This window comes from Bacteroidota bacterium, from assembly GCA_018698135.1.
Lineage (GTDB): Bacteria > Bacteroidota > Bacteroidia > CAILMK01 > JAAYUY01 > JABINZ01.
In genome coordinates this window covers 1-40,449 of the sequence record JABINZ010000121.1, presented here as the reverse complement: position 1 = coordinate 40,449, position 40,449 = coordinate 1, and the positions used below count along the sequence as shown (strand labels likewise).

34 protein-coding genes are annotated in these 40,449 nt (G+C 35.6%); 16 read left to right on the top strand and 18 right to left on the bottom strand.

Going from position 1 to position 40,449, the window contains the following annotated elements:
• The 3 genes from HOG71_07970 to HOG71_07960 form a co-directional block, all read right to left on the bottom strand.
• The coding region (locus HOG71_07970; protein ID MBT5990777.1) for a PKD domain-containing protein at positions 1-1,621 on the bottom strand (1,621 nt) is incomplete at its 3' end.
• 220 nt (positions 1,622-1,841) lie between these two features.
• On the bottom strand, positions 1,842-2,789 hold the full coding sequence (locus tag HOG71_07965; GenBank protein MBT5990776.1) for a TIGR01212 family radical SAM protein: 948 nt from the start codon (positions 2,787-2,789) through the stop codon (positions 1,842-1,844).
• Between the two features lie 18 nt (positions 2,790-2,807).
• On the bottom strand, positions 2,808-3,716 hold the full coding sequence (locus HOG71_07960; GenBank protein MBT5990775.1) for an AEC family transporter: 909 nt from the start codon (positions 3,714-3,716) through the stop codon (positions 2,808-2,810).
• A gap of 69 nt (positions 3,717-3,785) precedes the next feature.
• Between HOG71_07960 and HOG71_07955 the strand changes: the two genes are divergently transcribed.
• Both HOG71_07955 and lgt read left to right on the top strand, forming a co-directional pair.
• Complete coding sequence (locus tag HOG71_07955; protein MBT5990774.1) at positions 3,786-4,763, top strand: diacylglycerol kinase family lipid kinase; 978 nt, start codon at positions 3,786-3,788, stop codon at positions 4,761-4,763.
• Positions 4,744-5,589 (top strand): prolipoprotein diacylglyceryl transferase, encoded by an 846-nt coding sequence (gene lgt, locus HOG71_07950; protein ID MBT5990773.1) that lies wholly within the window; start codon positions 4,744-4,746, stop codon positions 5,587-5,589. Before HOG71_07955 ends, lgt begins: the two co-directional genes overlap by 20 nt.
• Positions 5,590-5,705: 116 nt before the next feature.
• Here the strand turns inward: lgt and HOG71_07945 are convergent, their stop codons facing one another.
• From HOG71_07945 to HOG71_07905, 9 genes are all read right to left on the bottom strand, one after another.
• A complete protein-coding gene (locus HOG71_07945; protein ID MBT5990772.1) occupies positions 5,706-6,317 on the bottom strand; it encodes a hypothetical protein in 612 nt (203 codons plus the stop codon).
• Positions 6,318-6,372: 55 nt separating this feature from the next.
• Positions 6,373-7,047 carry a hypothetical protein gene (locus HOG71_07940; GenBank protein MBT5990771.1) on the bottom strand — a complete coding sequence of 225 codons (675 nt, stop codon included), beginning with the start codon at positions 7,045-7,047 and terminating at the stop codon, positions 6,373-6,375.
• Between the two features lie 11 nt (positions 7,048-7,058).
• Positions 7,059-7,604, bottom strand: coding sequence for a hypothetical protein (locus HOG71_07935; GenBank protein MBT5990770.1), 546 nt, complete (start codon positions 7,602-7,604; stop codon positions 7,059-7,061).
• A 42-nt stretch (positions 7,605-7,646) separates the two neighbouring features.
• Positions 7,647-8,150 carry a cytidine deaminase gene (locus HOG71_07930; protein MBT5990769.1) on the bottom strand — a complete coding sequence of 168 codons (504 nt, stop codon included), beginning with the start codon at positions 8,148-8,150 and terminating at the stop codon, positions 7,647-7,649.
• A 28-nt stretch (positions 8,151-8,178) separates the two neighbouring features.
• Positions 8,179-8,607, bottom strand: coding sequence for a VanZ family protein (gene vanZ, locus HOG71_07925; GenBank protein ID MBT5990768.1), 429 nt, complete (start codon positions 8,605-8,607; stop codon positions 8,179-8,181).
• Positions 8,597-10,690, bottom strand: coding sequence for a S9 family peptidase (locus tag HOG71_07920; protein ID MBT5990767.1), 2,094 nt, complete (start codon positions 10,688-10,690; stop codon positions 8,597-8,599). Before HOG71_07920 ends, vanZ begins: the two co-directional genes overlap by 11 nt.
• A 181-nt stretch (positions 10,691-10,871) precedes the next feature.
• Positions 10,872-11,456, bottom strand: coding sequence for a hypothetical protein (locus HOG71_07915; protein MBT5990766.1), 585 nt, complete (start codon positions 11,454-11,456; stop codon positions 10,872-10,874).
• A 41-nt stretch (positions 11,457-11,497) separates the two neighbouring features.
• Positions 11,498-12,016 (bottom strand): 6,7-dimethyl-8-ribityllumazine synthase, encoded by a 519-nt coding sequence (locus HOG71_07910; GenBank protein MBT5990765.1) that lies wholly within the window; start codon positions 12,014-12,016, stop codon positions 11,498-11,500.
• Positions 12,017-12,023: 7 nt separating this feature from the next.
• A complete protein-coding gene (locus HOG71_07905) occupies positions 12,024-12,728 on the bottom strand; it encodes a tetratricopeptide repeat protein (GenBank protein MBT5990764.1) in 705 nt (234 codons plus the stop codon).
• Positions 12,729-13,653: 925 nt separating this feature from the next.
• On the opposite strand from HOG71_07905, the gene HOG71_07900 reads away from it, so the two are divergent.
• The 6 genes from HOG71_07900 to HOG71_07875 all read left to right on the top strand — a co-directional run bounded on the left by HOG71_07900 (position 13,654) and on the right by HOG71_07875 (position 19,739).
• The gene (locus tag HOG71_07900; protein MBT5990763.1) at positions 13,654-14,289 is read left to right on the top strand and encodes a hypothetical protein; all 636 of its coding nucleotides are present in this window, start codon (positions 13,654-13,656) and stop codon (positions 14,287-14,289) included.
• Between the two features lie 6 nt (positions 14,290-14,295).
• On the top strand, positions 14,296-14,598 hold the full coding sequence (locus tag HOG71_07895; GenBank protein ID MBT5990762.1) for a transcriptional regulator: 303 nt from the start codon (positions 14,296-14,298) through the stop codon (positions 14,596-14,598).
• A gap of 51 nt (positions 14,599-14,649) precedes the next feature.
• Entirely contained in the window at positions 14,650-17,154 is a 2,505-nt protein-coding gene (locus HOG71_07890) for an XrtN system VIT domain-containing protein (protein MBT5990761.1), read from the top strand.
• On the top strand, positions 17,133-18,569 hold the full coding sequence (gene xrtN / locus HOG71_07885; protein MBT5990760.1) for an exosortase N: 1,437 nt from the start codon (positions 17,133-17,135) through the stop codon (positions 18,567-18,569). The genes HOG71_07890 and xrtN overlap by 22 nt, the downstream gene beginning before the upstream one ends.
• A 121-nt stretch (positions 18,570-18,690) precedes the next feature.
• Positions 18,691-19,068 carry a diacylglycerol kinase family protein gene (locus HOG71_07880; GenBank protein ID MBT5990759.1) on the top strand — a complete coding sequence of 126 codons (378 nt, stop codon included), beginning with the start codon at positions 18,691-18,693 and terminating at the stop codon, positions 19,066-19,068.
• Complete coding sequence (locus HOG71_07875) at positions 19,062-19,739, top strand: DUF1361 domain-containing protein (protein ID MBT5990758.1); 678 nt, start codon at positions 19,062-19,064, stop codon at positions 19,737-19,739. The genes HOG71_07880 and HOG71_07875 overlap by 7 nt, the downstream gene beginning before the upstream one ends.
• Before the next feature lie 54 nt (positions 19,740-19,793).
• Here the strand turns inward: HOG71_07875 and gatD are convergent, their stop codons facing one another.
• Together gatD and gatE are read right to left on the bottom strand one after the other, a co-directional pair.
• The gene (gatD, locus tag HOG71_07870; protein MBT5990757.1) at positions 19,794-21,179 is read right to left on the bottom strand and encodes a Glu-tRNA(Gln) amidotransferase subunit GatD; all 1,386 of its coding nucleotides are present in this window, start codon (positions 21,177-21,179) and stop codon (positions 19,794-19,796) included.
• 13 nt (positions 21,180-21,192) lie between these two features.
• Positions 21,193-23,163, bottom strand: a complete 1,971-nt coding sequence (gene gatE, locus HOG71_07865) for a Glu-tRNA(Gln) amidotransferase subunit GatE (GenBank protein ID MBT5990756.1) — start codon at positions 23,161-23,163, stop codon at positions 21,193-21,195.
• A 219-nt stretch (positions 23,164-23,382) separates the two neighbouring features.
• Here gatE and HOG71_07860 point away from each other — a divergent pair, with 219 nt between their 5' ends.
• Together HOG71_07860 and HOG71_07855 are read left to right on the top strand one after the other, a co-directional pair.
• On the top strand, positions 23,383-24,279 hold the full coding sequence (locus HOG71_07860) for a 7-carboxy-7-deazaguanine synthase QueE (protein ID MBT5990755.1): 897 nt from the start codon (positions 23,383-23,385) through the stop codon (positions 24,277-24,279).
• A gap of 231 nt (positions 24,280-24,510) precedes the next feature.
• On the top strand, positions 24,511-26,160 hold the full coding sequence (locus HOG71_07855; GenBank protein MBT5990754.1) for an AMP-binding protein: 1,650 nt from the start codon (positions 24,511-24,513) through the stop codon (positions 26,158-26,160).
• 71 nt (positions 26,161-26,231) lie between these two features.
• On the opposite strand, the gene folE is transcribed toward HOG71_07855, so the two are convergent.
• The 4 genes from folE to HOG71_07835 form a co-directional block, all read right to left on the bottom strand.
• Complete coding sequence (gene folE / locus HOG71_07850) at positions 26,232-26,873, bottom strand: GTP cyclohydrolase I FolE (GenBank protein ID MBT5990753.1); 642 nt, start codon at positions 26,871-26,873, stop codon at positions 26,232-26,234.
• 141 nt (positions 26,874-27,014) lie between these two features.
• Positions 27,015-28,022, bottom strand: a complete 1,008-nt coding sequence (locus tag HOG71_07845) for an SUMF1/EgtB/PvdO family nonheme iron enzyme (GenBank protein ID MBT5990752.1) — start codon at positions 28,020-28,022, stop codon at positions 27,015-27,017.
• Complete coding sequence (locus tag HOG71_07840) at positions 27,985-28,332, bottom strand: hypothetical protein (protein ID MBT5990751.1); 348 nt, start codon at positions 28,330-28,332, stop codon at positions 27,985-27,987. The genes HOG71_07845 and HOG71_07840 overlap by 38 nt, the downstream gene beginning before the upstream one ends.
• Positions 28,333-28,418: 86 nt before the next feature.
• Positions 28,419-29,618 carry a T9SS type A sorting domain-containing protein gene (locus HOG71_07835; GenBank protein MBT5990750.1) on the bottom strand — a complete coding sequence of 400 codons (1,200 nt, stop codon included), beginning with the start codon at positions 29,616-29,618 and terminating at the stop codon, positions 28,419-28,421.
• Positions 29,619-29,821: 203 nt separating this feature from the next.
• Here HOG71_07835 and rpsO point away from each other — a divergent pair, with 203 nt between their 5' ends.
• From rpsO to HOG71_07805, 6 genes are all read left to right on the top strand, one after another.
• On the top strand, positions 29,822-30,091 hold the full coding sequence (gene rpsO, locus HOG71_07830) for a 30S ribosomal protein S15 (GenBank protein MBT5990749.1): 270 nt from the start codon (positions 29,822-29,824) through the stop codon (positions 30,089-30,091).
• An 80-nt stretch (positions 30,092-30,171) separates the two neighbouring features.
• Positions 30,172-32,322 (top strand): polyribonucleotide nucleotidyltransferase, encoded by a 2,151-nt coding sequence (gene pnp, locus HOG71_07825; GenBank protein MBT5990748.1) that lies wholly within the window; start codon positions 30,172-30,174, stop codon positions 32,320-32,322.
• 5 nt (positions 32,323-32,327) lie between these two features.
• Entirely contained in the window at positions 32,328-32,978 is a 651-nt protein-coding gene (locus HOG71_07820; protein MBT5990747.1) for a ribulose-phosphate 3-epimerase, read from the top strand.
• Between the two features lie 22 nt (positions 32,979-33,000).
• Positions 33,001-34,131 (top strand): glycosyltransferase family 4 protein, encoded by a 1,131-nt coding sequence (locus HOG71_07815; protein MBT5990746.1) that lies wholly within the window; start codon positions 33,001-33,003, stop codon positions 34,129-34,131.
• A 106-nt stretch (positions 34,132-34,237) separates the two neighbouring features.
• On the top strand, positions 34,238-36,517 hold the full coding sequence (gene pckA, locus HOG71_07810; GenBank protein MBT5990745.1) for a phosphoenolpyruvate carboxykinase (ATP): 2,280 nt from the start codon (positions 34,238-34,240) through the stop codon (positions 36,515-36,517).
• 180 nt (positions 36,518-36,697) lie between these two features.
• Entirely contained in the window at positions 36,698-39,415 is a 2,718-nt protein-coding gene (locus tag HOG71_07805) for a pyruvate, phosphate dikinase (GenBank protein MBT5990744.1), read from the top strand.
• Positions 39,416-40,449 lie beyond the last annotated feature (1,034 nt).

The following is a 40,449-nucleotide window of genomic DNA, read 5'->3' as shown; positions in this document are numbered from 1 at the left end:
TAGTTAAAGTATCCAGACAACCATAGTCTGAAAGTGCATATAGCACCACATTGAAACTATCTTCCCTGCTGTAGTGATGAGTAGCATTTGTATCATAACTTTTTAATGAATCTCCAAATTGCCACTCATAAGAACATGAGCCAGCTGAGATGCTGCTTGAATTAGTAAACTTGAAATAATTGTTATGATAGCACTGCTCAATATCATTTATGGAAAAATTTGCAGAAGGATAAGGAGTAATACGAATTTCACGAGATGATGTATCAGCAATCGAATCATGGTAAACTATCATTTGTATATTATATAGCCCAGTATCTGAATAATAATGTTTAGGAGCCCACGAACTAGAATAATTATTTGTTCCACTAATGCTGTCATCAAATATCCAATACAATGAATCCACTTGGGATGAATCAGAAACATAAAATTGGGTAGTATCTCCCTCACAAGTTCCAATGGCTTCAAAATCGGGTTTGAAGAAATAGGACTGGATGAAAATAGGCAATCCCCTGATACTTTGTTTTCCTCCTAAATAAAAACCACTATCAACAAAACTGCAATTAATACCAGCCAGATTGGGATAGTTAATAACTCCAAGATAATCTGAGGATTGATTTGAAGTATATATTTTACCATTTTTTGCAACCTGAAGTGCATAGACTAAACCTATTGAAGTACCAATAACCTTTTGCGAGTTAATTATTGCATTATTAGATTTTAATGATAAGTCAATCTGGTTAATTTTAGAGTTTTCGCTGGTATAATAGAGCTTAGAACCATCAGGTGAGAACTCAACTCCTGCTGGGCCAATTATATTTAAATTCATTGGATTGGAAAGGATTCCGCTACTTTGGTCAAAATCAAATATTTCTAATGAAGGTTGCAACAAAGGTTGACCATAATTAAACTTTACAGTTACTACCTTATCACTTCTTGGTGATATACGTAAATAGCCAACTTTTAGACTTTTATTTAGTCCTCCAACATATTCTCCTATACTAGAAATAACAGTCTTTTTGATTCCTGATTTAGTGATTAAAAAAGAATAGAATAAAGAAGAGTTCCATTTATGCGAAATCAACCAAACCGATTCTTTATCTGAATGCTGAACTGCCGTTAATTTACAGCATACATCACTTAACAGTACATTTCTTTTTGAGATTACTTTGCCTAATCCATTATTGTAAGATAAATCTACAATAGAATAATATAAACTGGTTGTTCCATAATAATGATCGTCAGTTGTAAAAATATAATAACGTAATTTATTTGCTGGATCAGGGACAATCAAAGACACCCATGAATATCTGTTGGGATTGGATAAATAATTGACATTTGAAATAGTATCTCCATTTTCCATAAGCTGGTGATTTTTATTCCAGACTTTATCACCATTTGTATAAAACAGAAGCTTGCCTTTTTTATCACTAATTGACGCACAAGAAATAAAGGAAGCCATTGCAGAATGAGTGTCTGCTACTGCCTGTCCATTTTGAAAATGGATCCCAGCATGATTTCCGAAATACCACCAATCTGATTCACCTTGGGCAAAAGAACTCAATGAAATAAACATCCCTAAAAGTAAGATGATTAAACTACGATATGAAGTTTTAATGGTCATATAGAGTAGAGACTAATTTGAGTTATTCAAATATACGGAAAATATATTACCTTATTTTTGTCAAACAGCCATTCAATTGCTTGTGCTTAAGCTTTTGGTAGTCTGGTGTTTGCTTAAGCAATACGAATACAGTAAAGATGAGCCATTAGTACATAGTTAAGTATGTATTTGAAATAGTGTGAGGTCTAGTTTTTTGTAATTAATCAGGGCTGGCACCAAATCAGAAATGCTTCCCTTGCCAGCTGTCTCTTTCTTCTAAAAGCTTTTCTAGTTTGCCAACAATTTGCTCATAACGAACCTTGCCCCAAGAGGTTTTGAGCAGGAATTCAACTGGAATTTCAGAGGCAATTCGCTCCACAACAATGTCCGGATTAAAAATTTCCAGAAAGCGAATTAAAAAGTCGAGGTATTCATCCAAGGTGAATTGTAAAAAATCCGCTGGTTGCTTAATGAATTGGCTTTCAATGGGCGTTCCTTTTAAAATTTGGAGCTGATGGAACTTGATGGAATCGAGAGGAAGGCTGGAAAGAACCTCTGCTTCATAAAGCATCATTTTTTCGGTTTCGCCTGGCAAACCAAATATAACATGACCACCAGTATGCAAACCTCTGGCAGCTGTTTTATTAAGCATGTTTACAGTTTGCTCGAAGCCATGTCCACGATTAACCCTCTCCAAGCTATCGTCATAAATCGATTCTATGCCAAATTCAACCGATACATAGTAATCTTTTGCAATGTTTTCCAATAAGTCCAGCACATCATCGTCCATACAATCGGGTCGGGTTCCTATGCAAAGGGCTGTCACTTCAGGAAATGATAATGCTTCCTGATAGCGCTTCTCCAAAACATCAATCGATGCATAAGTATTCGTATATGCCTGAAAATAGGCCATGAATTGCTGGGGCGTTTTATATCTTTTTTTGTAATGATTAATCCCTACAGTAAGTTGCTGCGTGATGGAGTTTTCGGTATTGCAAAATTTAGGTCTGAAGGCGTCATTTGAGCAAAAACTGCATCCTCCAAAGCCAATTTTCCCATCACGGTTGGGGCAGCTAAAGCCTGCATCTACTGCTACTTTTTGTACCCTGCTACCAAACTTCTTTTGAAGAAAATTTGAATATGCATTGAAGCGTCTTGGGTGTCCCCATTTGAAGTTATTGTCGGCCATTATTTGTTCTAATTTTTGTCAGCTTATATTGAATAAATAAATTAGCAGCGGTGTATATAAAATCCCAATAAGAATGGACGCTGATACTAAACTGGCAGCAAACTCTTTGTCTAAATCTTCAAGAGAAGCAAAGGTTAAAGTGTTAAAACCTATTGGAGCAGCTGAGCCTATAATAACTATTATTCTGTTCAAACCATCAAGATTAAAAAGGTAACTAAGTAAAATCCCTAAACCCAAACCTATTCCCATACGGATGAATATGCCTACAGCAACTAGCTTGGCTTTATGTAGTTTTGGATTAAAAAAGATGCCTAAACTCAGCATCATTAAAGGAATTGTCATATCTCCCGAAATTTTCAGAAAGCTTTTGATAGGAATTGGAAAGCTAGTATGACTGAGGTTCAAAAGCATGGCAATTAGTAAAGCCCAAAGGGGTGCCGAGCGCAAGAATTTTTTTGTCAGCGTTTTATGTTCTCCATTTGTTCCTCCATATTTTACTGCTTGGTAGTATATAAAAGTAAAAACAAGAATGCCATTTGTAAAATCAAAAAGGAGTAATCGGGCTAAACCATCCTCTCCAAAAGCCGACATGATAAATGGAATTAAAAATCCACTATTCAGTATCATCGCACCAATGATAAAGGTTCCCAGCGTGGTTTTTTTTAGCTTCAAAGCTTTGCCACTTAACAGACTAATAAAATAAGCGATAATGATAACAATAAGGGAACAAAGAGGTAAGTACATTAATTCCAAGGTCAGCGCAAGCGAAGAAATGGAGTGTAATATTAAAGCTGGAAGTGAAAAATTAAAAATCACTTTAATCAGCATATCTCCCTCTTTAAGAGATAATACCTTCAGGATTTTAAGAACATAGCCTAATAGAAAAATAAGAATAACGGGAAGTATTTTGATTAGAATTACATCCATAATACAAAGGTAGTTCTGAATTATTAAGTGAATTGAATTATTTTTACTGCTGGAAAAAATAGAAATCGAATGGAAAATACATGGATGATCATCGTTAATCCAAATGCTGGTGAAGGAAAGGGCTTGAAGGATTGGCCCTATATTCAGGAATGCTTGCAGAACAATCAAATCCAATTCGATTCTTTTTTTACCGAGTTCCCCGGACACGCCATTCAGAAAACAAGTGAATTTGTAGAAAAAGGATACCGAAAATTTGCTGTTGTTGGAGGAGATGGTAGTATGAATGAGGTTATTAATGGTGTATTCATGCAGAAAACAATTGCTACAAATGAAATTCTCATAGCAAACATTCCAGTAGGTAACGGAAACGATTGGGGCAAGACCTACAATAACCCTGTTAAAATTGCTGAATCAGTAAAACTATTAAGGGAAGGCAATCGATTTAAACAAGATATTGGTAAGCTATCCTATTTTTCGGAGGGAGTTAAAAAAGTCAGGTATTTTGCAAATATTGCCGGTTTTGGTTTTGATGCCTTGGTGGTTAGGGATGTGCAGAAAGCAAAAGATAAAGGGAAATCAGGAGCCTTGATCTACTTTTCAACCTTGCTAATGGATTTATTTAAATCTAAATATATAAGTGGAGAAGTGAAAATTGATGATACCGTTTATCGTCATAAATTTTTAAGCATTGCAGCTGGCGTTTGTAAGTACAATGGTGGAGGCATGATGATATTGCCATTTTCTGAACCCAATAATGCAAAACTGGATGTGACCATGATCCTTAACCTGAGCAAATTGGGAGTTATCAGAAATGTGCTTCGGTTATTTAGTGGAAGTTTTGTGAAGGTGAAAAAGGTTCGATTAGGCAAAGGCACAACTTTTTCATTCTCTTCGGATATTCCATTGAAAGTGGAGACCGATGGTGAGTTTTTGGGTGATACACCATCCGAAATTGAAATTCTACCGACTAGCCTGAATGTGGTTGTAAATTCCATTAACTTTGATGTAAATCCAAAACTCAAGAAATATGCACCCTCAACTATTTAGAATTCCTTGGCCAGATTTTTTGCCCGGACCTGATTATCTAACTGTTCATTCTTATGGGTTTATGATAGCATTGGGAATTATTGCTGCATATGCATATACTGCCTGGAGAGCGAATCGTGAACTGAATATAGGGCAGGACACAATTACCTCTTTGCTTATTTATCTTGTGATTGCTTCAGTGGTTGGGGGCAAAGTTTTTACCTGGTTTGAAGATCCTAAATACTATTTTTCAGATCCAGCTAATTTGTTGAAGAATTTCTCCAGTGGCTTTGTCTTTTATGGCTCCTTACTATTTGCCATACCAACCATGCTTTATTTCTTTAAGAAAAACAAAATTCCTATTCTTCAGATGCTTGACATAATAGCCATAACGGCTCCTATTGTCCATGCTTTTGGTCGTTTAGGTTGTTTTATGGCAGGTTGTTGCCATGGCGTACCTACAAATAGTTTTCTGGGAATTACTTTTTCAGATCCGATGTGTGCAGCCCATCCCCATGATGTACCCCTGCATCCTACACAATTATATAGTGTTTTCATGCTGGCTATCATTATCATCGTATTAAGCGTGATCAAATCCAGAAAGCAGTTTCACGGACAATTGTTTTTGATCTATTTAACCTTGTATGCAATTGGCAGGAGTATTATTGAAATATTCAGAGGAGATGAAGCCAGAGGTTATATTATTGATAATGTAATTTCTCATTCGCAATTCATTTCCATTTTTGTAATCGCAGGTGTTATATACTTCTATTTTCGCTTGTTGAAAAAGCAAAATATCAAAGTGCTGACCAAGGAGCGAATTCAAGAGTCCAAAAACAGTGATTAGGTAGCTTATTTATTAATAATAAACTAATTATAATTTGTTTTAATTATTTAAAAGACAATCCCTTAAGCCTTATTACTTGACTTGATTGAATATGCAATTGTGTATAAAAAGTTGATTTACTTACAATCCTGTTCTAAATGTTTGAAATAGGTAATGATGATTTCTTCTGCCTCTGGAAGCATTCTTTCATATAGTTCAGCATTATTAATTACTACCTCTACTAATTTCCATGCTTTGCATTTATCAATCTTAAATAAAGATTGAGCTATGGTAACAGCCTGTAGCATATTAATCGAATAATTATTGGGATCCTTGATTTGTGCTTTGTTGAAATAGGGTAAAGCAATTTCAGGCTGAAAATAGTCGTCCATAGCATATAAATAACCCAAGCAGAACAATTCATGTGCTGATAATCTATCCTGGTATTCGACAAAATCTTCCGAATGATATTTTATGTTCAAAAAACGAATGAATCTTTCAGCATTGTCAGTTCCAAGTATTTCAAATGACAAAGCGTTTATAATGGCTGCTTTCAGGTCTAATGATATCTTTGGAGAGAGCAGATAGTCTGCAATTTCCTGATCGAGATAACCTTTCAACTCCGCTTTCTCTACCATTTTGAAATCGAGATAAGCTTTATAAAAAGGGGTGTTTGTAATCGGTGAATCGCACAGCAAAGAAAGCGGTAGAGAACAAATTAGGAAAATCGTAATAATTCGTTTGGTCATTAGTTGATTTTGTGCAAAAATAGAATCAATTTGAAAAGTAGCGTAAAGAAATAAATTATTCTGTAAAAATTCCGTTTTTAAAATAGTACAACTGTTTTCTAACACGGTAAAAATGATCTTTATCGCAATCGCATTTTCGGTCTTTTGTGTATTTACGGATGGTTTTTAGCTTCACATCCAACTGATTGTCCTTGTTGTAATCCTTAATTTTATAAAAGAATGTTTTGGCAATTAAATCTATATTTTCGGGTGGTGCAGATTTGAAGCTAAAGCCTGTTGTATGAAATAACGTATCAACAGAGGTGTTGGTTAATGCAAGTATAAACATGTTTCGGTATAAACATCCCCCAAAATCCATTGTTGTTTCTATAACAATCTCATCCTGTTGATCTTGGTTAAAATCAAGGAATTCAAAATGGTCGACATGAGCAAAAGAGGAGGACCAAATGGTTTCAAAAGAGTCTGGCCCGGGCAATAGTATACAAATCTGGTTGGTGAAAGGAGAGATGCTTTGATAGACTTTGAGCTGGGTATGTGCTTGGGTTGAAATATGTTTTAAGTAAACATTACCAAATAATAAAGTATCATTACCAGAATCAATTGTAGATTCGATTTGAAATAAATAACTAGAATAAAATGAATTATATGATTTATTGTTAGGGAAAGAATGATTGCTTAGGCTGGTGAATGCAAGGAATATTATGGCAATCAGCTGTTTTTTAGTTGGCACAATGAGCAAGCTTAGTTTTTGAAACTTTTATGTTCATCGATTAAACTGATATTGTCTTCCCCTGGCTCATCGATTGAGGTAGTCAGTTTCAGTTCTTTCAAGCCCTTCTCCCAAAAAACCACGGGCATGGCTTCATCACCATAGCTGCCATTGGAGCTAACATAATTTTCACTAAAATCGCATAAACTAAGCATATATGGACCTTTGCCCTGATGTTGGTAAATGTTTACATCTTCTAATTTCTTGAAATATATGGTCACTTTACCGTTTAACAGACCATCTTTTTCAAATAGCTTATACTTTTTTATTTTGCAATTTGGGAAATCTTCCTGAAGTTTATTTCCTTCAATATAGTCACTTGTGAGTTCAGTATAATCCTTTTGTGTCATATCAACTTTATCTTCCATGCTCGACATGATATTGAAATAAGTAATTGTCAACTTACCACTTCCATCAGATTTCAGCTCAAAAAGGTATTCTTTTTTCTCGCAGGTTAAACAGCCTGATAAGAGAAAGAGCGTAAAGATACTTACGATTGCCGTACTAATATATTTCATCGCTTGTGTATTAATAAAGTTTAATCCATTGTTTTAAGAAGGTTACGCATTCTTAATTCTATTGAGCAAAACATCAATTTCTTGATCCAATTTTAAATCTTTCGGCCCAAAAGGATAAGGTAGTAAGTCGGATATTTTGGCAACCAGAATGCTTGATAAATCAGCATTTGCACAAATCACTTCAATATCAGTATTTGCTATCTGAGCTGATTCGTAAATCAATTGTCTGCATCTTCCGCATGGTGTTGTAATCAAACCACCTGAATCTGGTTTATATCCTCCGCAAATAGCTATGGCAGTTATTTCTGGATCAGCTGCTGAAAGAGCTTGTTGTATTGCCCCTACTTCAGCGCATACAGAAAGCCCATAAGAAGAGTTCTCCATGTTGGCTGAGGAAAAGGTGTTGCCGCTCTTGGTTAACACGCTAGCGCCTACATAAAACGATGAATAGAGGTTGTATGCTCTTGCCATGACCTTTTGCGCAGCACTTACTAATGTTTTTTGGTCTTTCGACAGATCATTAAATGTGGTGTGAATAATTCCCATTTGCAATGATTATATTCCAAAAATAGCTCTAATTATCTGTGGAGGTCGAAATATTTATTAACATCAGATTGGTTAGGATAAGGCCAGATAGTATTCCAATCGAATTGAAAACGAGATCGATTGGATTGAATGTGCGTTCTGGTATCCACAACTGATGAACTTCGTCTAATGAAGCAATAGCAGATCCGATTAGCCAAATAATACCCAAGGATACGGGCTTATAGGTGGTTGTTTTTTTCCACAGCACAAAAAGTAAAGCCAGCACAAAATATTCAAAGAAATGAATGAAATAATCACTTTGCAAAGGCCCAATAATTTTCTTATCAGGAACCGGAATATTGGGTATGGATGAAGCAATCAACAATAATATGAGCCAGCACCAAAAAAGGTACTTAAACAGCTTTTGCCTGCTGTTTATAAATTGATTTAGTGAATTGCTCTTCAATTTATTCGACAATTTTTAAATCTTTGTCCAGCCATTCAAAAAACTCACGTTGCCAAAGTACAGCACTTTGAGGTGCCAATACAAAATGAGTTTCCTCAGGGAAAAACAATAACTTGCTTTCAACACCTCTTAATTGAGCTGCATTAAATGCCTCTAAACTTTGTGTATAAGGTATACGATAATCATGCTCTCCAGTAACAATAAGAATTGGTGTATCCCATTTGTCGATAGCTAAATGTGGTGAGAATTCATAGCTCTTAGGCTTAGGATCTTCCCAATATGCTCCTTCGTAATCTTTGTTCACAAAGAAATATTCTTCAGTCGATCCATACATGCTCTCAAAATTATAGATACCACAGTGTGAGATAAATGACTTAAATCGCCCCTCATGATGACCTGCTAACCAAAATACCGAATAACCTCCGTAACTAGCGCCAAGTGCACCTAGTCTTTGGTCATCGATATATGATTCTTTTTTCAATGCATCGATAGCACTGAAATAATCCAGCATGTTTTGTCCACCATAATCCCCACTAATCTGATCATTCCATTCTTGTCCAAAAGTGGGTAAACCTCTGCGGTTTGGAGCTACAATAATATAATCGTGTGAAGCCATAATTTGGAAATTCCAGCGGTAGCTGAAAAACTGACTAACAGCACTTTGTGGTCCTCCCTGACAATAGAGCAGCGCAGGGTATTGTTTAGTTGAATCAAATCCGGGAGGGTAGATAACCCACGTAAGCATTTGTTTGCCATCGGAGGTTTCTATCCATCTTTCTTCCACTTTGCCCATTTCAATCTCATCCAGTATCCAATCGTTCACATGACTAAGCTGAGTTTCTAGTCCTTTTTGGTCAATCGCAAATATTTCTGTGGGCATCGACATGCTCATTTTTGTGCCAATAATCTGATCTCCTGCCAGTGCAAAGGATTGATAATTATGCCATCCAGTTGTAATTTGCTTGATTTCTCTCGTTGCAATCTGCATGGAATAAACCTGATAAGTGGCATTTACTCCGCTGATAAAATAGATATATTCATCGTTTTCGGAAAATACGAATTGCGATGAATTCTGGTCAAATCCTTCAGATAAATCAATGGTTTCAGTTGTCTCAAAATCATGCAATATGATTCTTTCTTTATCCGCTTCAAATCCATCTTCTTCCATGCTTTTCCAGGCAATCATGTTACCGCTATGTGAAAAAACAGGATCATGATCGTAGCCATCAAACCCTTCTTTTGTCAGGCAAGTGGTTTCATTCGATTCAATCGTATAAATATATATTTCTGAATTGGTTCGAGTTGCATATTCTTTTCCAGTCATTTTTTTACAGGCATAGGCAATTTTTTTGGAATCCGGACTCCAACTTATTTGCTCTAAACCACCCCAGGGTTTCATCGGGCAATCGTGACGTTCGCCCTCCATAAGGTCTTTTGTTGATTCGTCTCCCAGTATTCCATCGTCCATATTCGCAATAAAAATATGTGAGTATTTATAGTCGTGCCATTCGCTCCAATGCCGGTACATTAATTCATCAATAATTCGAGCTTTTGCTTCAGGTAAGTCCTCATGCTTTTCTGTGGCTGTATTATCAAGTTTGACATCTTTTGTAAACATTAAAGAATTGCCATCTGGTGAGTATTTAAAGCCTGTGATACCTCCTTCGATATTACTTCTTCTTTTTGCATCACTTCCATCGGGATTGGCTTCCCATAATTGTGCTCCATTTTCATCAGCATAAATGTACCCAATAATATTTTTTGTCGGATGCCATAAGCCATTCCAAACGCTTCCATCTGTATGCGTAATTTGTATCTCAGAACTACCATCAATTGACATCGTATAAAGACTATTTTTGCCTTTATTGGCTTTTAGGTTGTATTTCTTAACACCATATAAAATGCTCTTTTGATCAGGAGAAATTTGCATATCGCTTAAGCGACCAAAACTCCACATCATTTCTGGTGTCATTCTTCCTTGTGCATTTTCAAAAATGCTAGGATCGTTTTCATATGATATTTCATCTGCAGCTTGATTGCAACTTGATAATACCAAGGCAACAGCTAAAAATAATAAAGAATAATACTTTTTCATGTGCTTATAATTTGTCTTTTTACGGATACATTGAACGGCCATATAATCATTTCGGTTGGTATGAATATATTTCTCATGAACATTTCATATAAGCTAAATTAAGAAATGGATTATAAGGCTATGCGAAAATAGTGATTATGATCTGAAATATGTATTTGAAATTTTTGCTATTGATGTATCATTAGTTTTGATAGGCATAATCATATAAAATGCTTGAGAAACTATCATTTGATAAATGAACAAAAGCATATTTTTGAATTCCTTCGGCATAAAACATAAAAGCAAAATATTCTTGGTGAAAAATGTAACCCAAAAAGGAAGTTTTTAACTGTTGAAGTGAGTCTTTTTCGATTTGATAGGTTGAAACTCTTATTTTGGAAGCAACAGGATTCCAGTTGTATCGATCGTTAAGAATGGCGCCTTTTTTCAACGGAAAAATCTGATCGACACAGCCATCTAAAACATACACATCTCCGGATGGAACTATATACAAGCTTTTACGAATGATGGAGCTGTCTGTGCTGATTTCTGTTCTGCGTTCAAAGGTTAGTTTAACATCCTTGAACTCTATGCTTAGTGTATCGGACCTGGAGCTTAAGTCAGCATATAGTTCATGTCCGTTTGGAAAAAAATTAAAAGCAGAGTATTTATCAGCTTTGCCAACTTCCATGTCTCTTTCTTTGTTTTTGTGGGGAATGCTTTCGCAAGCATGTAGGAATATACAAAGCAATAGAATGAAAGAATATTTCATCTGTAACTTAATCATTTACTTGTTTTCCGAAAGATAACTGAATCAGATAGGCTATTTTACTTGAAACCTAATGGCGATTTTGGTTCAGCAAATTCTGACTTTACTTTCAACATTTTAAGCAATGCGATAGCTGCTTCTTCTCCTTTATTGCCAACTTTCCCCCCAGCACGATCGAGTGCTTGCTGGTCGGTGTTGGCTGTAATCACACCAAATGCTACCGGTCTGTTGTATTTTATAGCAAGTTGTCCGATAGTTAAAGCCACACTTTCAGAGATAAACTGAAAATGAGGCGTTTCACCTTGAATGATGCAACCCAGACAGGCGACAGCATCAACATGTCTATATTCAAACATCCATTGAGCCCCTAAAGGAAGTTCAAAAGATCCAGGTATCCATTTCAGTTCAATATTTTCTTTGGAAATATGGTGTTTTTCCAGTGTTTCAATACACTTTTTAAGCAGGGCTGATGTTATTTTAATATTCCATTCCGAAACGAGCAATCCGACTTTGATGTTTGCTGCTTGTTCTTTTGGCAGAAACTCAAAATCAGGAGATGGTTCACTTTTTATTTGCATGAAATACTTATAATGCTGCTTTTGCACTTGCTCTGCCAATATACTTATCAGCATTGCTTGCTTCTTTGGAATCTTTGAATTCCTTTTTAATCCGTTCGTATACCTTAATTGATTTTTCGTACTCTTCCAAATGCTCCAAAACACCACCAGCTTTCATTAAATAAATTGGAGTGGTAAATTCGTTTGCGGTAGCATCTGCTGCTTTATAATAGTATTTCAAAGCTTTGGTATACTCTTCAAGATCGGAGTAACAGTCTCCAATGGTTCCCAGTGCAATAGGTTTCAACAGCAAGCTATTGGTCTTGAATTTTTTTAAATGGACAAGGGCTTCTTCATAATCGCCTAATTTATAATAGCAAATACCAGTATAATAGCGAGCAAGGTTGCCTGATTCTGTCATTTTAAATTCATCCAGGATATCCAAAAAGCCATAAAAACTTTCAGCTGATCCATTTAGTGCTAATTCAAATGAGTCTTTACCAAATAAGTCTTCAGCCATAAACATCAAGTCCTGAGCTTGTAATTGTTGAGGCTTAATAACAAAATTTTTGTAGGCAAATGTTAATAGAATAATGACAAGAATACCTCCTAAAACGTAGGTTAGTTGCTTTTTATACTTCTCAAAAAAGTCTTCCAGTTTGGTTTTGTTTTCCAGTGTAAAAATCGGAATCTTAAAAGCCGCTGCTGTTTTTTCTGTATCTTTCTTTACCATTGGGTTATTTTATTAAAGCGCAAATTTATCGCATTTTAATCAATGAGACATTAATTATTGCTAAAAATTGATTTTGAGTAAGAATGAATGTGTTTGAATGTCAATATAATTAGCTTTTATTTCCCCAAATTACATTAGTTAATTCACCTATTTTTCGCTTGATCATAGACTTTACTGCTGTTTGATTTTTCATAAATCAATTATTGTCCTATCCTATATCCTTTTTTATACCACAGACATATTTATTGCAATTGCCATATATATTTTGCCACAGATTAACATAAATCTCACTACCTGCCTAAAAACAAATCTGTGGCAACTATTGCATATAGGTACAAGCGCAAGTTCAATTTTAGTTCCATCAGTGTCTCTCAACGAGGACAGTGATGATTGTTGCACATAATTTATACACAGTGTCCCTTGCAGGAGACACTTTGTGGACATAAAGAGATTACGAATTGCTTCTTTCTTACTCAAAACCTGTATGGATAGACGGAAAATGATTAAGAAATGTTTCTTAGAGTACAATGTTGTCCCGAGTAGGAAGTGTCCGAAAACCAAAAATAGTTATTCCTGAATCTTCAAATGCCTCTCAGATGGTAAGATGACTTACTGGTTTAGCATAACAAGACACCTCAGCAGTGCAGACTGTAAACTTATTCTAGGACAAAACAACTCACCTTGCTTTCGCTGAAGCTTCAGCAGAAGCAAAGCCCCAGCCCCTCTCTACCTTGTAAAGAGGGGAGTAGATTGTACAATGAACGAATTTTGTTTTCATATTTTTTGAAGTAGAATCTATTCCCCCTCTCTGATTTTTTTAGAGAGGGGGCTAGGGGGTGAGTTAAATTAATTCGTAAGAATATTTAAAAATTAATTTGCTCAGTCTAGAATAATTACTAGCTTTGCAATTCAAAGTGCTTTAGATATGCAGGAAAATAGCAAGTCATTCGAAGAATTAGCGGAGATAAAATCATTGATGATGAAGTCTACTCGCTTTTTATCATTAAGTGGGTTATCAGGTGTTGCAGCTGGTATTGTTGCGCTAATATGCACATACATTGCCCTCCTTATATTCAAAAATGAGAATGGTGGGACATTGTTTCAATCTTTCAGTTGTGAAGGCAGATATTTCAGTAACGATGGTTTGAAACTAATGATCGTAAATGGTTTAAGCGCATTGGCATTGGCCATTTTGTTTGGATTTTATTTTACCTGGAGGAAAGCAAGAAAAAATAGTCAGAAAGTATTTACACCTGTGGCCATAAAAATGTTCATTCATTTAGGAATACCTCTTTTTGTGGGAGGCATTTTTGTTTTTGCGTCAATTCTATACAGTGATTATTATTTAATTGCTCCTTTAACGCTTATTTTTTATGGAATGGCTTTATTAAATGGCAGCAGACATACCATTGCTGATGTACGTTATCTGGGTTTATCAGAAATACTAATCGGATTAATAGCCTTATTTTTACCGGGCTATGGCTTATTGTTTTGGGTCATAGGATTTGGCTTATTGCATATTATTTATGGAACAGCCATGCATTTCAAGTACGATAGATAGTGAAGCATGAAAAATATCATTGCAGGACTAAATAAAATGTTTAACAATCGATTACGGATTGGTATTATGGCCATATTGGTTGTGAACGACTGGGTGGAATTCAATAACCTGAAAGAACTGCTTGAAGCCACCGATGGAAATCTGGCATCTCACATTAAAGCCTTAGAACTCGAAGATTATATTGAAGTTAAGAAGCAGTTCGTGGGCAGAAAACCCAAAACTAGTTATAGAGCAACTATCATTGGTCGAACAGCCTTTGAAGATCATATTAATGGCCTGAGCTCCATCATGGAGAATGTAAAGAAGTAAATTTTTTTGAATCCAAACTTTGAAAAACAAAGTGCTTTAAAAACAGAAATTATGAAAGCAAAATTAAAACTTAGCCCAATTTTTATTGTGGGATTTTTCCTGGTTCTAATCTCTTTTAGTTTATTTATGATATTTCGACAAATGGATACCAACGATATTGAGGGATACTCTTTTATTTGCTTTATTATAGCAGCTGCTTATGGTGGCTATAGTATTGCCAACTATTTCGCCTACAAGAAGAAAGAGGGCTACAATGGAAATCATTTTGTATGGGTACTCTCTCTCTTTTCAATTTCCTGTTTTTGTCTCAATCTCGATTTTCAGATTTTTTCTGAATTGGTATTGGGTGTGTCCATTATTTTGATTCTTTTCCATCTCGCTTTGGTTGTTCATGTTTTTCGCCATAATGTTCCAAAATATCTTGTGACTTTCAATTATCTGATAGTAGGTGTTGGTGCTACCATTGTTTTATTTTATTCCTTGTTTATGGTTCCATTATGGGGAATTGGTTTTATTGGTATGATACTTTTCGGACTAACTATTCATGTTTATATTCCGTTTGTTCTGTTTCTGGTTGCATTAATCCTTTTCTTCAAAGCCAAAAGGACTTATTATGATAATATTTCTTTTAGCATTGGCGCTTCACTACCATTAATTGCTGTAGTTATTCTGATCTATTGGAATGCTCAAATAGCAGATAGCATGCATAGAAAGTCGGCAGAAATATTAACTGGTCAAACATCCAGCCTGCCTGATTGGGTAGAACTAAGCCAACGAATGCCCAATAACTATTTTACCGAACGAATTCTGAAATCAGGATTATTGTATGAAGATGAATTATTATCAAATTGGGGATGGAATTCGATAGGATCATTTGATGAAATGAAGAAAAACGATCCTGTATTAGCTGTTGCAATGCTTTTGAGACCAGATCTCAACCTGAGCGATAAAGCAAGAATTAATATTCTGAATACATCCTTCAACACAAGGCATTTATCGAGAAGAAAACTGTGGCGTGGCGATAATTTGAGTACGTCCGAAGTGTTAACCAATATCAGGCTGTACCCCGACTATCGAATTGCGTATACGGAAAAAATTATCAGTATTAAGAATAGCTCAAGTTGGCAAAGAAATCAACAAGAAGCTTTATATAGTTTTAAACTACCCGAAGGGTCAACAGCAACCTCCTTGTCGCTTTGGATCAATGGCGTAGAAGAAAAGTCGAGATTATCAACAAGAAAAAAAGCCGATAGCGCCTATACAACTATTGTAGGTGTTGAAAGACGAGATCCATCCATTTTGCATTGGCAGGAAGGAAACATTGTGACCATTGCTGTTTTTCCTTGTACGCCTGCGGAAAATAGACGATTTAAGCTTGGCTATACATCACCTATGAAATTTGAAAATGGAAAACTCTATTATGAGGCTGAGCATATTACAGGACCTCCAATTAAGGCATGTCGGGAATCGGTTCTGTTGAGAATTAAAGATGATAAGGCATTTCATCCTATTGGATTAAAGAATTTCGACTCGAAGTCAATAAATGAATACATTTATACTGGTCGTGGATGCAAACAAATAGCATTCAGCATAAAATCACCACCTTTAAGTGAGGAAAGCTTTTTATTTGACGGAGAGGCTTATAAAGTCTCACCTATTGCATATGAACTTCAAGACATAAATATACAAACAGTTTATATGGATGTTAATTCCCATTGGACAAAAAGAGAGTATGATAACATATTGAAAATGTGTGCTGATAAAAAGGTATTTATCTATGATGATAAGCTTATCACGATTGAATCCCAAGCTTCATCAGCATTATTCAGGTCAGTAGTCGAAAAGAACTATTCCTTATTTCCTTTTCATTTTATTCCTGATGCAGAATCCTCTATTGTTATCACAAAAAGTAATTATATATCTCCCAATATCGATGAATTAAAAGAATCTGAATTTGGAAAAAACTTAATAGTGTATTTGCTCAACATGACAGAGTCAATTAATGTAATAAACTTAGGCGGAGAATTGTCTCCCTACTTAGAGACTTTAAAGCAATTTGATTGTTTTAATTATATGGAAGGAAATATTGGAGACCTTAAAGAAATCATAGAGAATAATCAAATTAAAAGGATTGTAAAAACCTCAAATACAGTTTATATCCCTAAAGCAGAAATGCAGATTAGTATGGATTCCAACTTACAGCATGGCGGACAAGGTAATGAACATTTAATGAGACTGTATGCCTATAATTCAATAATTCAAAAAGCAGGTGCAGCTTATTTTGGTGATAAGGATGCGAGGATTGAGGAGTTAGTTCCAATAGCTGAAAAAGCATTTATTACCAGTCCGGTTTCCAGCTTAATAGTTTTGGAAACTGTAGCCGATTACGAAAGGTTTGGAATTGAGGAGAACAAAAACAGTTTGGGAAATGCCAGTGCTAATTCTTCAGGTGCTGTTCCTGAACCCCACGAATGGGTTTTAATTATTCTTGCACTTAGCATAGTATTATACTTTTCATACCGCAAAAAAATCCAATGGATTTTATTAAGAAAATAGTTTCAACTATCAACTATAGTCAACTTGTACCCGCACACATCTTAATTGCTTTAGTGATTTTGATGGGAGGGGCCAATGTGCTCGAGTATATGCATTTCTCTTTCGAGCTAAAGTTGGTTTTACTGTTGGCACCTTTTACCCTTTTCTTTCAAAAAAAAGGAGTAAACAGCATGCGCTTTGCTTTTTTTGCTTTTGTTTTTCTCCTTTTGTATATTATACTTAAAATACAATGCTGTTACTTTTTTGCTTTTGTATTTTTAATTCTATTCACCATCGAATCTCATTTTGGACGGCTGAACGATACAGTTTTATTCCTTGTTGTATTGCTTTCGCCACTTTCAATTTACCTATTCAAAGTATTTGGATTCCCAATCAGACTTGAACTTACCCGATTTGCAGCTTCAACACTGAGTTTGTTTTTCAATGATGTGAAATCGTTTGGCAATTTAATCATCATGGGAGAGCAGAGTTTTTCGGTCGATCCGGCTTGTATGGGTTTGAAAATGATGAATTTAGGCTTAGTTATTCAACTTTTTTATATAGCCTATTTTTCAAAACTCTTTAAAGTCCAAATCAATTTTCTATGGATAAGCCTGATCATGTGTATTGCTTTCATTGTTCTCCTTTTCTCAAATTTTTTGCGAATAGTGTTGCTTGTGATATTAGCATTTCCACCAGAAACATTTGGACATGAGCTTGTTGGCGTTATTTGCTTATTGATTTACTTTATGCTGCCCATGTTTTTTGTGAGTAAAGCAATTATGAAAAATCGAAAAGCAAAACCTGAAGAGAGCTTCCCCAAAAAAGTAAATAGTATTATTAAATATGCCGTATCCGGCATTTTGATTCTGATTTTGACATTTCTAAATATAAAACGTGATGAATTTAAAAATACTGGAACAGACCGGCCATTGGAGTATTTATCTGTGGAGGGTTATACTAAAACTTGCTATAAAACTGACATTTACAAATTCCAGAGCGAGAAAGCATTGGTATATGTTAAAGCTAGCTGTCAGTTTTATGGTGCCGACCATAATCCTTTAATCTGTTGGGAAGGTAGCGGGTATGAATTCAACAATGTAAATGTATTGAAAATAGATGATGAGGAAATCTATTATACCAAACTCACATCTCCTGAAAAGGAAGTTCTGTATACAGCTTGGTGGTTTGATAATGGATTGGACAAAAGCATTTCACAAATCGAATGGCGATTAAATATGATAAAAGGAGCAGAAGCCTATCGTTTGATTAATGTTACTACGGAAAGTTTGAAGGAATTGAAAATAGAATGCGATAGACTTTTACAAATGAACTTATTTATTGCTTGTGAAAAGAATAGAGGCTGTCTCAAAAGTCCTTCTGACTGTCATTCTCGCGCCATGCCTGACGGCAGGCAGGAATGCGGGAATCTCTAAGTTGTTGATTATGAGATTCCCATTTTCATGGGAATGACGCCACATGATAGAATTTATGACTTTTGAGACAACCTCTTTTCAGAAATAGTGGATGCAAAAATCAAAACTTAATATTATCGAAATGACAAACAAAAGATTCTCAATAAAAGATAGAATAAGAAGCTTCAAACCAGCATTTAATGGTTTGAAAATACTCATACAGGAAGAACACAATTCACGGATTCATGTGTTTGCCGCTGTATGTGTAATAATAGCAGGTTTTGTACTAAATATAACTGCTTTCGAATGGCTGGCTGTTGGTTTTGCAGTTGGGCTGGTTATTATCATCGAGATTATTAATTCAGCTTTTGAGAATATTGCTGATTTCATTTCGCCAGAAGATAATGAGGTTATCAAAAAGATTAAGGATTTGTCAGCAGCCGGAGTTTTACTATCAGCATTAATAGCAACTGGCACAGGACTCATTGTGTTTATTCCTAAAATAATTGAGTTATGTTAAAGTTTTTTGAAAGACAAAAGATGTTCAAAGAATCCCTTTTTTTAGGAGGTCTTTCAGCTATATGCCTGAGCTTATCAATTTTTAGATTTCTTTACACAGACTCAACAATGTATCTATTCTTGATATGGAACTTGTTTCTGGCATGTATTTCTTGGTTTTTAACAAGATTATTGATGGCAAAACCAAAATTGCAAAAGAGAAAACTGATCATCATTTCAGTTATAGGTGTTTGGATATTATTCTTTCCAAATGCACCCTACATCCTGACAGATTTATTTCATTTGCGGTTAAGATCTTCAATGCCAATTTGGTTCGATTTAGTTTTGGTATTATCATATGCATGGACGGGCTTGCTTTTTGGTTTTTTAAGCCTCTGGGATATTGAAAAAATAATTGGAAATGCGTTTAACAATTCAGTAAAAACATTTCTTTCAATTTGTATGCTGTTTTTAGGCAGTTTCGGTATTTATGTTGGGCGGTATCTGAGATGGAATAGCTGGGATTTATTAACTGATCCTTTTCGAATCATATATGACATTGGACATCGAGTAATTTTTCCATTTCAGCATCCTACCACTTGGGGGATGACTATGGCATTGGGTCTGTTTTTAACAATCCTTTATTTGTCGTTTAAGTATATACAGGAAAGAGATGTGAAAAGTGTTATATAAAAAAAATAGCCGAAGGTTTAAACCCTCGGCTATTCTGTCAATTTGAAAATTTCTCTACTTATGCACCTTTCTAATAAAGTCTTCCACTTCAGGAACACCACCCTGATAGACTAAATAACCATTATACGGCTCTCTTTCTGTCATATCAGAACACATAGGGGTAAGCATTATTTCTTTTACTTTTTCATAATCATCAGTTTGGCCTAATGCCCAACCCAATTTAATGTAGGCTGTTTCAGGAAGCATATTCGCTAAAGGAACAACACCTTTTGCCATCATATCTCGACCAGTATCATATACAAACATGTGAACATAACCCCAAATAGTTTGTAAGGTCATAAATACATTTACGCCCTCTTTTTGTGCTCTTTCAATAGCAGGATATAACTCTTTGTTCACGTGACCTAAACCTGTACCAACAATTACAATTCCTTTATAACCCATATCAATCATGGAATGCATGATGTCGGGCTTCATACCTGTATAGTAGTAAAGCATGGTAGCTTTATCCTCGAAGTAAGGAGCGATTTCTACACTCTTATCCTTACGCCTGTGGTTGTATATTTTTTTCAAAGGAGTAATGCTGTCACGGGTAACCATGGCAACTGGTGTGTCACCAATAGTCCTGAATGTTGAACGGTAACTGGAGTGCATTTTACGAACACGAGTACCTCTGTGTAATAATCCATATTCATCAGAGGTTGGACCAAACATGCAAACCATTACTTCAGCAATATCTGAATTTCCAGCTGTGTTCATTGCATGCATAAGATTTAATGCAGCATCAGAACTCGGACGGTCAGAAGAGCGCTGAGAACCAACTAAAATAATAGGAACAGGAGGGTTTTTAACCATAAATGATAAAGCTGCAGCCGTATGCTGCAATGTATCCGTTCCATGACCAATGACAATACCATCAATTCCATTCTCAATTTCTTTCTTGATAGCATGTGCTAAAGAAATATATTGTTGAGGTCCCATGTTTTCACTAAATACAGCAAAAACCTTTTCAGTATCTAAATTACAAATATCTGCTAATTCAGGAACGGCTCCATAAAGCTCTCCTGGTGAAAAAGCAGGAATAACTGCTCCAGTTCTATAATCTAAACGAGAAGCAATTGTACCACCTGTTCCAAATAGCTTTACATTGGGTAAACCTTCTGTAAATGGAAATTCTTTCTCTGGAATGGCGTAATTGGCTTTTTTATATCCTGTTTCAATAATACTGGTGATTGTGTGAATGTCTAATCCTACATTATATCCAGTAATAATTTTAAGCACAATATGCTCGTCATCTGTATTTTCTGCTCTGGGAAGAATGGTGCCTTCAAATTTGCCACGTGTAGTTTCAGCGGCCACCTGCGCCCAAACACGTGCTTTGAATTTCTTTAAAACTTCTAAAGCTTGTCCTTTGTATCCTTGAAATATATCTTCGCTCATTATATTCAATCATTTATTGAGAATCAACCAATTCTTTGAGTTCAGAAAAACGAATGTTTCCTCTCGCCATTTTTGCAACTTGCCCCATTATCCAATGTGCATCAACATCTTCTTTCTCAGAGTATTTGATTTCCTTGAATTTTTCTTTCAGGAATGGAATCTTTTCAATTATCTCCTCCTTTGTAACAGGCTTGAAATTGATATAGGTTAAAACAGAATCAAAATCCAATTTTGGATGCTGATAATATTCGATTAACATATTTTTAGCAATGGAAAGATCAAGATTATTGTCTTTCATGTATTTAAACAAATCGTAAAGTTTCTCGTAATTAAACTCCTGAGGACATTCAAAATTATTTTCTACGAACTTCAACTTGTGTCCAATGAAAGTGCCAATAAATGGATAGCTAATTCCTAATTCCTTATTAATTTTTTCCATTAAAGGAACTAAATTTCTTTTCAGAATAAAAGTATAGGTGTCGTATGGAACACTCCATGATTGTAATTGAGCAATACGCTCATGAATATCCATGGGTAAGTTCTTTCTAATGTTCTCAATAAACTCATCTTTTAAAGGAATAGGTGCAGTATCGGTATCAGGATACATGCGGTCAGCACCAGGGAGAACGCGTTCGAAAATTGTGCTGCCATCTATAAATGATTTCCGGGTTTCGTTTGGAACTCCTTCAAATGCCATACGACATCTTTCTTCAACTGTTTCAAGAGCTGTTGGAATGTCTTCTTCAGGTCCCCAAAACACAATCCATGCATCATCTTCCTTCACATCAAGAATGTTGTTGACCTTTTCGAAATTAGATTCCGTAATCACTTTTTCCAGCTTTTCAGAATGCAACATGTTTGGTTTTTCGATACAAGCAATAACCTTTAATCGGTCAGAAATCTCGTCAGCAAAAATCTTTGTAGGTTGTGTAAAGTGAGATAAAATACCTTTGAATTGAGGTAGTTTAATGGCAATTATTTTATTGTTATTTTTATTTGCTTGAATGAGTGGCTCGTAGCTGTATTTGAAGTCTTCAGCTGTTAATTCAATATGAGATAAATTCCACTTTGCCGTATCTTTTACCTTATTATTTAGTAGTGTCCTGATATTTAACAATGCAAATTGGCGGAAAGCTTCAATATGTGTGAGTTCGGGCATCCAATTGGTATGGGCAACCCCTTTTATCTCTACACGTGTTCCACCTTTACAGCTTACATTAACATCTGCCCGAGTTGAGCCAACGCCAGTTCTAACCTTTCCAGTGCTTCGGTTTAAAAAACGAATGTAATCGGCACCTTCTTTTACTTCATCAGGATTCATGAATTCAGGATAAGTAACTGTTTCAATCAGAGGCATGCCTAATCGATCTGTTTTGTAAATTCGCCAATGACCAATATCTGAAACTTCACGACAGGAGTCTTCCTCAATACTCAACTGAATGAGCCTGATTTTTTTATGTTTCAATTGAATTTCACCCTCTACACCTAAAATTGCAGTTCTTTGGAAACCTGTTGGGATACTTCCATCTAAATACTGTTTACGGGTAATGTGCACCTCGCCAACAATATTCAAATTGCTTAAAATGGAAATTTCGAGTGCTTTTTCCAAAGCCTCAGGGTCAATAGGAAAAGGAGGAGTGTCATCTACTTCATACGTACAGGCTGTCTCATTCTTTATCCGATAAACAATGTTTTTTCGCGTTTTGAATTCCATCAATGCAGTGCCATCGTATTCGCCCAATTCGCTTAATGTTGGACGCATATGGCGAATGACTTCTGCATCATAATCTTCACTCTGATTGTAAATTCCTGCCGGACATCGGCAGAATAGCTTTCGCTTGGTTAATAATTGCTGGTGAACTTCTAAGCCCGACATGAATCCAATTCTGTCGTAATCAGCTTGTGTAGCCTCCTTTCGGTTCACATATCCAATTGCTTTCTTGCTATCTTCATAATTCTGAACCGGATCAAAAGTTTGAGTCATTACCTTTTGTATTTGTATTGTAAATAAGCCAATTTTAAAAAAGCTCAAACCTACATGAATTTTAGTAAAGGAAATATATTAATGGGGAAAAGTATTTGCCTCAGAAAGTGCCTAAAGTTAGAAGGGCCTAGTGTATTTAATTTAAGGTTTGTCTGCTAATTTGGATTTGATCTAATTAACTACCTTTGCGGGCAATAATAATGTGTTATTTGATCAAATATGAAGATTAGGTTAGTAAAAGAGGGTGTTTTTCCCATAAAGGAGAATATAGCAGGAGAAGAGCAATTACCACAAACTGGCTACTCAGTATCTGGTACTATTCAGGGTGAAGGTAAATTGGCTGGTACGCCCAGTTTGTTTATTCGTTTAGCAGGCTGCAATTTAAGATGTAGTTGGAAAGCTTTTGATGGAAGTATCGATTTTTGTGATACACCTTATTCTTCTCATAATCTTGAAGAGTTTGAAGAGCTGGAAGTTGACGAAATCATACAGATTGTAAAGCAAAACCTACACGGAATAAAACATGTTATTATTTCAGGAGGGGAACCAACTTTGCAAAACCTGGCAGTGGTTGAGCTGGCAAAAGAACTCAAGAAGCTTTATTTACACATTACAATGGAAACAAATGGGATTTTGTTTTTCCCTTATTTAGCTCGATATATCGATTTGTTTTCAATTTCTCCAAAACTAAAATCTTCCGAACCAGACAAAGAAAAAATAGCAAAAATGTCTGTCCCAATTGAAGAAGTATTGGTTGATCATCACAGGGAAATCAGGAAAAATATTGAAAGCATTCAAAAGTATATCAACTATTGTTACACCAAAGATGATTACTACGGAGATTTTCCCAATGCCGATTTAACCAGAAGAGCGGATAAGGATTTCCAGTTGAAATTTGTCATCAGTAATCCCGAAGAGGAAGATGAAATAAGAGATGAATACTTAGCCCTTCTGAATAATTGGGAAAACAAGGATATTTTGCTCATGCCTCTAGGATCTACCCAGGATTTTTTAAAAATCACGGCAAAAATGACAGCTGAAATGGCTGTGCGAAATCGATGGCAATATTGCCCTCGAGTTCATATCGACCTTTTTGATAATAAACAATATGTGTAGTTTATCTTTTCATCTACATAATAGAATAAGTCATTTTAAAGATTCAATCATCTAAATATCAGAATAATATCTAACTTTGCGCCCTAATTTTAAGGCAATAATAAAGATATGAAACAAGCATGAGTAAAATTTTCTCACACACCTGTGTGCCGAAACACTTCGGTATGCAGGCACAAGGGAATGAATACAATGCGAGTTCCATCTGACCACTAAAAATCAAATTATAAACAGATGAAATACACACTTCCTGCCCTTTTAGACAATTCTTTTGCAAATTATTCGCAAAATATATCCCTTGGCTTTGTTGGTGAAGAATCTTTTACCTATTCAGAATTGAAAAAAGAGATTGATTCATTAATCGTAATCCTCGAAAAATTTGGAATTGAAAAGGGCAATAAAGTGGCCATTCTTAGTACAAATATGCCCAATTGGGGAATTAGCTTTTTTGCTTTGAATTATATGGGTGTAATTGCTGTGCCGATATTACCAGATTTTCACACAAAAGAAATTGAAAATATTATTATTCATGCAGAATGCAAAGCATTATTCGTGTCATCTAATTTGATTCACAAGCTGAAGGATATTAAGGCTGATAAGCTTAAAACAAGAATATTAATAGATAATTTCAATGAAATAGAAATTGGTGAAGATGTGAATGAAGTAGCCATTCGTTTCAAAAATGCAGATTATAATTCCAGTCCTAAGATGGACCATACCGTAGAAGAAAGTGATCTGGCATCTATCATCTATACAAGTGGAACAACCGGTTCGTCAAAAGGGGTTATGTTAACTCACAAGAACATTGCGTATGATGCTTATCATTGTGAGTCTGTTTATAAAGTTGAGCCTACCGATGTCATGTTATCCATTTTACCATTATCTCATTCCTATGAAAACACAATTGGATTGGTACTCCCAATTATTTGTGGAGCATCTGTAAAATATAACAAGAATCCTCCGACACCAACTGTTTTGATGGCTGCTTTAAAAGAGGTTCGTCCAACAGTTATGCTGACTGTTCCATTGATCATTGAGAAAATATACAAAGGCAAGGTTTTGCCAAATATTAATTCAAAGGCGATAACACGAACGCTCTATAAATTTGCACCTACCCGAAAACTTTTGAATAGAGTTGCAGGTAAAAAATTGTATGAAACCTTTGGCGGAAGACTTTTGTTTTTTGGTTTAGGTGGAGCAAAAGTATCTGCTCAGGTTGAGCAGTTTTTGATGGAAGCAAAATTTCCTTATGCCATTGGCTATGGATTAACAGAAACAGCTCCTATGCTTTGTGGAACTTCTCCTTTCAAGGGTGAGTTTCAGTCTACTGGTATTCCAATGACCGGAATAGAAATTAAAATCAATGATCCTGATCCTGAAACTGGTGAAGGTGAGGTTTGGGCTAAAGGACCAAATGTAATGCTTGGTTATTATAAAGAGCCGGAACTAACAAAAAAAGTTATTACTGAAGATGGTTGGTTTAAAACTGGAGACTTGGGAATTGTTTCAAAGGCGGGAGACCTTCATATTAGGGGTCGAATTAAAAATATGATTGTTGGCTCCAGTGGTGAAAATATTTATCCTGAAGAAATTGAAAGTGTAATCAATACCTATCCTTACGTATTAGAATCACTAGTTTTAGAACGTAAAGGGAAGTTGGTTGCTATGGTACATTTAAATATGGAAGAATTGGAGAAGAAATTCCATGAACTTAAAATGAAGCAGCATGAGATTGAAGCCAGGCTGGATGAAATACTAAAGGAAATTCAACTCCAGGTAAACGGAACTGTAAACAAATTTTCACAACTTCAAATTGTATTGCACCAATCATCACCATTTGAGCGTACACCTACTCAAAAAGTAAAGAGGTTTTTGTATAGCTAGATTTTGCATTTAAGTAAGGGCTTCTTTATTGACCGAATGCAATTCGGTCCTACAATATTGGTGGGTGATTTTTATTCATACCCTATAATCCTCAAAAATTCTGCTTTCACGCTTGGCTCATTGAATTTGCCATAATACTCCGCAGTAATCGTACTTGTATTTACATCCTGAATGCCTCGGCTGGCTACACACATATGCTTGGCATTAATTAATACCGCTACATCATCGGTGTCGGTAACTGATTTAATTTCACGTGCAATTTGAAGTGTTAGTCGCTCTTGTAATTGCGGTCTCTTACTAAAATAATGAACCAGTCTGTTTATTTTTGACAAGCCAATTACTTTTCCTTTTGAAAAATAAGCCACATGAGCTTTGCCCATAAAAGGAACAAAATGATGCTCACAATTGGAATGCACGGTGATATCCTTTTCAATGATCATTTTGTCGTAGGCGAATTTATTCTCAAACAAAGATATCTTTGGTTTATTATCAGGATTCAGTCCACTGAATATTTCATTAATATACATTTTGGCAACTCTCTTTGGTGTTCCCTTTAAGCTATCATCTTCCAGATCAAGACCCATAATGTCCATAATCTTGCCGAAATGATGAGAAATCAGTTGAATCTTTTCTTTATCAGAGATTTCGAATGCATCTTTTCGCAAGGGTGTTTCGCAACATTCTCTGTCATTATTCTGTGAATCTGAACACATAAGTTTGGCTTTACTATTCGTTTGCAAAGCTATTAAAATCGATTATATTTCGTGTGGGTTGCAATTATTTATCAAAAATTGAATTACAAGAACAATTGTATTATTGATATGCAAAACAAATGGTCGCTTTGATTTTGATTATTATTCAATAACAGTCATCGCAATGCGAAAGCCATTTTTCCCACTTTGAATTGAATGATGCATCCAAACTTTTGAAGATGTATGCTGATAAATAATATTATCTGCCCATGATCCTCCTTTCGTAAGTCGGTTACAATCCCAATTATCAATATAATCAAATCGAATTGCTTGATTCAATTCATGTTCGGCATTGTAGTCAAAACTAGTATCATCCCAAACCCATTCGGCAACATTGCCACTCATGTCATAAAGTCCATACTGATTTGGAGCATATGAGGCAATTCTACAAGTATATTCACATCCATCATCATCCAGATATTTTGCTGTAAAATTGTTAGGATCAATGATAAATCCAAAATTGAAACGATAGACATTTTTCTTATCCTTGTTGTCATTTTGCTGCCATTCGAAATACTTATAAAAACCTGTATTTTTATACCTGAGCTCGAACGCGGCAAATTCCCATTCGGCTTCTAATGGTAAATGGAATTTTCCTAAAACGTGTTTAAGATCAGGATGATTTTTGATTTCTTTGTCGAGCAAACTGTTTTTCCATTGACAAAAGGCAAATGCCTGATCCCAATTTACTCCTATTACTGGATACTCTCTATAGCCGGGATGATAGAAATAGAAAGTCATCATAGGAGCACAAAATCTATAGTACAATTTGTCAAAGGCTGCTGTATCAGGATAAATCAATGTGGTTTTATGGACAATACCCTTTGAAGTGTTGATTGGATAAGTGAAGCTTATATTTTCATTCAGAAAATCTAACTCATCAGGGTAATAGCTATTCCTGTAAATCAGTTTTCCAACCAAAGAGTCATGATGCCAATCAATGACCTTATCATAATTCAGCCAACCTTCTTTACTATTCAAATAATATGTAGAATCAACTCCGGATAGAATTCTTCTGGCCATTGAGTCTTTCACATAGTTAACAAACTCTGTGTATTCTTGATTAGTTACCTCATGACTGCATAAGCAGGAAAGGAGAAACGGTAACATTTCGAGGATTTTGTGGAATAATAAGATTACTGTCATTTTCATCCGTGCATATACCTTTTAAGCTACGTCCCATCTCAAAAGTACCACCCGGAATCAATATCATGTCTTTTAGCAGAGGCTGTATTTGCTTCTGGAGCTTTTTGGGGAAAGTTTTGTAGTATTCAGTTTCTTTTGCAACTTTATTCTTTGAAATATTTTGTGCAAAACTGTCAAAGACAATGAACTGTATTAGAATAAGCAATATGCAAAGAAATCTGATGATGGAGAGATTTGTATTTAGCTCTAAACCAGATATTAGCTTAATATTCATCTGTTTTCAAATACTTATTTTGTATGTATAGTGTCTCTTTTCAAAGACATAATGATGATATTTTTAGCGCATCCTAAAAGGAATATCTATTTAATAAGTACTTTTCCCCAACTACTCGATTCATCAGAAAGCAATTTAATCAAATACAATCCTTGGGTTAACCCTGAAATATCAAGCTGATGGTTATTCCCTTTTGTTAATGTTGAATGCAATACTTCTTTTCCATTAAGATTGTAAATGGAAATTTGAGCTTGCTCATGAGTAACTGTATGGACAATATGCAAAACAGAGGTTGCCGGATTGGGGTATATATTAATGGTGTTAAAGTCGTTTTCATGTATGCTGCTTGCATCTCTTCTTTTCAAAATGATTCCATTTTCACCAACCGCAAAAGCACTTGTAATACTGGGTGCATCAATTTTGTATATTTTATCAGTTATATTGGTGATTTCCTGAATCCAATTACTTCCACCGTCAGCAGTCCTTAAAATTGTTCCATTATTTCCGCCAATAAAACCAAAATTCTGTAATGGAAAACTTACAGCTCTGAAATCAATATTTTTGTAATCCTCGGGATAAATGAGTGTGTCACTCCAATTAATTCCTCCATTAATAGTACGCTTAACCATGCCTTTTCCTCCGACAACGTAGCCAACATTATAGGTGATGAAATGACTGCCTAAAATACTTTCCTGGTCAGTTTTAACCGTATCCCAAGTGTCTCCACCATCACTGGTACGCCAAACTCTTCCGTTTGTTGCAGTCAGAAATCCTTCGTTTTTAGTTGGAAAACCCACTGCTACAAAATCATCTGCAGAATAAACAGTTTTTGTTGCCCAACCAACACCATCATAATTAATGTAGCGTCCACCAGCTGTACAAATATATATGGCTTTCGCATCAGGTGATGAAATATCAATTAGGTCGACATTGGTTCCAAGATTGAGTTTAGACCAGCTTTGTCCTCCATCAATAGATTTGTATAAACCACCTTTACGTCCAACAATAAATACATTGTTTACATCAACAAAATCGCAAGCTCTTACCAATTGATCAATACTGGCTGTTGCCACATTGTTCCAATTTAGTCCTCCATCAGTTGTTTTGAGGACAAAATTGATGCTTCCATCGTTGCCAATAGCCATTCCAACGCTATCATTAACAAATTTTATATCATACAAGTTTCCACTACTAATACCAGAATTCAGTTTATCCCACACAAACTTTTGAGCATTTACTGAATAAATAAAGGATAAAGAGACCAGAAGTAATAGAACTTTTTTCATGTTTTTATGTTTTTGAATTTGAGTCGAATTTAAGAAATAAATATATATATAAGCTATTTCTCAACTTTATTCTAAGACATTTGCGACCTAAAAAATGAACAATAAAAGTGTTGACACAAGCCTAAATAATTAATAGTGAGGAAATTGCTTTTTGAAATAAAGAATTGTTATATCTTTGCATCTCGTAAAAAAATGAATTATTTATGTATTTAACAAAAGAAGCTAAGCAGGATTTATTTACCCAATATGGTAAAAATGCTGAAGATTCAGGTTCAGCTGAGAGCCAAATTGCATTGTTGACAAAGAGAATCAGTCATTTAACTGAACATTTGAAAGTGCATAGGAAAGATTTTTCAACCCAAAGAGGTTTATATGGTTTAGTTGGAAAACGGAGAAGATTACTTGATTATCTAATCGATCGGGATATTGAGAGGTATCGTAAGATAATTAAAGAATTAGGAATCAGAAAATAGATGAGGGGGGCGGTTGACAAATCGCCTTTTTTTTTATACGCCCAGTAAGAACTGGAACACGAACGACAAATAAAAAAGAAATGTTATACAAAAACGTACAGAAAATTACCATTCCATCGGGGAGTGGAGCCGAAATTACAATCGAAACAGGAAAATTAGCCAAACAAGCTGATGGAGCTGTTGTTTTAAGACAAGGAAACACCATGTTGCTAGCAACTGTGGTATCCAATAAAGAATTCAGAGAAGGAGCTGACTTCCTGCCTTTATCAGTTGATTATCAGGAAAAATATGCTGCTGCTGGTAGATTCCCGGGTGGATTCTTGAAAAGAGAAGCAAGAATTTCAAATTATGAAATATTAATATCAAGGATAGTTGATCGCGCTATGCGCCCGCTATTCCCTTCTGATTATTATGCCGAAATTCAATTATTAGTTTCATTGATTTCAGCAGATGATGATATCATGCCTGACAGTTTAGTTGGATTGGCAGCTTCAGCTGCAGTATGTATATCCGATATTCCTTTTGCAGGACCTATTTCTGAAGTCAGGGTAGCTAAAATTGATGGCAAATATGTTGTCAACCCAGGCATCAAACAAATTAAGGAAGCCACTTTAAACATCATTGTAGCTGGATCAGCTAAAGATGTAAACATGGTGGAAGGGGAAATGAAAGAAGTGAGTGAAGAGGAGTTGGCAGAAGCAATCAAAGTAGCTCATGAAGTAATCAAACAACAATGTGCAGGACAAGTAGAACTGGTTAAGTTAGCTGGAAGAGAAAAAAGAGTGTACCCTGAGCAAGAGCAAGACGAAGAACTTAAGTTGGCAGTTGAAAAGCATTTTGCCAGCAAAATTCTGGAAGTAGCACGTTCATTCAGTCCAAAAAATGAACGTAGTGATGCATTGAAAAAAATGCTAACCGAATTTATTGAAACGCTGACCGAAGAGGAACTTGAAAAAGAACATTTGGTAAAAAGATATTTTGGCGAATTAAAGAAAGAAGTCATCAGGAACTTTGTATTAGAAGACAAAGTGCGATTGGATAATCGTAAATATGATGAAATAAGAGAGATCGAATGTGAAGTTGACTATTTGCCAGCAGCACATGGATCAGCAGTATTTACACGTGGTGAAACACAATCATTAACATCTATTACATTGGGTAATAAAATGGCTGAGCAAATGGTTGATGGTGCATTATTTCAGCGTTTTGATCGCTTCATGTTACATTATAATTTCCTTCCTTTTTCAACTGGTGAAGTAAAACCACAAAGAGGTCCTGCCAGAAGAGAAATTGGTCATGGAAACCTTGCACAACGTGCATTGGAAGGTATTATTCCTGATACCATGGTAAATCCATACACCATTCGTGTAGTATCTGATATATTGGAGTCAAATGGTTCGTCTTCTATGGCAACAGTTTGTGCCGGATCTTTAGCATTAATGGATGCAGGTATAAAAATAAAGAAACCAGTTTCAGGAATAGCTATGGGTTTAATCATTGATGATAAAGGTCGTTATGCTATTTTATCAGATATTTTGGGAGATGAAGATCATTTAGGTGATATGGATTTCAAAGTAACTGGAACAGAAGATGGAATTACTGCTTGTCAAATGGATATTAAAGTGGATGGTTTATCCTATGAAATATTAGCAGAAGCTTTGGCCCAGGCAAAAGCTGGTCGTTTACATATTCTAGAGGAAATGAAAAAAGCGATCACAGAGCCCCGTGCTGATTATAAACCACATGTCCCTAGAATCGAAAAACTGATTGTAGATAATGAGTTTATTGGAGCTATTATTGGCCCAGGTGGTAAAGTTATTCAGAAAATTCAGAAAGAAACTGGAGCTATCTTATCCATAGAAGAAGATGAGACAGGAAGAGGTATTGTTGAAATTACTTCAACTGATAAAGAAAGCATGGAGAAAGCAGTGGCCTGGATTAAGAATATTGCAACCAAGCCTGAAGTTGGTACTATTTATAATGCCAAGGTAAAATCAATTGTTGATTTTGGTGCTTTCTTAGAATACATCCACGGTAAAGAAGGATTGCTACATATTTCTGAATACTCATGGGAAAGACAAAATACGTTGGCCGATGTGCTGAAAGTTGGAGATATGCTTGACGTTAAACTGGTCGATTTTGACAAGCGTTCTGGTAAGTCAAGACTTTCTCGCAAAGTATTACTCCCAAAGCCTGAGTTTAAAAAACCAGAATCAGACAAAAAAGAGTAGTTCTTATGGAATTCAAACTAGCTCCATCTATATTATCCGCGGACTTTGGTAATCTTGAAAGAGACATTACCATGTTAAACAATAGTGAAGCCGATTGGATTCATGTGGATGTTATGGATGGCGTTTTTGTTCCCAATATATCCTTTGGTTTTCCGGTGATGAAAATGCTGGAAAAGACTGCAAGGAAAGAATTGGATGTGCATGTTATGATAACAAATCCGGATCAATATATTGAAGAATTTGCTGCACATGCAACATCAACTTTAACGATTCATTACGAAGCCTGCACACATTTGCACAGGACTTTAAGTGAAATTAAGAAAAATGGAATGAAGGCTGGAGTAGCGTTAAACCCGCATACTCCAGTTTCTGTTCTTGAAGATAGTTTGTATTTGGCTGATATGGTTTTGATTATGTCGGTAAATCCTGGTTTTGGTGGACAAAAATTTATTGAAAATACCTATTCGAAAATCGAACGACTAAAAAACCTGATTATTCAAAAGAATGCAAACACTTTAATTGAAGTGGATGGTGGGGTTAATTTGGATAATGCACGAAAGTTAATTGACAGTGGGGCAGATGCTTTAGTTGCAGGAAATGCAGTTTTCGCGACAACCAACCCTACTGATACAATACATAAATTCAAATCTATTTAGGAATCAAATTTGTTTGCGCAAAATGAGCATAGATTCAAGCAAACATTCTGAACTCAAAATCCTTCATTTGTCCTCTCAAATGACATGGAGGGGTGGTGAGCAACAAATTGCTTATCTGATTTCCGAATTAGTCAAAAAAAAATGCCAGCAATGGGTGTTGTGTGCCAAAGGCAATGCAATGTCGGATTATTGTAAAAAAAATCAGATCCCTTCTTTTGTATATCAAAAAGGCATTAAAAACTTCTTTAGAAATCAAAAAATAATCAGGCAAATTTGTGATGAACAAGAAATAGATGTGGTTCATGCACACGATTCCAAATCACATACGCTTGCATTCATCAATACTTTATTTGGAAAACTGAGAAGTGCCATTGTGGTTAGCCGCAGGGTCGATTTCGCCATCCATTCTTCTATCTTGTCAAAATGGAAGTATAACAATAAGTTTATCAAAAAATACATTTGTGTTTCAAATGCTATTAAAGAAATATTAGCAGAAGGAGTGAAGGACAAATCAAAGCTTGCAGTTGTTCATTCCGGAATTGATTTAGATCGTTTTTCGACTGAATACACAAAAGGTTTATTGAGAAAGGAATTGCAGATTTCTTCGGATGAATTAATAATTGGTAATGTAGCAGCCTTGGCTGATCATAAAGATTATTATACTTTTATCGATACAGTAAAATTGCTTAAAGCAAAAGGTTTAAAAGCAAAGTACTTGGTAGTTGGCGATGGTCCATTAAAAAACGATATTCAGAAATATGCTGTTTTGAAATCTTTGCAAGAAGATATTATTTTCACTGGCTTTCGAGCTGACATTCCCATTGTTCTTGCTGATTTTGATATTTTTCTCTTTACTTCTAAAACAGAAGGACTGGGCACCAGTGTTTTAGATGCCATGGCCAGTGCTGTGCCTATTGTTAGTACCAATGCTGGTGGTATTCCTGAAATAATTCAGCACGAAATAAATGGTTTGTTGTGTAATGTGGGCGATTCTGAATGTTTAGCCGAATCAGTCTTACGACTTGTAAATGACATTATTTTAAGAGATACGCTTGTACAAAATGCTAGAGAAAGAGTAAAGGCCTTTTCAACTTTCAGCACTGCTCTACAAACATGGAATATCTATTGTGACTTTTCTTCTCCACAGTCTTAATGTTTTTTAACAGAATATATAAATATATACATTTCAATAAGTGTGAAATTTGATATATATTTTTACCTTCGTAAACTAGTTTTTTTCTTAATTAAATAAACATATCATGAATTCAGCCGCGGCAAAAAAAGTTCTTGAAGAATTAAAGAATTACGGTCTTAAAGGCATTAGCGAGATATATTATAACCTCTCGTATGATGAATTATTTGCGCATGAAACTAATCCTGAGTTGGAAGGATTTGAAAAAGGATTTGTAACCGCCTCTGGAGCCGTTTCGGTTGATACAGGTATTTTTACTGGAAGATCACCAAAAGACAAATACATTGTAGTTGATGACGATACCAAGGAAAATGTGTGGTGGGCCGATCCGAAAAGAAAAGGATCCGATAATAAACCCATAAATAAAAAAGTATGGAATGAACTATTGGAAACAAGTATCGACCAGCTCAATGAGAAAAAAGTTTATGTAACGGATGCTTATTGTGGTGCAAATGAGAATACACGCATAAAAATTCGTGTAATTACTGAGGTGGCATGGATGTCTCATTTTGTAAAGAATATGTTTATTCGTCCTACAGATGAAGAGTTGAAAGATTTTGAGCCTGACTTTGTTATGCTTAATGCCTGTAAAACGGTAAATCCTAAATGGGAGAGTCATAATTTGAATTCTGATGTATATGTTGCCTTCAATATTTCAGAAAAAATGGCTGTTGTGGGTGGAACATGGTATGGTGGAGAAATCAAAAAGGGATTTTTCTCTATCATGAATTACTTCCTTCCATTAAGAGGAATGGCAGCCATGCATTGCTCTGCCAATATGGGAAAAAATGGCGATACAGCTATTTTCTTTGGATTATCAGGAACTGGGAAAACAACACTTTCTGCAGATCCAGATCGCTTTTTAATTGGCGATGATGAGCATGGTTGGGACGATGAAGGGATTTTTAATTTCGAGGGAGGTTGTTATGCAAAATGTATCAATTTGAGCTCCGAGAAAGAACCCGATATTTACAACGCTATTCGCAAAGATGCCTTACTTGAAAATGTAAGTTACAATGAGAAAAGTGGTGAAATATTCTTTGATGATTCATCTAAAACAGAAAATACAAGAGTCTCCTATCCACTCTATCATATTGATAATATTGTTAAGCCTGTTTCAAAAGGAACACATCCGAAAAAGATTATTTTCCTGACAGCAGATGCATTTGGCGTATTTCCTCCAGTAGCAAAACTTACTAACGATCAGGCAATGTATTACTTCCTGTCGGGATATACTGCCAAATTAGCCGGAACAGAAAGAGGTGTAAAAGAACCGATGCCAACTTTTTCATCAGCCTTTGGTGCAGCATTTCTACTGCTTCACCCAACTGTTTACGCCCGTGAATTGGCCAAGAAAATGCAAGAGCATGGCGCAACAGCTTATATGGTAAATACGGGATGGATTGGTGGTGCTTATGGCACTGGAAAAAGAATCGATTTGCCGAGCACAAGGAATATTATCAAAGCTATTTTAGATGGCACCTTAGATGATGCTGAATATTATGAGCTTCCTACTTTCGGACTTCAAATCCCTCGCGAAGTGCCAGGAGTTGATTCCAATATTCTAAACCCAAGAAAAGCATGGAAATATGAATCAGCCTATGCAAAGCAAGCTCAATTATTAGCTGAGAAATTCATTGATAATTTCCAAAACTTTACCGATACTGAAGAAGGAAAAAGATTGATTGCTGCTGGTCCGAAAGATCAGTACATGAAGCAGTATTATGAGTATTATGAGAGTAAAATTAAAACGCTTGAGTCTGATCATAAAGCTGAAATGGGTCGTTTACGTGATCAGATTTATATTCTGCAGGAGTCTTATCATGATTATATTTCTTTCAACTCAATTAACTCTGAATACAAAACACGTCCATTAAATCGCTATTTGCCAGTTGTGAATTTTGCAAACGCAGATAATGAAGAACTGACAATGAACATCAATTATGCAGTTAAGGATATAATTGAAGCTGCAGGATTTGATTTTTATTATTCAGAAAACGAGAACTTTAAATTGAATAAATTTATTGCGGCCTCTAAAGACAGGATCGACTTAAGACAAGAGCATGAGCTGATTGATAAAATTGGAGAAATATTTAAGGATCCAAGCAATTTGGGCAATTCTGTTTTAGAAAAGGCAATCAAGGCTTATTTAAAGTTAACCCAGGATATTGATAAAATGTCAATTAAAATTGGTTCTCTCTTAATTGTCAGAAAAGTAAATGACAAAGGAGAAAGAAGTTGTGAAATTCGCAAGCTGACTATTGCTTCGTTAATTTATATTGACAAACATCCGGGTATTATGAAAGATCCAAATCGATTGTTTAAAGAGCTTAACGCATTTTTATAATCTTTATTGAACGATGCAAAAGCCTTTCTTTGATTAATCCGAGAAAGGCTTTTCTTTTGTCAAGAATAATCAGATTTCGCAAGACATTATAGCGATATGCTTGCTATATTTGCAGCACGCTTTTTAAGCGGATTATTGAGTTTAAATGATAAAAATTAGTAAAAACATAAATCTTGTATTATGAGTAATGTGAAGTACGTATACACCTTTGGTGCTGGGAAAGCAGAAGGTAGGGCAGACATGAAAAACCTTCTAGGTGGGAAAGGTGCAAACCTTGCTGAAATGAATTTAATTGGTGTTCCTGTTCCTGCAGGTTTTACAATAACAACTGAAGTTTGTACTGATTACAATTTACGAGGAAAAGATGCTGTTGTAGCAACTATTAAAGATCAAGTTGAAGCAGCTGTTAAAGATACTGAACTTGCAATGAATGCAAAATTTGATGCAAAAGATGGTTCTTTCCCATTATTGGTATCAGTTCGTTCAGGTGCTCGTGCTTCAATGCCAGGTATGATGAATACGGTTCTTAACCTTGGAATGAATGATGATACAGTAGGAATTATTGCTGATAAATCTGGCAATCCAAAATTTGCATATGATTCTTACCGAAGATTTATCCATATGTATGGTGATGTTGTTATGGGTGTTGAGGCAGAAGAAGGACAACACAATCCTTTTGAAGTTGTTTTAGACAAAATGAAAGAGGCTAAAGGTTATAAGGTTGATACTGAACTAACTGTAGATGACCTGAAAGATTTAGTAGAACAATATAAAGCTGTTGTAAGAAAACATGCTGGTGTTGATTTTCCAACAAATCCTTGGGATCAGCTTTGGGGATCTGTATGTGCTGTATTCGATTCATGGAATACAGAAAGAGCTATTCTTTATCGTAGAATGGAAAACATTCCATCAGAATGGGGAACAGCGGTTAATGTACAGGCCATGGTTTATGGCAATATGGGTGAAACTTCAGCTACGGGTGTTTGTTTCTCTCGTGATGCTGCCACTGGTGAAGATATTTTCAATGGAGAATATTTGATCAATGCGCAAGGAGAAGATGTTGTTGCTGGTGTTCGTACGCCACTTGAAATTACTTTAGAAGGCTCAAAAAGATGGGCTCAACGTAATGGTACTTCAGAAGAAGTTCGTGTGCGTGACTTTGCTTCACTCGAAGAAGCAATGCCAGAGTTATATGCTCAATTGAATGAAACTCAGCAAAAACTCGAAGATCATTATCATGACATGCAAGATATGGAGTTTACCATCCAAAATAGCAAACTTTGGATGTTGCAAACTCGAAATGGAAAGCGTACTGGTGCTGCTATGGTAAAAATGGCTGTTGATATGCTAGCTGAAGGTATGATTGATGAGAGGACTGCTCTTTTGCGTCAAGATGCTAACAAACTAGATGAATTATTACACCCTGTTTTTGACCAAGTAGCTATTGATAAAGCAACTGTATTAAGTAAAGGTTTACCTGCTTCGCCAGGTGCTGCAACAGGTATGTGTGTTTTCTCTGCTCAACGGGCTGAAGAAATGGTTGCTGAAGGTAAAAAAGTAATCTTAGTACGTAGAGAAACATCTCCAGAAGACTTAGCGGGTATGTATGCTGCTGAAGGTATTTTAACTGAACGTGGTGGTATGACATCTCACGCAGCTGTTGTTGCTCGTGGAATGGGCAAATGTTGTGTTTCTTCTGCTGCGGGTATTACAGTTTCTCATACATCATTAAAAATTGGTAATAGAGAATATAAAGAAGGTGATTTCATTTCATTGAATGGATCAACTGGAGAACTATATGATGGTAAAGTGGATACTATTACTCCTCAATTAGATGGAGATTTTGGTAAGTTAATGGACTTAGCTGAGAAAAACACAAGAATGTATGTGCGCACCAATGCTGATACTCCTGCCGATGCAATAACAGCTCGTGAATTCGGAGCAAAAGGAATTGGTCTTACACGTACAGAACATATGTTCTTCGAAGGCGACCGTATCTGGGCTATCCGTGAAATGATTTTAGCTGAAGATTTAGATGGTAGAGTGAAAGCTCTCAAGAAATTACTTCCTATACAACGCGAAGATTTCTATGGTATATTAAAAGCTATGGACGGTTATGGTGTTACTATTCGTTTATTAGATCCACCTTTACATGAGTTTACTCCTAACGATGATGCTTCTCAAAAAGAAATGGCTGAGAAATTAAATGTTGATGTAAATATTGTAAAAGAAAAAGTTGAATCATTGCACGAATTCAATCCTATGTTAGGCCATAGAGGTTGTCGTTTAGGAAATACATATCCTGAGATAACAGAAATGCAAGCAAGAGCAATTATTGAAGCTGCATGTGATTTGAAGAAAGAAGGTTTTGATCCTAAGCCAGAAATTATGGTTCCTTTAATTGGAACATACCAGGAATTCGAAATGCAAGAAGATATTATTCGTAGAGTTGCTGCAGAAGTACAAACTGAAAAAGGTATTAAAGTTGACTTCTTGGTAGGAACAATGATTGAAATTCCTCGCGCTGCTTTAACTGCAAACGAAATTGCAAGACGTGCTGAATTCTTCTCATTTGGAACGAATGATTTAACTCAAATGGCATTTGGATATTCTCGTGATGATGCGGGTAAATTCTTACCTATCTACATTGAGAAAGGTATCTTGAAACAAGATCCTTTCCAGGCACTTGATCAAACAGGTGTTGGCCAATTAGTTGAAATGGCATGTGAAAAAGGAAAAGCAACAAGACCTGATATCAAATTAGGAATATGTGGTGAGCACGGTGGAGAACCTTCATCTGTCGAATTTTGTCACAGAACAGGTTTAGACTATGTTTCCTGTTCACCATTTAGAGTGCCAATTGCACGCTTAGCGGCAGCACAAGCGAATATTCGATAATACATCTGATAATCCAATACCTCACAAGTTTCTATTACATTGATATGGTAAACTTGTGAGGTTTTTTTTGATGAGGTTTCGACCAGACCTATCTGGTTGAGTAAAACCTGATAGGTCGAAAGGAAAAATATCCAGCAAAAAGTTTGTTGATTATATTCAGGTATTCAACCTAACAGGAGCAAGGCCACCAGTTAGTTATGGGTAACATTAGTCGTAGGCCGACTTTAAGTCGCACTACGACTGGTCCTGAAAAAATTAGTCCTATCTGTTTCCTGTTCACCTTTTAGAGTACCTATCGCTAGATTAGCAGCAGCACAAGCGAATATTCGATAATACATCTGATAATCCAATACCTCACAAGTTTCTATTACATTGATATAGTAAACTTGTGAGGTTTTTTTTGGTGAGGTTTCGACCAGACCTATCTGGTTGAATAAAACCTGATATGTCGAAAAGAGAAAGTATTCAGTTTAAAGTTTGTTGATTATATTCAGATGCTCAACCTAACAGGAGCAAGGCCACTTGTTAGGTTATGGCTGACTTTAAGTCGCACTACGACTGATCCTGAAAAGAATTAGTCCTGTCTGGTTGAGTAAAACCTGATAGGTCGAAAGGAAAAATATCCAGCAAAAAGTTGGTTGATTATATTCAGGTATTCAACCTAACAGGAGCAAGGCCACCTGTTAGGTTATGGCTGACTTTAAGTCGCACTACGACAGGTCCTGAAAAGAATTAGTCCTATCTGGTTGAACAAAACCTGATAGGTCGAAAGGGGAAAATATCCAGTCAAAAGTTTGATGTTTATATTCAGTTGCTCAACCTAACAGGAGCAAGGCCACCTATTAGGTTTATGTTAATGAGATTTTGTTTTTGACATAAATCCCAGATCATCAGATAGAACTTGATTCAGGATGTTGCTATTTATCATATTCTGTCATATCATATTTTTTGTTTATAGTATAATTTCAACTTCTTCAAGCACTAATTTTTCTGGCTTTCTAATTGCTATCATGGACGTCTAAATAATTATTAAT

Excerpts from the sequence above, each read along its gene's own strand:
- HOG71_07965 (MBT5990776.1), bottom strand. The coding sequence starts at position 2,789 with ATGGCCGACAATAACTTCAAATGGGGACACCCAAGACGCTTCAATGCA.
- HOG71_07960 (MBT5990775.1), bottom strand. The coding sequence starts at position 3,716 with ATGGATGTAATTCTAATCAAAATACTTCCCGTTATTCTTATTTTTCTA.
- HOG71_07955 (MBT5990774.1), top strand. The coding sequence starts at position 3,786 with ATGGAAAATACATGGATGATCATCGTTAATCCAAATGCTGGTGAAGGA.
- lgt (MBT5990773.1), top strand. The coding sequence starts at position 4,744 with ATGCACCCTCAACTATTTAGAATTCCTTGGCCAGATTTTTTGCCCGGA.
- HOG71_07945 (MBT5990772.1), bottom strand. The coding sequence starts at position 6,317 with ATGACCAAACGAATTATTACGATTTTCCTAATTTGTTCTCTACCGCTT.
- HOG71_07935 (MBT5990770.1), bottom strand. The coding sequence starts at position 7,604 with ATGAAATATATTAGTACGGCAATCGTAAGTATCTTTACGCTCTTTCTC.
- HOG71_07930 (MBT5990769.1), bottom strand. The coding sequence starts at position 8,150 with ATGGGAATTATTCACACCACATTTAATGATCTGTCGAAAGACCAAAAA.
- HOG71_07920 (MBT5990767.1), bottom strand. The coding sequence starts at position 10,690 with ATGAAAAAGTATTATTCTTTATTATTTTTAGCTGTTGCCTTGGTATTA.
- HOG71_07915 (MBT5990766.1), bottom strand. The coding sequence starts at position 11,456 with ATGATTAAGTTACAGATGAAATATTCTTTCATTCTATTGCTTTGTATA.
- HOG71_07910 (MBT5990765.1), bottom strand. The coding sequence starts at position 12,016 with ATGCAAATAAAAAGTGAACCATCTCCTGATTTTGAGTTTCTGCCAAAA.
- HOG71_07905 (MBT5990764.1), bottom strand. The coding sequence starts at position 12,728 with ATGGTAAAGAAAGATACAGAAAAAACAGCAGCGGCTTTTAAGATTCCG.
- HOG71_07900 (MBT5990763.1), top strand. The coding sequence starts at position 13,654 with ATGCAGGAAAATAGCAAGTCATTCGAAGAATTAGCGGAGATAAAATCA.
- HOG71_07895 (MBT5990762.1), top strand. The coding sequence starts at position 14,296 with ATGAAAAATATCATTGCAGGACTAAATAAAATGTTTAACAATCGATTA.
- HOG71_07890 (MBT5990761.1), top strand. The coding sequence starts at position 14,650 with ATGAAAGCAAAATTAAAACTTAGCCCAATTTTTATTGTGGGATTTTTC.
- xrtN (MBT5990760.1), top strand. The coding sequence starts at position 17,133 with ATGGATTTTATTAAGAAAATAGTTTCAACTATCAACTATAGTCAACTT.
- HOG71_07880 (MBT5990759.1), top strand. The coding sequence starts at position 18,691 with ATGACAAACAAAAGATTCTCAATAAAAGATAGAATAAGAAGCTTCAAA.
- HOG71_07875 (MBT5990758.1), top strand. The coding sequence starts at position 19,062 with ATGTTAAAGTTTTTTGAAAGACAAAAGATGTTCAAAGAATCCCTTTTT.
- gatD (MBT5990757.1), bottom strand. The coding sequence starts at position 21,179 with ATGAGCGAAGATATATTTCAAGGATACAAAGGACAAGCTTTAGAAGTT.
- gatE (MBT5990756.1), bottom strand. The coding sequence starts at position 23,163 with ATGACTCAAACTTTTGATCCGGTTCAGAATTATGAAGATAGCAAGAAA.
- HOG71_07860 (MBT5990755.1), top strand. The coding sequence starts at position 23,383 with ATGAAGATTAGGTTAGTAAAAGAGGGTGTTTTTCCCATAAAGGAGAAT.
- HOG71_07855 (MBT5990754.1), top strand. The coding sequence starts at position 24,511 with ATGAAATACACACTTCCTGCCCTTTTAGACAATTCTTTTGCAAATTAT.
- folE (MBT5990753.1), bottom strand. The coding sequence starts at position 26,873 with ATGTGTTCAGATTCACAGAATAATGACAGAGAATGTTGCGAAACACCC.
- HOG71_07845 (MBT5990752.1), bottom strand. The coding sequence starts at position 28,022 with ATGTTACCGTTTCTCCTTTCCTGCTTATGCAGTCATGAGGTAACTAAT.
- HOG71_07840 (MBT5990751.1), bottom strand. The coding sequence starts at position 28,332 with ATGAATATTAAGCTAATATCTGGTTTAGAGCTAAATACAAATCTCTCC.
- HOG71_07835 (MBT5990750.1), bottom strand. The coding sequence starts at position 29,618 with ATGAAAAAAGTTCTATTACTTCTGGTCTCTTTATCCTTTATTTATTCA.
- rpsO (MBT5990749.1), top strand. The coding sequence starts at position 29,822 with ATGTATTTAACAAAAGAAGCTAAGCAGGATTTATTTACCCAATATGGT.
- pnp (MBT5990748.1), top strand. The coding sequence starts at position 30,172 with ATGTTATACAAAAACGTACAGAAAATTACCATTCCATCGGGGAGTGGA.
- HOG71_07820 (MBT5990747.1), top strand. The coding sequence starts at position 32,328 with ATGGAATTCAAACTAGCTCCATCTATATTATCCGCGGACTTTGGTAAT.
- HOG71_07815 (MBT5990746.1), top strand. The coding sequence starts at position 33,001 with ATGAGCATAGATTCAAGCAAACATTCTGAACTCAAAATCCTTCATTTG.
- pckA (MBT5990745.1), top strand. The coding sequence starts at position 34,238 with ATGAATTCAGCCGCGGCAAAAAAAGTTCTTGAAGAATTAAAGAATTAC.
- HOG71_07805 (MBT5990744.1), top strand. The coding sequence starts at position 36,698 with ATGAGTAATGTGAAGTACGTATACACCTTTGGTGCTGGGAAAGCAGAA.